Source organism: Bacillus sp. 2175 (genome assembly GCF_057812155.1).
This window is the reverse complement of the sequence record NZ_CM173819.1, coordinates 1,256,887-1,314,557: the sequence shown is the minus strand read 5'-3', so window position 1 is coordinate 1,314,557 and position 57,671 is coordinate 1,256,887. Positions and strand designations below refer to the sequence as shown.

Here is a 57,671-nt window from a genome sequence, read left to right as displayed (position 1 = left end):
ACAAATACGATTCCAAAGTAACTTTCCGCCCTCAGGAATATTTAATTCGTCTCGATCACCTGTTTCAGTTTGCAATAGCCAAACTAAAATCTTCGCCTTCGTAAGTGCCATATCATAATTTTTTTCTTCCTCTTGCAAAGCATACTCAAATTTATGTAAGCATAAATAATGCTTTCTTCCTTTTAGAAGAGCTACCTCAAATGAAAATGGCATTATTTTTTGTAATAACGGAATTTCTTTTTCTAATATTTGTTGTTGGAGTTGTACCGTTTGTGTACTTATAATGACAGGTTCTTCTTTTCTCTTTGCAAAATAAAGACTAGGAAGCAAATAAGCAAGAGTCTTTCCTGTTCCTGTACCCGCTTCAATTAGTGAAAAACGAGAATCTCTTAACGCCGTATATATCTCTTTCATCATCAGTTGTTGACTTTCTCTTCTTTCAAACTTTGGCATATGTGATTCCAATTTATCCATCGTTTTATTCAAGAAAGCATCAAACTTTGATGAACACGTTTCTCCAAGGTTTAAGGAATAGTTCCGCTTTTTCAGCGCAATATTTCGATGTATTTCATACTCCGCTATATCTTCTTTACCGTGCATTACTTTCTTTAAAATATTTTCAGAAAGCACATCAGCTATATCGCTTTGGAACACATCACTTAATTCATAAAGCGATTGCAACGTGACAAGTGGTAACTTTTCAATTTCATTTAAAAATTGTAAAAATAATTCCGCTGTTGCAAGAGCATCACTATCCGCACGATGTGGTTGATCGTGCTCTAGTTCATGCTTCTTAGCTAAATCACGTAATTTATAACTATCGGCTGTCGGCAAAAGAATTTGAGCCAATTCAACCGTGTCGATTTTCGGACAATGTATTTCTGTATATCCAGCTTGCCTTAATTCTTCATTTAAAAAATTCCAATCAAAGTGAACATTATGCGCAACGAAAGCCGCACCTTGTAATAGCTCAACAATCATCGGGGCTACATCTTGAAATAACGGGGCTTGTTTTACAAGACTTTCATCAATCCCTGTTAATTCTGTAATAAATGGTGGGATCTCTCTCTTTGGGTTAACAAAAGACGAAAAAATCTCCAATATCTCTCCATCTTCTACTACAACAGCTGCAATTTGGGTAATTTTATCCTTCCCATCTTTCCAGGAGTTCCCTGTCGTCTCTAAATCAACAACGACATAACGCTTACTCATATATGTAACACCTCAATTTCTTACCTTTCAAACAACAATAATTTATATAATGTTACTATACCACGTTTTATCTCATCTTAATGAAAAGATGCACAAAAAAGCTATCTCCGCAATGGAGATAGCCTTTCTACTTATAATATCGTACCCGCTTTTTCAGCACCTAACATTTCAATAATTTGATTATTATCGTCTAATACTGCAATTTTTGGTTCTTGTTTATGAATCTCTTCTTCCGTAACTAGCCCATAACAAATAATAATTACTTTGTCCCCTGGTTGTACAAGCCTTGCCGCAGCACCGTTTAAACAAACAACACCACTACCGCGTTCCCCTTTAATAACGTATGTCTCTAAGCGAGCACCATTATTATTATTTACAATTTGGACTTTTTCGTTTTCTACAATATTTACTGCATCCATTAAGTCTTCATCAATTGTAATACTACCTACATAATTTAAATTTGCCTCCGTTACAGTTGCACGATGTAACTTTGCTCTCATCATTGTGCGAAACATAGATGCTCCCCCTTATTTAACTGTTAATGTTATATTGTCAATTAATCTTACATTTTCAAACTTAACTGCAATAGCTAAAATGATTCTTCCTTTGACTTTCTCTACCATTGTTAATGACGGATATGCATATAAATCTGCATAATCTACAGTGCCTTTCGTATGCGTCTCAATATACTCTTTCACAAGATTTGTAATGATTTCGGGATTACGTTCACCTGCCTCAATTCTTTCTTTCGCTATACATAGGCTGCGGTATAAATGAAGAGCTTCTTCACGTTCATCTTGTGATAGGTACACGTTACGAGAACTTTTCGCTAAACCATCTTCTTCCCTTACAATATCAACTGGTACGATTGTAACTGGAATATTGAAATCAGTTACAAACCCTTCAATTACTGCAACTTGTTGAGCATCTTTCATACCGAAATAAGCACGCTTTGGCAGCGTAATATTAAATAGTTTCATTAGTACAGTTGCAACACCAGCAAAATGACCAGGTCTTTGTTGACCGCATAATACGTCCGTGCGCTTCACAACTTCTACCGTTGTTGTTTGTTCTGCTGGATACATTTCTTCTACACTCGGATAAAATAAATAATCTACACCGTTTTCTTTTGCTACATTTTCATCTCTATCAATATCACGAGGATATCGATCTAAATCTTCATTTGGGCCAAATTGTAGTGGGTTTACAAATACACTTAAAACTACAGTTTCATTTTCTTCTCTTGCCTTACGTAATAAAGTAGCATGGCCTTCATGTAAATAACCCATTGTTGGAACAAAACCAATACTCTTTCCACTTGCACGAAGTTCGCTCGTAATTTGCTGCATCTCTTGCACTGTAGTTACGATTTTCATTATTGTTTTCCTCCATATAACGCTAAGCATTCTTCCTCTTTCATTGTGAACGAATGTTTTTCTTCAGGAAATTGCCTTGTCTTTACTTCAGTAACATATTGTGAAATCCCACGCACAATCTCCTCTTGAACAGACGTATATTGCTTCACAAATTTCGGAACACGATTTACGCCGTATGAGATAAGATCATGATAAACAAGCACTTGCCCATCTACTTTTTGTCCTGCGCCAATCCCAATTGTCGGTATTGTTAGTTGCTCTGAAATAAGTTCTGCTAACTGCATTGGTACACATTCTAACACAAGCGCTATTGCACCAGCTTCTTCACATTTCTTTGCATCTTCTATTAATTTTTTTGCACTCTCCGCATCTTTTCCTTGCACTTTATATCCACCCAACACTCCTACAGATTGAGGGGTTAAACCTAAATGCGCTACAACAGGAATTCCTGCGTTCGTCAAATATTGAATCGTCGATATAACTTCTCCAGCACCTTCTACCTTCAGTGCGTGTGCCCCGCTCTCTTGAACGATGCGGCGTGCATTCACCATCGTTTCTTGTAATGATACGTGATACGACATAAATGGCATATCAGTTACAATAAACGTCTCTTTCGCTCCGCGGCGTACAGCTTTCGTATGATGAATCATATCCTCTACTGTTACAGGTACTGTTGAATCGTATCCGAGTACAACCATTCCAAGAGAATCTCCAACTAGAATCATATCAACTTCAGCTTCTTCTGCTAATTTAGCAGATGGATAATCATACGCCGTTAGCATTGTAATCGGCTCACCTTGCTCTTTCATCTTCAAAAAATCTGTTTTTGTTTTCAAAAACTACTCCTCCTTTATGCAGGAGAGAGGAGATGGCCGAAATCATATAAAAAAACCCCTCTGGCCATAAAAGGGCAGAAGGGTTGTGTGTTAGTCGGCATTATTCATCCCTCTGTCCCAGTCCGTTATTGGATCAAGGCAGAATCCAAGTTATTATTTTTCGTATGACTTCGAATCATGGTGCAGTTCGCTCTGATACTGCCCACATTCGAACTAATTATAGCAAACTACAAAAAGGAATTACTACATTTTTTCGAAAAAATAATTTTTTATTCTTATTACGGTATATGAAATTTAACACGAGAGTATATATGCTATACAGTTTTTATGGATAATTCAATCCTGAAAAGATACATGTTTTTTCAACGCATGTTAAAAAAGTCCAAGTTAATTTTTTCTGTAATCAATTTAACTATATAGTATAACTCTTAAACTAATGATGCAGGTTAATTGAGGAAAGTACTTAACAAAGGAGAATTGCAGATGTCTATGAACAGGTGGTTATTTCGATTCAGCAGTTTGCTTGTAATGATTGTATGGTGGATGTCTTTAGGATCCTCCCAAGTATTTGCCTCAGTTCATGTCGTAACACAACCCACCGATTTAACGAAAGTGATTGAGGTTGAACTAAATGATGATTACTTTAATCCAAATGTCATCACGATTCCGCTTGAAGGATCAACAACATTACTATTGAAAAATAAAGGTAAAAACGAGCACACCTTTACAGTGAAAAAACTCGGTATTGACGTCGTAGTCCAGTCAGGAAAAGAAAAGAATATTACCGTGAAACCTAAAAATACTGGTACATATGAATTAATATGTCGATACCATCTTCTTAAAGGAATGACAGGCAAAGTAATCGTCAAATAACATGCCAGGTCAACTCGACGGAAGCTATTTTGAAATGAACTTTAAATATGAAAAGAATTTATTATCATGTTACAAATTCAACTCAAAACTATTGAAATAAAAAGAAGTTCCAAAAGAGGAACTTCTTTTACTTAATTTCGATATCTGCAGAATGAATATGATGTACTTTCCCCTCATGATCCTCCAGAAGTAATACACCATCCTCTGTGATTCCTTTTGCTAACCCCGTAATTGTCTCTCTCATCGTTCGAGCGGTAATTTCTTTCCCGATGCTCACAGCGTAACTTTCCCAAAGAATTTTAATGACAGAGAAACCATTTTGTAAATATTCTTCATATAATTTTTCTAGTTGTAAATAGATTTGTTGCATAAGTTCTGCACGAACAATCGGCTTACCTGATTCAATCGCTAATGAAGTAGCGATGTGCTGAATTTCTTCATCAAAATGTTCTTGCTTTTGATTCGCATTAATACCGATGCCCATAATGACAGCATTAATTTTATCAGGATCCGCTTGCATTTCTGTTAATATACCTACAGCCTTTTTACCTTGAATTAAAATATCATTTGGCCATTTTATTCCTACGTTTACACCTGTACATTTTTCAATTGCCTGTGCAACACTAACAGCCGCTAACAAAGTAAGTTGCGGTGCATGATGAACTGGGATTGACGGGCGTAAAATAATACTCATCCAAATCCCTGTTCCTTTTGGTGAATGCCATTTTCTGCTTAAACGACCTCTTCCCGCTGTTTGTTCTTCTGCTACAACGACAGTTCCTTCTTCTGCACCTTCATAAGCAAGTTTTGCTGCAATGTGCTGCGTTGATTCAACAGTTTCTTCAAAATACACTGTTCTACCAATCCGCTTCGTTTGTAGCCCTAACTGAATTTCATTAGCAGTCACTTTGTCTGGCTTACTTGCAATTCGGTAACCTAATCGGCGCACAGCTTCAAGTTCATATCCCTCACTCCGCAGATCCTCCATATGTTTCCACACAGCAGTTCTTGAACAACCAAGTTTATCACTAATTGTTTGGCCGGATACAAACTCGCCATCCGCTTCAGAAAAAACTTGCAATAACTGCTTTCTTATAGTAGATTGCATCCTTGCAGCCACTCCCTTATACGCTCTTTCTCATTAACTACGTTTCCTTGTACGATTGCTTCTTCGATTTTCTGAAGCATTTCAGCAACCCACGGACCAGGCTTTTTGTTTGCCCAGTTTAATAAATCATTACCAGTCACATTCATTTCTTGACGTTCCTGGATTGGCAATGCATGAAACATTAATTGTACTCGTTCAACAGATGTAGGGTCATAGCTTTCAATCATCGCTTCATATACTCTCTCTGCCATTTCAGCGATATGAATTCCCGTTTTATAAAGAAGGACTGTATCCCAATCCTTCTCCTTTCTAGTACGAATTGCCAATAAAACTGCAACAATATCTTTTATTTTTTTATTCGAAAACTTCCATTGACGTAAAAAGACAGATGGATGTTCTTCTCCGATACAATATAAGAAAAATGCCCACGCCTCAATATCCGTTTCGAAAGAATCCCATTTATACTGCGTAGCTTTTAACAGTCTCTCTTCTGACATTTGTAAATATGGCAAATGAGAAAATAGCTTCGTCTCTACTAATTCTTTGAGACCTTTCACACAATATGTACCAGTTAACAGTTTCTCAAACTCTACTGTAATACGCTCAATTGCTATATGTTCTAGCAAATGCCCATGCGTTTCAATCGCTTGCTTCGTTTTCATTTCTAATGAAAAACCTAACGTGCTTACAAACCGAATACCACGCATCATTCGCAGGGCATCTTCTTGAAAACGATCCGCAGCATTTCCAACTGTCACAATTTCTCTCTGTTGAATGGCTTCCTGTCCAGCAAATAAATCAACCATTTTGCCTTCTTCTGTCATAGCAATTGCATTCATCGTGAAATCACGACGTTTTAAATCCTCTTCTAATGAACGAACAAATTGAACACTACTAGGTCTTCGAAAATCTTCATATTCGCTTTCTGTTCGAAAAGTAGTTACCTCATAAGGCTCACCATTTTCTACAACAATTACAGTTCCATGCTCAAGACCAACAGGAACATTTCTTGGGAATATAGCCATCACTTCTTCTGGTAGAGCAGATGTCGCAATATCAATATCTCCAATCGGCCTATCGATAATAAGATCTCGTACGCTCCCACCAACAAAGTAAGCCTCATGTCCTTGTTGCTTTAATGTCTCAATAATAGAACTAGCTTTTTTAAATCTTTCCATTTTTGTCATCCCTTAGTACGTCATAGTAAATCGTTTCATATTGTGAAACAATTTTTTCTGAGCGAAATTGCTCATAAACACTTTCTCTTGCTCGTTCTCCCATATTACGGTGAAGTTCCTCGTCCTTTAATAGCTGAATAGCTTGATTTGCCACTCCTGTTGTATCGCCAACTTCACATAAATATCCTGTTTCCCCGTGTTGAATAACCTCTGGAATACCTCCAACCCGCGTTCCGATACAAGGTACACCACACGCCATTGCTTCTAATAAAACAAGACCAAAACTTTCCTTCTCTGATAGAAGCAACATTAAATCACTCATCGCAAGTAGTTCTGCAACATTATCTTGCTTCCCTAGGAATAAAACGCGATCTTCAATATGTAAATTCTTCACTATCTGTAAAATCGTACAGAATTCTGGTCCGTCTCCAACAAGAAGCAACTTCGCATCTACTTCTTTAACAATTTTAGCAAATGCCTGAACAACATCCTGCACACGTTTCACTTTACGGAAATTCGAAATATGAATAAGTACTTTTTCACTCTCACTTATACCATATTCTTTCTTTAATTGAGACATATTACGCTTGAAATATACACGTTCGTCTATAAAGTTATATACCGTTTGAATTTCTTTACTTGGTTTTACAAGCTCATGTGTTTCGTTAATTAATGAATGCGAGACAGCAGTGACAACATCTGATTGCTCAATACCAAAACGAATTAAATTATTTAACGAAGGGTCGGAACCTAACACAGTAATATCTGTTCCATGTAAGGTTGTAACAATTTTAATACGCTCTCCGATCATTTGTTTTGCTAAATATGCACAAATTGCATGTGGTATTGCGTAATGCACATGTAAAATGTCTAAGTTTTCTCTTTGTGCAACCTCGGCCATTTTACTTGCTAACGCTAAATCGTATGGTGGATATTGAAATACAGAGTATTGATTTACCGTCACTTCATGAAAATAAATGTTTGGATATACTTTATTTAACCGGAATGGTAAACCCGATGTAATAAAGTGAATTTCATGCCCACGTTCCGCCAATTGCTTTCCTAATTCTGTTCCAACAACTCCAGAACCACCTACAGAAGGATAACATGTAATACCTATTTTTAATTTCATTTACATCCCCCTAATAAATCAGCATGTAATAAAACCGGTTTCTTACTCATAAATCCCTCGGCATACAAGACTCCAACTTCTTTTCCAAACATCTTCTCACGAGCGATTACAGTTTCAACGTAACCTTCTGTTAACGGTGTCTTAACACCATCGCTCCCTGTTGAAAACTGACTTTCATACGCTTCTAATGCTTCCACCTTTATAGAGAGGTACTCACTTATATCTATACAAAAATTCGGTTTATGAAAACCATTAATCATATAATTATAAAAAGACTCCACACGATGTGGTGAAAGTTCCGGCATATATTTACGGATTCCTGCTGAAAAAATAGCCTCTTCCACAAGCTTTGCACAATTTGCATGATCTGGATGGCGATCTTCATAGTACGGTGCAAAAACTAGTTTTGGTTTATATGTACGGATCACCTTGACAATTTCACGTATATACTCTTCTTTCATATACAAACCACGGTCTGGCATCGCTAAATTCAGCCTCGTTTTTACTCCCATTATACGAGCTGCAACCTTCGCTTCTTCTTTTCTCAACTCTATCGTTCCATTTGAAGAAAGATCAGCTTCTGTTAAATCACAAATACCTACTTCATACCCTTGCTTTGTATATTTAGCGATGGTACCAGCCATGCCGATTTCAACATCATCGGCATGAGCACCAAACGCTAATATATGTAATCCACTCATAATTGTTCCCCTCATTTTCTTAACTTACGATAATCTAAATCTCCTCGCTCTAATGCGTGCATTAACATTTCAGCACTTGCCATATTCGTTGCAAGTGGAATCGCATATACATCACATAAACGAAGCAATGCATTCACATCCGGTTCATGCGGCTGTGCTGTTAATGGATCGCGGAAGAAAATCACCATATCTAAATCGTTCTTTGCAATCATTGCACCAATTTCTTGATCTCCACCAAGAGGGCCAGATTGATATCTTGTTACAACTAATCCAGTCGCTTCCATAATACGAAGCCCTGTCGTTCCTGTTGCAAATAATTCATGTTGTTCAAAAATTGGTTTATATGCGTATGCAAACGAAACCATATCATTTTTCTTTTTGTCATGTGCGATTAAGGCAATTTTCATCCGTTGTCTCCCCTTTAGTCGATAATATTTTCTAAACCGTACACAAGATGATCAAGGTTCATTACTGTCTCAATTGATAGTTTTACACCTGACATAAATGATGCACGATTGAATGAATCATGACGAACTGTTAACATTTGTCCATCTCCACCGAACATTACTTCTTGGTGTGCAATAAGCCCTGGCAAACGTACACTATGAATGTGAATACCGTCTACATTTGCACCACGTGCACCTGCTAGTTGCTCTACTTCTTTTGGATGACCTTGCTGCTTTGATTCACGATTTTGACGAATTAACTCTACCGTTTTTACAGCTGTACCAGATGGTGCGTCTAATTTTTGATCATGATGTAATTCAATTACCTCAACATCTTGGAAATATTTCGCTGCCATTTGTGAGAATTTCATCATAAGAACTGCACCAATTGCAAAGTTTGGAGCAATAATTGTTCCTACTGCTTTTTCTTTTGCATTCTCTGTTAAACGTGCCAATTCTTCTTCTGTAAATCCAGTTGTACCAATAACCGAACGAAGTCCACGCTCAACTGCAAGTGTAACGTGTTGTTTCCCCACTTCTGGTGTTGTTAAATCTAACAACACATCTGCTTCTACTTCATCTAAACAAGTATGTAAATCAGCGTAAATCGGTGCATGTAATGCTGGCATGCCAGGTAAATCAGAAATCTTCTCACCACCATGCTTATAATCCACTGCTGCTACTAAATTAAAATGTTCCGTTCTTTCCATAAGAAGAACTGCTTCATGTCCCATACGTCCTCTTGGTCCGGCGATAATTACTTTAATTTCTTTCATTATTCTTTCTCTCCCTCATCAATACGTGTCCAGCGATCTTTATCACGTGTATTAAATTTATTCATTACAATGTTATGTGCTGTCTCTAAATCAATATTTAAACTATTTGCCATACAAATCATAACAAATAATACATCTCCAAGCTCTTCTTCAATACTTCTTTCTTTTTCAGTTGTTTTCTTCGGTTTCTCACCATAATAATGATTTACCTCTCTTGCAAGCTCTCCCATTTCTTCCGTTAAACGAGCCATCATTGCAAGCGGACTGAAATAACCTTCTTTAAACTGACCAATATATGCATCTACTTCTTTCTGCATATCTTTCATCGTTTTTGCTTCCATACTATTCACCTCTAATCCTTCCTCTTTCATGTTAGCCAATTCATCGCGATTTGACAAATATTATTCCCCGCCAAACACCTATTTGCGACCCATTTTTGGATAGACTATAATAAAGTGAAACTTCTTTTGCGTTTTTTTGCAAAAGATTAGTTGAACTAATCGGGTTCCTACGGCTGGTTTGCCCCTCTTCTTTGCTTCATCTCCTATCAGCCGTTAGAGCGGGATAACGTGAAACCTTCTTTTGTGCTTTTCACAAAAGATCAGCCCACATCAATCAAGTTCTTACTATTTTCACTAGCAACTAGAAATTACTTATTATTATGTTTTACTGTTTCAGCGGAGCAATGCAATCATTACATAATTAGGGGGATTTCTATATGACATCAAAATTGAAGATGCGAAATATTATTTTTATTTTAATCGGTTCCGCTATATTTTCTTTCGGTATTGTCAATATCAATATTGAAAACCACCTTGCAGAGGGTGGGTTTACTGGTATTACACTATTATTGTATTTTTTATTTAAGTTTGATCCTTCCTACTCAAACTTAATTTTAAATATCCCTATATTTTTTATTGGTTGGAGGTTACTTGGCAGAACGACATTTTTATATACATTAATTGGCACCTTTAGCGTATCTTTATTTCTATGGATTTTCCAGCGTTACGAAGTACTCAACTTACATTTAAACTTGCAAAATGATATGACACTCGCAGCTTTATTCGCCGGGGCATTTATCGGTATCGGCCTTGGAATAATATTTAAATATGGCGGGACTACTGGCGGTGTAGATATTATCGCACGACTAGCTCACAAATATGTTGGCTGGAGTATGGGGAAAACAATGTTTATGTTTGATGCTGTCGTTATCGTAGTCTCTATTCTTACCTATTTATCATACCGCGAGGGCATGTATACGCTAGTTGCTGTTTTTATCGGTGCTAAAGTCATTGATTTTATGCAAGAAGGAGCTTATGCTGCCAAAGGAGCGACTATTATCTCAGAGAAAAACGATGAAATTGCTGCCAAAATTTTATCTGAAATGGAGCGCGGAGCAACCTTTTTAAAAGCTGTTGGATCGTATACAAAAGTGGAACGTAACGTATTGTATTGCGTTGTTGCTAAAAATGAAATCGTGAAATTAAAGAATATCATTACTTCTGTAGATCCTCATGCTTTTGTCGCTGTAAGTGATGTACATGATGTAGTTGGTGAAGGATTTACGTTAGATGAAAATAAAAACCCTTTACATAATTAAATGTAACTAGAAAAGCGCCTTAGCTTTTCTAGTTTTTTATTACAAGTCTTTTAAGCTTCTCAAAATCCTCATGAATAAGCTCCAATAAACTCCGATTATAAAAAATGGAAGCTGGATGAAAAGTCGGAAAAACATGATATTCTTTCTCTGACCATGTAAACTCTGCACTTTGCATATCCTTTAATTTTTGAATGGGCTGTTTTAATAATTGCCCGTGTACATCTGTGATTGTTTTTTTTTTTCCTGTTAAACGTTGAAGACCGATATTTCCAAGCGTGACGATAAGCTTCGGATGTATTTTCTCTAATTCATAATCTAACAAAGGCGCATGGGCAACTATTTCTCCCTGATTTGGCGTTCTATTATACTTTTTTTGTATGATTTCACCATTTCGTTCTTTTTTCTCTCGCCATTTATAAGGTCTACTTCGAACAGCGCTCGTAATATATACTTCTTCCCTTGTAACATCAATACGCTCTAAAAAATCCATTAATTGTTTTCCCGCCCTCCCGCTAAACGGAATCCCATTATGAATTTCTGTTTCACCAGGCGCCTCTCCTAACAACATAAATTTGGGATTTTCAGGACCTTGTCCACTTAAAAAACCTTCTAGTTGATAAGGAGCACTGCGCTCTTGCACTTGTTTTACTAAATGGTCTGGATATTTCATTTCCCCCCACCGCCTTTCCGCATTACTTCTATTATTTCTATTTGCAATACATTATATAATTCAATCCATACAACAAAAAAAGACTATCAAAATGAACTGAACCCAAAAAATTAGACAAATATATTAAGCAGCTACTAAGGATTGAACTCTGTATTGCACAGGGGACAATCCTTTTAGTTTTGTTTTAATTCTTTTGTGATTGTAGTAATGAATATAAGTTTCTAGTTCTTGCTTAAATTGTTCCATACTTTCAAACTCTTTAAGATAAAGTAATTCAGACTTTAATAAGCCAAAGAAATTTTCCATGACTGCATTATCTAAGCAATTTCCCTTACGGGACATACTTTGGATAACGTTATGTTTTTTAAGCGACTGATGATATTGTCGCATTTGATAATGCCAACCTTGATCCGAGTGTAAAATAGGAGTTTCCTTATCATTCAAACATTGAAACGCCTTATTTAACATTTTAGAAACAAGGGAATAGGCAGGTCTATGTTCTATATTGTAAGCTATAATTTCTCCGTTATATAAGTCTAAAATGGGTGATAGATATAGTTTTTTACCATGTAAGTGGAACTCCGTCACATCTGTTACCCATTTCTCGTTTGGTTTTGATGCGTGAAAATTACGTTTTAAAATATTAGGAGCGAATTTCCCGACAGTCCCTTTATATGAACGATATTTTTTTAATCGAACAAGACATTTTAATCCCAGGATATTCATTAAACGTCGAACGGTTTTATGATTTAATGCATGGCCTCGATTACGTAATTCCAATGTAATACGACGATAACCATACCTCCCAAAATTCTCACTAAAAATCTCTTTAATTAATTCTTTAACTTTCTTATATTTATCTGGACGTTTCGCTTGTTTCATCCAGTAATAATACGTACTACGAGCGATATTAGCGACTTTCACAAGGTCAACGACCTTATATTTATGCCTTAATTCATAAATCAATTGCGCTTTGTCTTGGTCTGTGATGTTTTCTTCTTTTGAACTAAGGCATTCAACTTTTTTAAATAGTCATTTTCCATACGCAGACGTTCATTCTCTGCTTGTAGCGCTTCTATAGAACCTTCAAGAAATACTTCGTTTTGTTTTAAATGTTGGAGCTTAGCTTTTTCTTTGGCCATGGTTAGACGCCCCTTTTTCTTTGATTTTAGGGCATCTAATCCTTCTGTTTCATAAGCTACTTTCCATTTTCGGAGTGTTTCGCAAGAAGGAATATTAAAAAAAGCAGCTGTTTCTCTCAGAGATGTCCCATTTTCATTCATATAATGAATTACATCTAGTTTATACTCGAGAGGGTAAGTTGTATAGCGTTTTTCAAACGCCTTTTCCCCTGAAAATTCAAACCGTTTAATCCATTGATAAAGTTCTCTAGGATGAACCCCTATAGAATTAGCAATGGTTTTTCCGCCTTCCGTACCTTCTAGATATCGTTTTACTGCTTGTATTTTATCTTTTGAAGAAAATTTAGCCATAAAAAATGCACCTCCAATTGTTAGTTATGTGTCTAACAATTGGGGTGCACTTCAAAATTGATAGTCTTTAGTCGTCGCTACGCTGCATACCAGTATACATTAATACGAGACGTAATAATTCAAATACCGCTACAGCTGCAGCTGCTACATATGTTAATGCTGCCGCATTTAATACTTTACGAGCTTGCCCATATTCATCTGTTGATACAATACCTAACGCTTCAATTTGTTGCATTGCGCGCTTTGACGCATCAAACTCAACTGGCAATGTAACGAGCTGGAACACAACACCTGCTGCCATTAAAATGATACCTAATAACAACAAACCAGACATTTGTGCAAATATACCGATTAGGACGAAAATCCAAGACATATTCGAACCAAAGTTTGCAACTGGCACTAACGAATGACGAACGCGCATAAATTTATAATCTTTTGCATCTTGAATTGCGTGTCCTACTTCGTGTGCTGCAACTGCTGTACCAGCAACTGAATGTCCATAATAGTTATCTGTTGATAATCGAACCGTCTTAGCGGTTGGATCATAATGGTCTGATAAATGACCTGGTGTTTCTTCTACAGCTACGTTGTATAATCCATTTTCATCTAAAATTTTTCGAGCCACTTCCGCTCCTGTCATACCTGATGTTGAATAAACTTGTGAATACTTGCTATAGGCACTACGTACTCTTGACTGTGCATACAACGGTATGATCATTATGATCGCGAAGTAAATTAAATAAAACATCATGAACCTCCATTGAAGTTTTAATTATAGTACTTCTCATTCTATTTTCTTCTGCCACTATTGTCAATGAATAAACCTTACAATCCATATCTTTATTTATTGCATTATCTATTTTTAGAATGTACATTACTTTTTCTTTTTTCTCTTTCTCCTTTATACTTTCTCCATCCAACATAAGTTAATGTGAAGAAAATAAGTCCCCCAGTAATTGTCATAAACCAAATGAGAGAGGGTGCAATTTCATCTTTTTTTACTGTGTGAAATATCTTTTGCAAATCCCCTTTAATAATCCCTAATTGCATTTGGCCGCCTTTCGTTTTTAACATAACGTTACGAAATTCATCTAAATAAGATAAATGAACATTTACACGCTGAACCTCGTTTTCTGGCAAAGCAATCATTAAGCTTGGATAAATAATATTGAATTCATTTAAAAACGTATTTAACGTTTGTTGAAACTGCCCAGCATCTTCTTTTTCCATCGCTTTTTCCATTTGAGAAAAGGCATCCATTACTTTCCTTTCTCTTTCCATCCAAAGTGGTTGATATTTCGATACTTGTGCATCAACAGCAAGTTGTAATGCCAGCACATTATCAATTTTAGCTTGCTTACCTAAACCTTCTTCAGAGAGCGATTGTTGCGCCTTATCGTAAGCTAAAGAAATAACTCTAACTTGATCTGGTGTTACTTCCTGCTTCTTTTCATTCCCCTTTATTAAAAATTGCTCCGAGAAATGTTGTAATACTTGTACCGCTTTTTCATCTTCATTACGCTTCACTAACTGTAACGAGTCGTCTAACAACCCTGTTAGCTCATTCCACTCTTCAGCATATATACGTAACGGAAACATTATAATTAGAAATGCTATCAATCCAATTAATGTTCTCTTCATCCCGGTCCCCCCTATAACTACTAGTACAAAATATGTTAATTTGGACAAGAATAGAACAGAACTAGACCGAAAAATATATTATCATTTTACAAAGAAAAAAATTCTCTTTAAGCAGAGAATTTTTTCTGTGACATCCTTTTCTTTTTTACGAAATATCGATATAAACTGTAACAAAGTATACTACCACCTAAAATGAATAATAAAATAGCACACGCAGCATGCATAAAGAACTCTTCTGGTAACATTAATATAATTGGATCTTTTTCAGGATCAAAAACCCAATAATCATTACTAAATAAAAGTTTATGGAATAATACAAAACTCTTTTCAAAATTAATAGCAATCGGTAACATAAGCGCTATCGGAAAAATGATTGTTAAAATCGATCCGTGCAGTAAAAACTTTTCATTTTTCTTTTTTAATAAATAAATTCCGCCTATCACTGCAATCATAATTGTCGCATACATCACATATTGAATCTTTACTAAAATATTTTTAACATCTACAAAATGAATACGGCCATTTGTGGACATATCTAATGTTGGCAAATGTAATGCTCCGTCATAAAACGGGGATAAATATGTAATAAGCACATCGTAATTTCTTTTAATTTCATCCTTCGTCATATCCGCTAAATCAGGAATATTTAAAAAATCAATTTCAAAATAATACAGCCATTTTCCATAGACAACTGCCGTTGTTGCGAGTGCAAAAATAGAAAATGCTATGCTATATGAAACAACTAAAGTAATCAATCGATCCAATATTTTTGTACCACTCTTATTTTTCTCCATGTTCTCCCCCTAAATGTTCTAACCATCATAAAGAAAATTGTTTCCTTTGCTCACGTAAGCAACAATAATATGTAATACATAGTACAGCAATACTTAACCAAAACGTAAAATAACCAATTTCCTCTACAAACAAATGCATAATTCCATATCGCGGCATTTGCCAAAATAAATAATCAATTGCATCGTTATGCAACGTCCACACAGCTGCTACTATAAAATGCCATTTTTTTATACGATAGAATGGAGCATATAAAAATCCTTGTACTGCCATCGCAAAGTGCGAAAGCATTAACATGTAGCCCATAAGGCCAATAGGCCCTTTTACGTAAATCATAATCCCGTTTACAACAACAGCCCAAATACCATATTTTATTAAAGTTACAATCGCTAACGCTTCTATTAATCCCCAGTTTCTCTTTGCCAAAAAAGCAATTAAAACAAAGACAAAAAAGAGACTCGCCATAGGACTATCTGGTACAAACGGCCAAAATATAGGTGACGTTTCTTTCAATTGATTTCCGTACCATATAAATCCGTAAATTGTACCTAATATGTTAACAATTAATAAAAATAATAATACCGAGCGTTGTCTTAACATTGCATACAAGTACACCAATCCGTATGTCCAACACCTTTCAAGCAAAGTAATTCATTCATTAAATCCTACTCTATTATAACAAACTTCATCCAACTAAATAGAAAAGCTGACTACAAATTTTGTAGTCAGCTTTTTATTATTTTTTATTATACTTTGCAACGAATTCCGAAAGCTTCTTCAGTTCCTCATCCGTACCTTTAAATACACCTTTAGGCATTGAACCTTTTCCCTCTTTCGCAATTTTAGCAATTTCTTCTGGCTTTAAAGTTAAGTTTTGCAGTGCCGGTGCTGCTGCCCCGCCTTGTAAATTGTCACCATGACATGTTAAACAAGTATTTTTTTGCATTAATTTATAGCCATCATCATTTTTATCAACTGGCGCTGTTTTTACAATTGCTCCTTGTTTTTTTGCAGCTTCCCAGTCGTGGTGTGCTACAGATTCCCAAGTTAAAAAGATAATCGATGCAATTGCTAAAAGCATAAATCCAGTTGCCACAGGACGCTTCAATGGACGTCTTTCTGGACCTCGATCAAGAAATGGAGCTAACAGTAATGCTCCAAACGCAATCCCTGGCATAATAAATGCTCCAATTACAGTAAATGAACCGGAAGCATACGAATACTTTAATAACTGATACAAGAATAAGAAATACCAATCTGGAAGTGGTATATATCCAGCATCTGTTGGGTCCGCCATTCTCTCAAGCGGCGACGGATGCGCCACTGTTAAACATAAATAACCGATTAAAAAAACTGCACCAACCATCCATTCTTTTAACAAGAAGTTCGGCCAAAATGCTTCTGTTTTCCCTGGGTATTCAGAATAGTCTTTTGGAATATTTGGTTTCCGAGCTACTGGTACCCGAGAATCTCCTACAAACTTCATCCCTTTGCCGCGATGCATAATCTCCCTCCTTTAGTTCTTTCCCCTTTAATTTAGCAATCTCTTATAGTGGACCGGAAATACCTTGTTTGCGAATCATGATGAAGTGGAAGGCCATTAAACCTAGAAGTGCTGCTGGTAAGAAGAAGACGTGAATAGCAAAGAAGCGAGTTAATGTTTGAGCGCCAACAATTTCGGAATGACCAGCGAGTAATGTTTTAATATAAGGACCAATGAGCGGTGTTTGCTCTGCAATTTGAATCCCTACTTTTGTAGCAAATAAAGCTTTCATATCCCACGGCAATAAATATCCGGTAAAACCAAGACCTAACATAACAAAGAAAATAAGAACACCAACAATCCAGTTTAACTCACGGGGCTTTTTATACGCACCTTGGAAGAAAACTCTGAGTGTATGTAAAAACATCATTACAATTACGAGACTAGCACCCCAGTGGTGCATACCACGAACAATTTGCCCATAAGCAACTTCATTTTGTAAATAGTAAACTGATTCCCAAGCATTTTTAATATCAGGCACATAATACATCGTCAAAAACATTCCAGATAAAATTTGAATTACAGTAACGAAAAAGGTAAGTCCTCCAAAGCAATAGACGAATGCAGAAAAGTGATGTGCCGGGTTTACATGTTCAGGTACTTCATGATCAGCGATATCACGCCATATTGGTGTAATATCCAATCTTTCATCCACCCAATCATAAATTTTATTTAACATCTACTTTGCACCCCCTCTTGGCTTCGCTTTTCCTAGATACAGCGTTCCATCTTTCACTTTAGACTCGTACACATCAAGCGGAGCAAGGGGTGGCGTACCTTTAATGTTAATCCCATCTTTTGTATAACGCCCCCCGTGACATGGGCAAAAGAATTGATTCGGATGTGCTTTGTCCGAATTCCAGTTAACTGTACATCCTAAATGTTTACATACTGGAGAGAACGCAACAATGTCTCCGCTTTCATCTTTATGAACCCAAGCCGATTTTGGTTCTTCAGACTTGTACCAACCATCAACCTGCTTCACTTTAAAATCGAAACGCTTCGGCTCTGTTGTAATATCCTTTACTTGCGCAACAGCAACCATATCTGTTCCCGCTTCTTTTCTTAACACCGGATCAAGCGCAAATCGCGTCATCGGCATTAAAATACCGGCAGCCATAAAGCCTCCTACCCCTGTGAGTGTGTAATTTAAAAATTGTCTTCTTGACACGCGATGTTCTTTGTCGCTCACGAAAATTTCCCCCCTCTATCAGAAATTGTCCCCTCGTGATAAATTATATAAAAAATAAAAACTAGGACACTATCATGATATAATACGCTCATGCACAGGTCAATATCATACTACTCATAATAATAAGAACTTTCTGTTTATTGCGAGTTTCCCCATTTCTCTTCCAACATCACCATTATATTTTTTATATGCGCATGAATAACTTCTCTTTTTGCTTGATCACTAAATTGTTCTAACGCTAATGAAGGAAACCAAAATAAATCTCCCTGTAACTCTTGCATATCCTCTTTCCATGAAAAATCACTTGTAACATAAGCAATATGCTTAAAACCTTCACTTCGTAAATGATTTGTCCATTCTTGCAAACGACCTTTTTCATTCTTTTGACTTTCTACCAAATACGTAAACGCAGGCAGTAAAAGCACTCTTCCTTTATACTCTCTTTCCAATTCCGTGCTCAACAATTCGATAAATTCACCTTGTTCTACAACCATTTTCATTTCTTTTGCTGCCGAAATTGATAACAGCGGTATTACTCCTGTATCAACATACTCTCTTGCTTGCTCAAACTGTTCTACATCTTTTACAATCCACTTCAAATCCCTTCCCTCCTTCACTTGCAAATGACAGAACTTTCACTTTATATATATTAAACCACACTAAAAGAGGTAAAAAAAGAAAAACTACCCAATATAGGTAGTTTTTCTTTATAAAAGTCTGAAATTTGTAAAAATTAATTAATCCAAATAAATTCTATAAAGTCTTTAACTCTGCCGTTAATCTATGAAACGCTTCCTTATCTTGCTTATCTAACGCTTCATCAATTTGTTTCAAAAGGCGTTCTCTCCTAAACGAAAATACACTTTCTTCCAAAAACCTTTCTGCAAGTAAACGATCTTTTTCATTTACTTCAATATGCTTTGGTAGATATGGGTTTTCTTCTAATACAGCTACATAATTCGCATTTTGAAACGATGATTTAAAGTTGAGTTGAATATAAATATCCTCATCTCGATTTAAACGAATATCATGAAACGATTTTTCAGCATCTGTTGTCATAACATTTTGTTTAAAAAAGTGAAACGGTGTGTCTTTCACACAATTCGCTGACATCACTAAGCCACGCGGACAATATTTTGCATGCTCTACGAAGTGGACTTTATGCATCAATTGGTCGTGACTCATTAAATAATTCAGAATCCATACACATTCACGCTGTTTCAGTTGGTAATTATTCAAAAACCATTTTACAAAATCCTTCTTCTCGTTTACAGAAACAGGGGTATTCATAGCAATTAAGTCCCTCCTCTGTCTTTCTCTTTTCTTTTTAGATTCAAGAAGCGGCATTCAGTTTCCTTCCAACTTATGAAAAATCCTCTAAATTATATAACAATTCTTCAATATGAATTTGTGTCGGGTCTAGTTGTAATAACTGGGTAAATACTTCTTTCGCCTCTTTTCGTTTTCCTTCTTCCAATAAGAAATAACCGTACTCTTCTAAGAAGTCTGGATGATTCTTAAAAGAAGTATATGCACTTTCATAGTGTTTTAATGCATCCGAATACATTTCTAATTGTTTTTTTGCATACGCAAGATCCCAAAGTAGTTGTGTATCTGGTTCTCCACTATCAATAGCACGCTCTACAATTGCAATTAACTCTTCGTACTTTTCTTGTCCTTTTAAGATATATGCATATTTTAATGTTGCACCTAAATGCCCTGGATCTAACTCAAGCGCTTTTTGAAGAACTTCCTCTGCTTCTACTATTTTCCCTAATTTCGCCGCAATGTTCGCTAACTCTACATAAAATGGAACTGAAAGCTCATCTACTTTAATTCCTTCATGAAGCGTTTCATAGCTTTCTTGAAGCATTCCTTCTTTTTCATAGCTTTTCGCTAAATACATGTACAGTGATGCGTACTCAGGGTCTAATTCTTTTAGTTCTTGCCAAGCACCAATTGCTCTCTGATATTCTTCACCTTGGTATAATGTAAAGGCATATCCAAATAATGAGTGAATATCTTTTTGTTCCTCTAGGCCTGCTTCATAATAAGAAATCGCTTCTTCCCAGTTTCCGATCGCGCTTAACGTTTCTGCGAGGCGAAGTGCGATCACAACACCACCCATTACTTTATGTTCCGCTAATAGCGATTCATAATAAGTAATTGCCTTTTGTTCTTCACCTTTACTACTATATAATTCTGCTAACCCAAACGTAATAACAGGTTCATCAGGCATCATTTCTTTCGCCTTTAATAGTTTTTGCTCTGCTACATCATCAAAACCTTGCATTTGGAATAAATCTGCAACAAGTAATAACGATTGAACATATAAATCGTCATTTTCTGGAATATCATGAAGCACTTCAATCGCTTCATCTTCTTTATCTAGATCAATATATAATTCTGCTAAAAATACAGTGAATTCACTTTCTTCTGGATACAGTAAACGTAAGTCTTCAGTAATTGCTAATGCCTCATCTGTAAATCCAAGCGTATGATAGTAACGAGCGATATCATACTTCTCTTCATCATTCGCAATTTTTAATTGTTCTTTTAATAATTGTAATCCTTTTTCCGCTTCACCATTTTCAATATATGAAACAGCTTGTTCAAACTTTTGCATAAACGTCTCCTTTAATTCTAAAAAATATTCTCTTCTGTTCATTTATCATAAGCAACTCACTGTTAGAACGCAACCTTTAGAATGAGCATACTTCTTCTTATACTTCTTCTTACAGAGTAGTTAATTGTTCAAAAGGTTCGGATATGACACCGATACCTTACCATCATCTTCTATTGTACCGCTTTCTTTTATGACCGTGCAAATAACTTCTCTCACTAATTATCGAGCCATACAAACCGTGGTTTACAGAATAACTTAATTAGCAGTCTTCAACCTTTATTTTGAATGCGATAAAAAAGGCTCCTATACTAGGAGCCTTCACAATCTCTTAAGAATATGTTTCTTCTTTCTGTACTTGCTCATTTACAAGCTCTTTCAGCAACTCTATAATTTCATCATTTTCTTCCTTCAAACCGACAGTAATACGAATACCATCATCGATACCAAATGCAGCACCAGAACGAACGATATATCCTTTTTTCATTAATCGTTCGAAAGCTTCATTACCCGGTATACCAAGTTTTAAGAAAATGAAATTTGTTTGGGATGGATAATAGAATACGTTATATTCTTTACAAAATGCATAATACTGATTTAAACCTTCAGCATTCTTTTGCACACAATCTTGTAAAAAGGCTTGATCTTCTAATGCAGCGAGTGCTACAGATTGGGCTACAGTTGATGTATTGAATGGTAACCTAGCTACTTCTAGCTGTCCGTTTAACTTCGCATCCCCAATCGCATATCCGATACGAAAAGCAGCTAAACCATATGCTTTTGAAAACGTGCGTAAAACCATAAGATTTTCATACTTTTCAAGAAGTGGTAATGTTTGCGGATAGTCTTCTGCTTCCGCGTATTCATAATATGCTTCGTCCATAATAACGAGAGCCGACTTAGGAACTGATTCTAAAAATGAAAGTAATTTTTGTTTCTCAACATATGTACCTGTTGGATTATTCGGATTACAAATCCAGACAATTTTCGTTTTCTCATCTACTTGCTCTAGCATTGCATCTAAATCGTGAATACCATCTTTAAGTGATACTTCACGAACTTCTGCTCCTTCAATAACAGCATGGTGATGATATTGTGAAAACGTAGGATTCGCCATTACAACGTTTGTTCCTTCATGTAGTAACGCTCGGCTAATCATTTGAATGACTTCATCTAATCCACTACCAAATAGTAGTTGTTCTGCTTTTACACCTAAATGTTCCGCTACTTTTGTCCGAAGTTCAAAGGCATATCCATCTGGATAAAGGGCATATTGGCTCGCTAAAGAAGTTAATGCTTCTGTCACACGTGCTGAACAACCGAATGGATTTTCGTTGGATGCTAATTTCACAATTTTTGATAAACCATATTCTCTTTTTACTTCTTCAATGTTTTTCCCAGGCACATACGCTCTCAAAGTTAACAATTGCTCTTTCACTCTCATTTTTCTTCCCCCAGTCATTTCATTCAATTTGATTACAATACGGTTATAGCCCCATGCCCATCAACTTAAGAATTTGCACTACCCCCAAGTGTCAAAAAACGTTATTCTTTCTAAAAAGCTAGCTAGAAAGGATGACATTTTTTATGAATCTTTCAATTCAAGATGAATTACAACTATTTTCTGAAGAGCTGTATCGTCATTTAACCCCTTCTCTTTTGGAAGAACTCGCTAAAGAATTAGGTTTTGTAAAAAGAAAACGAAAGTTTTCAGGAAATGAATTAGCTACCATATGTATCTGGGTCAGTCAACGTACAGCGAGTGATTCTCTCGTTCGACTATGCAGTCAATTACACGCCGCCACAGGCACTCTTATGAGTCCAGAAGGACTCAATAAACGCTTTGATAAAAAAGCGGTTGAATTTTTGAAATATATTTTTTCTGCATTATGGAAAAGTAAACTTTGTAAAACATCAGCCATTTCAAGTGCAGCACTCACGTATTTTCAACGAATCCGTATTTTAGATGCGACGATTTTCCAAGTACCGAAACATTTAGCACATGTATATCCTGGGTCAGGTGGTTGTGCACAAACTGCAGGTATCAAGATTCAATTAGAATATGACTTACACAGCGGACAGTTTTTAAACTTCCAGGTAGGTCCTGGAAAAAATAATGATAAAACATTTGGAACAGATTGCTTAGATACCTTACGGCCGGGTGATCTGTGTATTCGTGATTTAGGATATTTTTCATTGGAAGACTTAGATCAAATGGATCAACGTGGCGTGTGCTATATATCAAGACTTAAGTTAAACCATACCGTCTATACGAAAAATCCATTTCCAGAATACTTTCGAAATGGGACAATCAAAAAACAGTCACAGTATATCCAAGTTGATTTAGAGAACATTATGCACACGTTAAAACCAGGACAAACGTATGAAATAAAAGAGTCGTATATTGGCAAGAATCAAAGATTATTTACAAGAGTAATTATCTACCGATTAACAGAGGAACAAATACTGGAACGTAGAAAAAAACAAAGCTATACCGAAAGTAAAAAGGGGATTACATTTTCAGAAAAGAGTAAACGATTAACGGGTATCAACATATATGTTACGAATACGCCTTGGGAAGTGGTTCCGATGGAACAAATCCATGATTTTTACTCCCTCCGCTGGCAGATCGAAATCATATTTAAAACGTGGAAATCTCTATTTCAAATTCATCATTGGCAAACTATCAAACAAGAGCGATTAGAATGCCATGTGTATGGAAAACTCATTGCCATTTTTATATGTTCTTCCACGATGTTTAAGATGCGCCAACTTCTGTTGCAAAAGCACAAAAGAGAACTAAGCGAATATAAAGCAATTGGGATGATTCAAGATCATCTATCCCTGTTATATCAAGCGATACAGAGAAACACCCGTATAATAACAAAGGTTTTAATCCGCCTGTTTACCCTACTAAAGAAAAATGGCCGGAAATCCCATCGATATGAGAAGAAAACTATCTTTGATATTATGGGTGTTGTCTATGAGTATAATGGATTGAGAAAACAAAAGAAAGCTGCATAAGAAAAAAATGAAACCCGTTAGGGTTTATTTCGTATGCTCATTTTTAAGAGGATTATACTGTTTAAAAGTTTGTTCATTTCAATTAATGGAAAACCGTAGAGTTTCTATCCTTAAGTTGATGGGCATGGGTTATAGCCCCTTACTGTAATCTTTTGTCATAACCGTCACTATTACGAGAATACCTCTAAATGAGCACTTCACAGCACTTCGCTATCATTTTAAATCATATCTTTTTGAAATGCCTCTAACGCAATATGAACAGTCTCATCTGAAATAGATACGACATTCACTACCCCATATTCCTGCATAAGCACCATATGAATTGCTCCTGCATTTGCTTTCTTATCTTGTTTCATCAATTGAACGAGGCGCTCTACATTCAAATCCCTTGGCATTTTTGGATAGCCGTATTTCAAGAACCACTGCTTCATATCTTCATAAGCAAGATCAACCTTGTACACTTGCTCACTTAAAAATATGGCGAATAACATTCCAACCGCTACACCGTCACCGTGAGTAATATTTCCATACCCTAGCTCTTTTTCAAGAGCATGTCCTAACGTATGTCCAAAGTTCAAATGAGCACGTACACCCTTCTCTGTTTCATCTTGTGACACAACATTTGCCTTTACAGGAATCGCCTTCGTTAATATATGGATTAACTTCTCATCATGAAGATCCGCTAATGTTTGCACTTCTTCTTTTAACCAATGGTATAGCTCCACATCACCGATAAGAGCATGCTTTATCACCTCTGCATAACCTGAACGCCACTCTTTTTCAGGAAGAGACTGTAAAAACGGTGTATGATATACAACTGCTTCTGGCTGATGGAATGCACCAATCATATTTTTACCTAACGGATGGTTAATCGCTACTTTCCCACCCACAGCGCTATCGTGCGCTAATAAAGTTGTCGGAACCTGCACAAAGCGAATACCACGCATAAACGATGCAGCAACAAAACCAGCTAAATCTCCAATCATTCCGCCTCCAAGTGCAAGAATTAAAGAATTTCTATCTAATTTATTTTCAAGAGCTGACGTATGAGCCGCATAGAAATTTTCGAAAGACTTCTCTTTTTCGCCACTTGGTACAACAAACGAAAACACGTGCTGCTCTACTTGTAATGCATCGATAACTGTCTGTAAATGTAGTGATGCAACAGCTTCATCTGAAATGATCATTACGTTAGATACCGCTGGCTGCATATTTTGAACGATCGTTGTTAAGTTTGACAACGCTTCTTTACCAACATGTACATCATATTCTTTTGATTTCGTTTGAATATGTATGTTTCCCATTAAAATCCCCTCGCATATTCATTATGTTTCTCAATATTTTCACGAATTAGTTCCATACGATCTAATCCGAATTGTTCTATTAAAGCTGTCGCTAATTCCCAAGCCACAACCGCTTCTGCAACGACACTAGCTGCTGGCACTGCACAACTATCTGAACGTTCAATACTCGCTGTAAAAGGCTCTTTCGTATCAATATCTACACTTTGAAGAGGTTTATAAAGTGTAGGTATCGGTTTCATCACACCGCGCACAACAATTGGCATTCCAGTCGTCATACCGCCTTCTAGTCCACCTGCATTATTTGTTCTTCGTGTATATCCATGCTCCTCATCCCACAGAATTTCATCATGAACTTCACTTCCTGGTCTATGCGCTGCTTCAAAACCAATTCCAATCTCGACACCTTTAAAAGCATTAATACTCATAATTGCAGCTGCTAATTTCGCATCCAGTTTTCGATCATAATGCACGTAGCTACCTACTCCAATTGGCATCCCTTCCACAATTACTTCAACAATTCCACCAATTGAATCACCATTTGCTTTCGCATCATCAATCGCTTTCATCATTTGGTTACCAGCTTCTTCATCTAAGCAACGTACAGGATATGCTTCTGTAATACTCTTTAATTCTTCAATTGAACTATACGTAATCTCCTTAGCTTGTACACCGCCAATTTCAATTACATGGCCCGCCACTTTAATACCAAGTTCTGCTAACACCTTTTTAGCAACCGCACCAGCAGCAACACGCACCGTCGTTTCGCGCGCTGACGAACGTTCCAGTACATTCCTCATATCTCTATGACCATATTTAATCGCACCATTTAAATCAGCATGCCCAGGCCTTGGTTTTGTCACTTTCCTTTTCATCTCTTTTTCTTCTTGCTCAGTTAAAGGCTCCGCCCCCATAATTTTTGTCCAGTGTGCAAAATCACGATTTTCAACAACAAGTGCAATAGGGGAACCTAATGTTTCTCCATGTCTAACACCACTTAAAATTTGCACTTGATCCGTTTCTATTTGCATGCGTCTACCGCGCCCATATCCCTTTTGCCTTCTAGCTAACTCTTCGTTTATATCATCTGCTACTAAAGACAATCCTGCCGGAACACCTTCTATAATCGTTGTAAGTTGTGGACCATGAGATTCACCAGCTGTAATATATCGCATACGTTATTCCTCTTTTCGTATATGTATTTATCTCACTATATTAACTTTTATCATTCTAAAAATATTAAAGAAATTATATCATAAATCGACCATTTTCTTATTCTATATTTCCGATAGGCCTAATTTAAATATCAACATATCATAACAGCTCAAACTTCGTAACTAACTGAAAATAAAAAAGTGCAAGAAGAATACCCCTATTCTCCTTGCACTTTTTACTATTATCACAGTGATTAAAGCGTTTACAAATTATTTCAAAATAATTAGTAAATCCATTCATTCATTAATTTTGAGTAGTCAACTAATTCTTCTTCTTTAAAGAAAATAGCAATCTCGCGCTCTGCGCTTTCTAAAGAATCAGAACCATGGATAATGTTTTTCGCAACAGTTACACCGAAATCTCCACGAATTGTTCCAGGAGCTGCTTCATGTGGTCTTGTTTTCCCCATCATGTTACGCGCTGTATCTACTACACCTTCACCTTGCCATACCATTGCGAACACAGGTCCAGATGTAATAAAGTCTACTAACTCACCAAAGAAAGGTTTTTCCTTATGCTCAGCGTAGTGTTGTCCAGCAATTTCCGGAGTGACTTGCATTAATTTTGCACCAACTAATTGAAAGCCTTTTTTCTCAAAACGAGCTACAATTTCCCCAATGAAGGCACGTTGTACACCGTCTGGTTTTACCATTAGAAATGTTTTTTCCATAAAAAATCTCTCCACTTCTGAATTATGTATGTAATTGTATATCCCCACACACATATTATCACCCTTATCACAATTGTGCAATAGTTTTGAAATAGAGAGATTATTTTATTTTTTAGAATAAACATTAAAATTTTCGTTTTCCAATATACTTTGCAACATTTTGTAATGCGTACTTTGCTTTTCCACGTGGGAGTGGTTTTATTATTTCTAAAGCTTTATGTAAATAACGTTCACTAAATGCAAATGCTTGATCAATTGCTGTACTATTTTTTACAGCATCAATAATTTCTTGTATTTCACTTGCTGTTGAATTTTCATGTACAGATGTGATTTTCTGACGAAGTACGGGATCTTCCATCGCATATAGAGCAGGAAGTGTAATATTCCCTTGTAGTAAATCTCCGCCAGCAGGTTTTCCAAGTTTCTCTTCTGTAGAAACGAAGTCTAAAATGTCATCAATAATTTGATAAGACATTCCTACAAAATACCCATACCAAAATAGACGATTTACCGTATCACGATTAGCACCAGCAGCAATCGCTCCCAATTGACAACTCGCGGCAATTAATAATGCTGTTTTTCGCTTTATTCTTCTTAAATACGTTCTTAAATTTTGGTTATAATTGTATTTATCTTTAATTTGTTCAATTTCACCTTTACAGACTTCTAAAATAGTATGTGATAACGCTTGATGCGCCTCTGGAATTTCGATATTTGTTATACATTCAAGAGACTTAGCGAACAGATAGTCCCCTGTATACATCGCAATACGATCTCCCCATTTCGCATTCACAGTCGCACTGCCGCGTCGTAAAAATGCAGCATCAATAACATCATCGTGAACAAGAGAAGCCATATGAATAAGTTCTAACGCAACAGCAACATGCTTAATCGCATCTAACTTATAATCTCCAAATTTCCCTGCAAGCAACACAAATACAGGACGAATTCGTTTCCCACCAGCTTCAATAAGCTGTAATGCTGCCTCTTCTACTAATGGCTGTTCAGAAGCGACTGTCTTTTTTAATTCTTTTTCTATCACATTAATATCCGATCGTAAAAAAGAGTACATAAGTTGTAACTTCATATTGTTCACCTTAACCTAAAACTTCTTTTTTCTATTTTGATTCTGGTTTAATACCTAAATGCATCGCTGCTACCCCAAAAGTAAATGGTTTCACTTGCACACGTTCAAGTCCAGCTTGCTCAAACATTTGAGCCAATTCTTTCATCCCTGGGAACGTACTAGCAGATTCTTGAAGCCATGAATACTCTTTATAACTTTTCGCAAACATCTTTCCAAATAACGGCATGATATATTTAAAGTATAAAATATACCCTTGTCGAAAACCAATCATTGTTGGTTGAGATGTTTCTAAACAGATTACTTTTCCACCTGGTTTTACTACACGCGTCATTTCTTTTAATACGTGCATATAATCCGGTACGTTACGTAAACCAAACCCAATCGTCACATAATCAAACGTATTATCTTCAAACGGAAGTTCCATTGCATTCCCATGTAGAAGTTCTACTTGTTTTAATTGTAACGCCTCTACCTTTTGCTTACCGACAGATAACATATTTTCACTGAAGTCTAAGCCAACAACCTTTCCTTGTTCACCTACGGCTCCAGCTAGCGCAATTGTCCAATCTGCGGTTCCACAGCATACATCAAGCGCTTGACTGCCTGGTTGTACATCCATAATTCGCATCGTTTCTTTACGCCACGCTTTATGTCTTTGAAAACTAATTACAGAATTCATCACATCGTATTTATCAGAAATCTTTTCAAATACGTCATGTACTCTTTCTTCTTTTGATTGTTGCATGCTCGTACCTTCTTCCAATGTAAAATTGCTTATGTCTTCTATTTATTCCTTAACACAGAATTTATTTCATTTATGTCTGTGTGATTTTCTAAAAATTGTTTTTCTTTCTTTCTCAATTCCTTCATCCAACCATTAATCACTACTTCTGCTTTATCCCCTAAAGCATCTTGCATAGCTTGAAAAACAGGCGAATGTTGCTTATCAGCATACAATTGAATTTCTTTTTGAAGGCGATTTCCACCTAATACGTATGTGATAAATGGCTTCCAATGTGATAACTGAAAATGATCACATGTTTTTTGAAGGAGCGCAGACTCAATCATTACTATGCTTTTCATTATGTCATCCGTCGTTTCATGCGCTTTTTGGTATAACATAATTTTGTGTTCATTTATCTCTTTAATTCCTTCAGCAAGTGCACGAATTAAAACAATATCACGATTCATAGACAATAAATAATAATATAGTCCACTATAGTAATCGCCTGCAAGTACTGTTAATTGACGACATTTATGGAATTCAATCTCTTCCTCGCCTGCTTTATTTGATACCCTTTCATGCGTATCAAGCGCAATTTGTACAAGCATAATTGTTACTACGTAATGCTCAATTTGTTCTATATGTAAGTTTGCACTCTTTAAAGCACCATATAACAATGCTATCTTTTCTTCATCAATAAATGGTTCTTCAATATAGTTTATAAAGTAAGGATGGCGTAATTTCTCCATCAATTTTTCTTTTATACTCGCATACCCTCCGTAGATGTCACACACAAAAAATCACCCTTGTTTTCTAATTCATAAAACTTATTATAACACATACACTCTATTTTCTATAACCAAAACTTGGCTACACCTACCATTCATGTAAGCAATCTTTCTAATCTCACTCTGTCTAGTTAAAACTATATCATTTATTTACTAAAAAAAAAAAGAAAAGCAGTTTCCCGCTTTTCTTTACTTCGTTTTAATAAACGATAAAATTTCACTGCGCGCTGCAGCATCATTTTCAAGCACACCACGCACTGCTGTCGTTACTGTTTTCGCACCTGGTTTTTTTACACCACGCATCGTCATACACATATGTTCTGCTTCTACTACTACCATTACACCATGAGGCTCTAGTACTTCCATAATAGAGTTCGCTACTGTTGATGTAATACGTTCTTGCAGTTGTGGGCGACGTGCAATTGTATCTACGGTACGAGCTAATTTACTTAACCCTGTCACCTTTCCACCTTGCGGAATATATGCAACGTGAGCAACTCCATAGAATGGAACTAAATGATGCTCACACATCGAATAAAATGGTATATCTTTTACTAGTACAAGCTCTTCGTGATCTTCTCCGAATACTTTATGCAAATGCTCTTTCGGATCTTCATGCATACCTGAGAACACTTCTGCGTACATTTTTGCAACACGCTTTGGTGTATCAAGTACTCCCTCACGATTTGGGTCATCCCCAATCGCCTCTAAAATAAGGCGTACTGCATGTTCAATTTGTTCTAAATTAACTTTTGCCATCCGCTAGCCCTCCCGAAAACCTAAAAGTGATACGAACACATTCTAGCATATTTATGTTTTTAAAAGCAAAAAGAAGAGTTCCCAAAAAGGAAACTCTTCTTCCCTGTTAATATGTAAGGATTATTTAACCGCATCTTTTAACGCTTTACCAGGTTTGAATGCAGGTACTTTACTTGCAGCGATTTCAATCTCCTCACCTGTTTGTGGGTTACGACCTTTACGAGCCGCACGCTCACGAACTTCGAAGTTACCGAATCCGATCAGTTGTACTTTATCACCTTGTTTTAAAGCTTCTAAGATAGAATCAAAAACAGCGTCTACTGCTTTTGTTGCGTCCTTTTTAGAAAGGGAACTTGCTTCTGCAACAGCATTGATTAAATCTGTCTTGTTCATGCCATTCACCTCCTCCCAAAGATAAGACTGTATAATGATCATAAAATGAGTCTTACTTTCATTTGTAGGCAATTTTTGCAAATTCTATACTACAAAGATGTAGATAAATCATTATCAACGCCTATATTATACGATTCTCCTTTATAATTCAATATTTTTAAGGAAATTGTTACTCTGAAAATGTGAAAATCTGATGAAACTTGACAATTTACAACAATGTATTAGATAATGACTGTTTATTTTTCTATTTTATAATCAAAAAAACAAAAAATCCCTCTACAATGAGAGGGATTTTTTCTTATAGTATAATCGCAATTAATCCGCCAGATCCTTCATTAATAATTCTTTCTAGCGTTTCTTTTAATTTATATCTAGCATTTTCTGGCATTAAAGATAATTTCGCCTGAATTCCTTCTCGAACAATCGAGCTAAGTGAACGTCCAAATATATCAGAATTCCAAATTGATAACGGGTCATCTTCAAAATCTTGCATTAAATAACGAACTAATTCTTCACTTTGCTTTTCAGTACCAATGATCGGCTCAAACGTTGACTCTACATCTACTTTAATCATATGAATAGATGGCGCTACCGCTTTTAACTTCACACCAAACCTTGAACCGTGACGAATAATTTCTGGCTCATCTAAGCTCATATCCGCTAATGCAGGCGCTGCTACACCATATCCTGTTTGCTTAACCATACGCAGTGCATCCGCCACTTGATCGTACTCTATTTTCGCATGAGATAAATCGAGCATAAGCTTTAATAAATGATCTTTCCCCCGAATTTCTACTCCTACTACTTCTTTTAAAATTTGATCATACAATTCATCTGGCGCATATAAATCAATCTCAGCCACACCTTGCCCCATATCAATGCCAGCTAGGCTCGCTCGATCAATAAATTCATATTGACTAAACTGCCAAACAACGCGATCCACATCACGAAGACGTTTTATATCCTTCACAGTTTCTTGAACTGCTTCTTGATAACTTTGACGCAACCAATGCCCTTCATTTAGCACCATTACCCAGCTCGGAAGGTTCACATTCACTTCTAATACAGGGAATTCAAATAGTGCTTCACGAAGTACATTATATACATCTGTTTCTCTTAAACTCTCCACACTCATTGCAATAACCGGGATATCATATTCTTCTGATAAACTTTGGCGTAATTGCTCTGTATCTGGATGATACGGCTGTACCGTATTAATTATCATAATGAAAGGTTTTCCTACTTCTTTCAACTCATTTACAACGCGTTCTTCTGCCTCTATATAATCTCTTCTTGGAATTTCACCAATTGTTCCATCTGTTGTAATTACAACACCAATTGTTGAATGTTCTTGAATTACTTTACGCGTGCCGATTTCTGCAGCTTCATGGAATGGAATAGGTTCTTCATACCAAGGGGTATTAATCATGCGTGGGCCATTCTCATCTTCATAGCCCTTCGCTCCAGGAACCGTATATCCAACACAATCTACTAATCGAATATTCACTTCAAGTCCTTCATCTACTTCGATAGAAACCGCTTGGTTTGGAACAAACTTCGGTTCCGTCGTCATAATTGTACGACCAGCAGCACTTTGAGGCAATTCATCCTGCGCTCTTTGACGGTCAGACTCATTCTCAATGTTTGGAATAACTACAAGTTCCATAAATTTTTTAATGAATGTTGATTTCCCTGTTCGAACAGCTCCTACAACTCCAAAATAAATATCACCGCCTGTTCGTTCTGCAATATCTTTAAAAATATCTACCTTTTCCAAGTGATTCCCTCCCTCAAAATTTTTGGGAATAATTCCGCGTTTATAGTCAACTAATACCTTCTCTAACGTTGCCTATAATATCTGATATAATATAATGGTATTCTAGAAGTTCGGACAATATATCATATAATTTTGTCCAATTTCATATGACTATTAAAAAATATCTTTTGTTTGCATCGTAAGTTGTATAACATAAAAAACCTTTCTTCTAGAACTTATTCACTAAAAGAAAGGTTCATGACTTATCATTTTAAAAAAATTGGTTCTCCATCCTTTACTGTGTACGGTAAAGAATAAGCTGGTACAAACGGGGAACCTTTCGAAAGTATATTTCGAATATCTTCTCCCTCCGTAAACTGCCCTTCATTTTTTTTCAAAGCGTCATATAAGTCGATTCTATAATCAACAAAAACTTCTCCTTTTTCATTAATTACAAAAGGAAGTCCTTTACCAGAATATGGACTTGTCACTTGTGGCACATCTTTATATCCTAGTTTTTTGAAATCTAATTCATATACACCATCTGAAATTACTTTTTTAAAAGGTGGATATTGATGTTCATCACGATACATCCTAAGCTTTAAAGATAGTTCCTGAATTTGTTCAGCCATCCTAACATCAATTAACTTTACTGTTGGATTTGTTTCAACGTCTATTAATACGTATTGATATACTCCTCCACTTTCATACGCATTCCCTGGCGCTTCTTGTATGTAACGCGGGGCAATCTGTTGAAAATCGATCGGATACTTTTGATAAATAGGTGTACTCATATCCCTCGTCTTAATTGGCAATATCCCATCATTTTGCTCCTTAAATGTCACAACAGCTTTTTGAACAACCTGTAGCTGATCTTCATAAGGAACCGCATTTTGCTTCATATTTTCTTTCGGATACAGACACCCCGTTAAAAGGCTCATACAACAAAATATTAAAATAATATGTAATTTTTTCACTAGCATCACCTTTTCATACTAATCTAATTTGCTCTGTATGTAGTATTTTCGAGACCATTCCATTTACTGCTGTACAGGTCCACTAAATACAACAAGAAAAATAACAATTCCTGACACAATCATAAGGGTGTACGCTACTAATGCTGTAATCCCTTTCAAAAATTTATTCTTTATTTTATGTCTACTTAATAAAATAAAACTTACTGCAAAAAACATAAATCCAATTGCCCCTAAAGCTAACCACATTTTCATAAGCCCTTCTGACATATACACACCCCTTTTTATCAATCTATTTTTATACTATTTTAACAAATTAAAATCTTTAAACAAATACAAAAAGAACATTTTACTACAAATTGCGAATATATAACTTTAATCAATAGGTTTTCCAGCATTTTTCACCAATCTAGGCAAAAATAAAACCGAAGCGATTGTACCTCTCACTTCGGTTGACCAAATATGCCCAAAAACAGCTCTATTCCCATTCTTTCATGGCTATCATATGCAATCTACAAACTCTTTGTTTCTCATAATTTATTTTTTAAACATTTTGCTTAACGAGCCAAAATCTGTTGGCATATTATTATTAATAATCGCTTTTACAATTTGATCCTCTTGCTCTTTCGGCACTTCACGTCCCGCCATAAGAGCCACTTGATGAATTAATTGACGAAGTACAGTTTCATCACGTAAATTCGCATTTTGCACGGATGATGCTAATTTAAAAATATCCTCTTTATTTACTTTCGCTTCCTTCTCAATATTATTAAAAATATTATTATCCATTCTTTTCACCCTCTCCTCAAGTTACTCTTCATCCTATGCAAAAATGAAAAAATGGTGAAAAGACCCAAAAAATAAAAAAGCGACAGAAGTACAAATGTACTTCTGTCGCTTTTCTTTACAGTAAATCAGGTATAGCTTCCACTTCATGTTTTCGAACACGCCCCATCAATGAGCCTACCGCATCTTTTACGTTATTCCCATTGAACAGCACGTCATATAAAGCAGCTGTAATCGGCATTTCAACTTCCATTTTCTCTGCCAATTCATGAGCAGCTTTCGTTGTTCTTACACCTTCCACAACCATACCCATGCTTTCTAACACTTCTTCTAAAGAGTGTCCTTTTCCAAGCATATTTCCAGCGCGCCAATTTCGGCTATGAACACTTGTACACGTTACAATTAAGTCTCCCATACCAGTTAGACCAGCAAACGTTAACGGATTCCCGCCCATTTTTCTTCCTAAACGAGCAATCTCTGTTAAACCACGTGTCATCAATGCCGCCTTTGCATTATCACCTAATCCAAGACCATCAGTTATACCAGCAGCTAATGCGATAATATTTTTTAACGCACCACCAAGTTCAACTCCAACGATATCTGGATTTGTGTATACACGGAAATAACTATTCATAAATAAATCTTGTACTTCCTCAGCCGCTTCCATACGCTTTGCTGCAGACGTAACTGTTGTCGCTTGTCGTAAACCGACTTCTTCAGCATGACTCGGTCCAGACAGTACAACAACATCTTTAATTAAGTGCTCTGGAATTTCTTCCTCAATCACTTCCGAAATACGTTTTGACGTACCAGGTTCAATTCCTTTGCTCGCATGAATCCAAGTAATTGGTTCAGTAACAATTTCTTTCATCTCTTGTAATACATCTCTGTACGCTTTCGTTGGTACTACTAACAGTACTGTATTTACATCTACTAATGCTTCTTCTAAAGAAGAGTAGGCTACGATTGTGCTTGGCAATGTAATGCCTGGGAGATATCGACTATTCTCATGTTTCGTATTAATTTCATCCATAAGTTCTGGGCGATTTCCCCAAATACGTACATCATGTCCATTGTCAGCTAATACCATCGCTAACGCTGTTCCCCAGCTACCTGCTCCTACTACTGTGATTTTTGTCATAAAATCACATCCTCTCCATTAGTCTCTTGCTCTAGCGATAATGTGAATCGGCGTTCCTACGAAGCCAAATGATTCACGTAAGCGATTCTTTAAGAAACGCTCATATGAGAAGTGCAATAATTCTGGATCGTTTACAAACACAACAAATGTCGGTGGTTTTACCGCAACTTGTGTTGCATAGAAAATTTTCAGACGGCTACCATTATGAGTTGGCGTCGGATTCATCGCTACCGCATCCATAATTACATCGTTTAATACGTTCGTTTGAATACGGATACTATGACTTTCATTTACCTCATCGATAACCGGTATTAATGTTTGTGTACGTTTTCTTGTTTTTGCAGATAAGAAAACAATTGGTGCGTATTCTAAGAATTGGAAATGAGCACGGATATTTTCTTCAAATGCTTTCATTGTTTTTTCGTCTTTTTTCACTGCATCCCATTTATTTACAACGATAACAACAGCTCGCCCTGAATCATGAGCATATCCAGCGATTTTTTTATCTTGCTCAATAATTCCTTCTTCACCATCTAAAACGACTAAAACAACGTCAGAACGTTCAATCGCTCTTAGCGCACGAAGTACACTATATTTTTCTGTACTTTCATACACTTTTCCTTTTTTACGCATACCAGCTGTATCAATAATTACATAATCTTTTCCATCTTTACTATATGGTGTATCGACAGCATCACGAGTTGTTCCTGCTACATTACTAACAATTACACGCTCTTGACCAAGAAGAGCATTTACAAGTGATGATTTTCCTACGTTTGGACGTCCAATTAAAGAGAAACGAATTGTGTCTTCATCATATCCGTCTTCTTCAATCTTTGGAAAATGTTGTGCAGCTTCGTCTAGTAAGTCACCTAACCCTAATCCGTGTGTACCTGAAATTGGGAATGGTTCGCCAAATCCTAATGCATAAAAGTCATAAATGTCACTGCGCATTTCCGGATTGTCCACTTTATTTACTGCAAGTACAACCGGTTTATTTGAACGATATAAAATTTTTGCAACTTCTTCATCAGCTGCTGTTACACCGTCACGACCGTTTGTCATAAAAATGATAACATCCGCTTCATCAATTGCTACTTCAGCTTGTTGACGAATTTGTGTCAAAAACGGCTCGTCTCCAATATCAATTCCGCCCGTATCAATAATGTTAAATTCATGATTTAACCATTCTCCAGCGCTATAAATACGATCGCGCGTTACACCTGGAATATCTTCTACGATTGAAACTCTTTCTCCAACAATTCTATTGAAAATAGTAGATTTCCCTACGTTCGGGCGACCTACTATCGCTATTACTGGTTTCGGCATATACTTTCATCCTTTCAACTTGCTTCTGTTTATTATGTAAAAAACCCTTCTTTGTGCAAGAAGGGATTTGCATTCCAGAATATTTCTCAACGTATCAAAACACCTCACATTATAACACACGTTGCTAATGTTTCACAATAATATATACATTCTCTTGTAAGCGATGTGCAATACCATCTAAAATTGCCTCTAAATTATTTGCAACAAATTCTAGTTCCTCTGTCGATTCGCAAACGAATAAAGGAGCACCACCTGCAAATTTTTCTGGAGTCGTTGTTATAACTGCCAGAATAACACTTTCTAACATCATCTCTTATCTCCCCTTCCTTTCGGGGCTTCCGATGACATATGGACAGCACTTTCTAACGTTGGTACATTTCCTATGACACCTATCGCTTTCTCTGCATCTTGATCTTGCGGCAGGACAAAAATCCCAACCCTGCCATCCTCTAAATCACGCTTTGCTAACGGTACAAGCGCTGGTGTACCAGAATCTCTATAAATCCCTAACGCTACTGAAACATCGTGTAAAATAGCTTGTCGTTGCCCTAAATTTGAGATTGTAACCATCGCATCAATTGATTTCGGCTTTAAAATAAAACCCATACCATATTTCATAATTTCTTCTTGTCTTGCTGGCAATCCAATATTCATAATGTAAATATTGTCAATATAAAGCCCTGCTCCTTCAAAACGAAGCGGAACGTGCTCAATTTCAACAAGATCATGTAGCCTTTTACCAGACATTAATTTTTTCGCAATAAAAAATGCGATTATAGCCATAATTACTCCTGCAATCCATGAACGGAATCCTATATACGCAAACGTCGTTGCAAACGACGTTAACATTGCCAAATAGTTGCGACTTTCAAAAACCAATGCAATTCCTTCAATGTATGTATTTCCACGCGGTACGAGCTCATACCCATCTAATTGTTGAAGCGTATTTCTTTCCATATTACGTACATCACGAAATTGTGTCGCTGCTAATGTAAGAAATGTAATGGCAGAAAAATCTTTTTTCAAAATAGACGGGATTGCAATCGCTCCTAAAGCAGCTGCAATTAACCCCATTGCAATATGAATAATTTTCCCATGTAGCCTCGTCGGATATTGCCGTGTATCCGTCCGAAGCATTAGCACCCTTGTAACTGTCCCTGCTATTACGCCGCATAAAATGGCTGGTGTATATTCAGTCATGTATTACCCTCGCCTTTCTTTTACGTGTTTTTCTCTTAAACCGTTCCATGTATACTGATGCTTTTGCAATCCAAAACAATATTGCCATGAATAATGTAGAAATGGCGACGATATCAAAAAATGCTAAACTACCGTAATCATATGGAAAATTCAATTTCCTAAAAATAAATGTCACTAGCAGCTCTCCTTGTAACATCCCTACATATAGAGAACATAATCGTAATATGCGATCTCCATGCAATAACACCGATGCATACACAAGACCACTACTTAGCAGAAACACTCTATCCACCACAATCCAAATCGGATCATATATTTCTAACAGATGAAAACTTGTATATAACATTGCAATAATAAGTGCCGAAAGTAAGCTATATAATTTTTTCCAGACAGAATATAGCGTGATCCCTATAAAAGAAATAATACAAAGTAAAAGAGCATTTACTGATACCACGAATGAGGCGATCGTTACATGTAACGGAGAGCAAATTATAAAAATCAGTATACAAGCGCCTAACTTCCACCGAATAAGGTCCTTTTTCATAAAAAAGGTTACAATGATCCACCCTATCCAAGCTACAAAATAAAAAGTACTTCCATCCATCAACTTCACCTCCTATGTTTTCCATTATGGGAACTTTTTATGAAAGTTAATCCACTTTATTTACGCATAGTTTTTTCTTATAACAGCAACACTTTTAACAAGGAGGTGTTATTCATTATGGGTAAAGATCGCCAAGAACGAAAACTACGAGAATCACGCCGCGTTGAATCCGATCGTGATCAATCACTACAATATCCAGGTGCAACTGGACTTGATACACCAGAACAGGCTCGAAAACAAAACCAGCACTAATTAATGCAAAAAGACGGTTTCGATATTGTACGAAACCGTCTTTTACATAATCAGTTTAATGTTTTCTATTTATATTGAAATAATATTTCACACACTATATCCTCCCATTACTTCTTTTTATCTTCACCTATTCCTATTAAAAATTAAGTTCTCTCCAGTAATTCGACAACACACCATCTACATTTTTCAACCCTTTTTCAATTGCAATTTTTACGAAATGATATTTTTATATAATACTAATTCCTTTCTCCACTTTATATTACGAAAAAGAATAGAACAAAAAAAATCAACCGAACGGTTGATTTTTTATCTCCTACTATAATGCGCAGTATCAATACCACGCTGCATTAACCAATGATACGTTTCACCCTTTACAACAAGAGGTACAGATTGCAACTCTTCTATCGTTTTCGCACCAAGAGCTGTCATTATAAATTTCAAATCTGTATGTAGGAGCTCAATTTCATCCACTAACTTCTCGATACCATCTTGCATTAAAATACGTAAAAAGTAACCAGCAAACGCAGTTGTATTCGCCCCTAATGCGATCGCTTTCGCTACGTCAAGCGCTGTTTGTATGCCCCCAGATGCAATAAAAGAGAGGTTATTATTTGTAGAGGTTGCTTCAATAATCGAGGTTGCTGTTTGTATGCCCCAGTTATTAAAATAAGAAAGCATTCGCTGTCTTCTTTCATTTTCAACAGCAGCAAAATTCGTACCACCTTGCCCACCAATATCAATTGCTGTTACACCTACGTTCGCTAACTGCTGCACTGTTTCCTTACTCATCCCAAATCCAACTTCTTTTACAATGATAGGAACTTTACTATTTAAAACAATTTTCTCAATGCGCTGAAGTACTCCAGTAAAATCACGGTCTCCTTCTGGCATCGTTAACTCTTGTATGACATTTAAATGAATTTGCAATGCATTCGCTTCAATCATATCAACGGCACGCTCTGCCTGTTCGATAGTTGCCTCACTACCTAAATTAGCAAAGAAAATACCATTTGGATTTACCTTTCTGATCACCTTATAAGAAGCAGCTTCACTTTCATCTTTTAACGCCGCCATTTGCGAACCTACAGCCATAGCAAGGTTATGATGTTTCGCTACATATGCTAATTGCTCATTAATATGTAACGTTTTCTCTCCTCCACCACCAGTCATCGCATTGATAAAAATCGGCGAACTTAGTGAAAGTTCGCCGATTTTTGTTTCACATGTTATTGTGTCATAATTTGAATTTGGCAAGCTTTGATGCACAAAATCAATATCATGAAAGCCATGCGTACGAGACTGACCAGTAGAAAGAGCGTATTCAATATGATCTAATTTACGTTTTGCCCTTACCACTTGTACCCCTCATTATTTCTTTAATTTTTTCAGTTGTTCACCAATAATATCACTTAATTGGAAAGTAGCAGAATCAGCATTTGGCTCATACTGACTATAATCTTCAGTTACATTATTTTCCTCAAGCGCTTCTTTTATACTTAAAGAAATACGTTTCTCTGCTACTTGAACTTCAAGTACTTTCACTTTTACTTCTTGTCCCATTTCCAATACTTCATTCGGATTTTTCACGTGACGATTTGCAATTTGAGATACGTGTACAAGTCCTTCAACGCCCGGTAAAATCTCAACGAATGCACCAAATGTAACAAGGCGTTTTACTACTCCCTCACGAATATCTCCAGCTTTTATTTCGCCAGCAACGTTTTCCCAAGGTCCTGGTTGAGCTGCTTTAATTGATAAAGAAATACGTTGTGTATCAGCATCAACAGATAACACCTTTACCTTAACCTTTTGACCTTGCTCTAACACTTCAGAAGGTTGCTCTACACGTTCGTGTGAAATTTGTGAAATGTGAACTAAACCGTCCACTCCACCAACATTAACGAATGCGCCAAAGTCAGTTAATCGTTGTACTGTTCCTTCAACAACGTCCCCTTCTTTTAATGAAGAAATTGCTTCTTTTTTCTTAGAATCTAGTTCTAATTCTACTACCGCTTTATGCGAAAGGATTACACGATTTTTTTCACGGTCTAATTCAACAATTTTCACCGCTAATGTTTTACCTTTATAGTCAGTAAAGTCTTCTACATAATGTACTTCTACAAGTGAAGCTGGAATAAAACCGCGAACACCAAGGTCCACAACTAATCCGCCATTCACAATATCTTTTACAGTAACATCAAATACATGACCAGAAGTAAATTTCTCTTGTAGTTCTACCCATGCTTTTTCTGCATCAACAGCACGTTTAGATAAGACAAGATCATCTTCTTCTAATTTAATAATTTTCAACTCTAGTGTTTGATCTAATTCTACAACATCGCTTGCTTTTTCAATATGAACGTTAGCTAATTCACTAATTGGAATTACGCCATCTGTTTTGTATCCAACATTTACAAGCACTTGTTTCTCTTCAACCTTCGTTACAGAACCTGTAACAACGTCACCAACTTGTAATTCTTTTGAATCCATAACTTCTTCATTCATTTTCTCTACCATGGAAATACCTCCCTACAGAATTGACAAAGCATTTTTTATGTATATACGAAATGAAAACAAAGTTTTCATTTGCATGTTTAAGAATTTCTCATCACATACTCTTTTTCAATAACATTCACAAGAAAATATATTAAACCTATATAAATAGTATACAGCAAAACCAGCTTGAAAAAAGTATGTTTTGAAATATAATAGCGAATATATTCTGACAGTTTTATTCCTCTTTAACTAACTTCTTACAAATCAGCTCATTTGTCAAGGAAAGAGACTCATAATTCACGTATCCTTTACATTTCTATTTAAACAAAAAAAGAAAGAGGATTATCCCCTTTCTTTATTTCGCAAACACTCCAGAAACAATGCTCATAATTTTTTGGACAACTTCTTCAATTGATAAAGAAGTCGTATCTAATTCCAATGCATCATCAGCCTTTTTTAGTGGAGAAACTTCGCGTTCTGAATCTAATTTATCACGCTGAGCAATTTCTTCTTTTAGCTGCTCTAAATTAGAATCGAAACCTTTATTTAAATTTTCTAAATGCCTTCTTTCCGCTCTTTCTTCAACAGAAGCAAGCATAAAGATTTTCACTTCAGCATCCGGTAATACATGTGTACCAATATCACGGCCGTCCATTACAACGCCGCCTTTTTTCGCTAACTCTTGCTGACGACGTACCATTTCTTCACGAACAAGGCGATGTTTCGCTACAATAGATACTCGATTCGTCACATCAGGTGTACGAATTACTTCAGAAACATCTTGTCCATTTAAAAATACAAGCTGTGTATTTTCTCCTTGCTGAAACTCAATATTTACATTCTTTACAACTTCCATTAACTGCTCTTCATTTTCAATGTCTACTTTTTGTTCAAGGGCTGCATATGTAAGCGTACGGTACATTGCGCCTGTATCAATATAAACATAAGAAAGTTCCTTCGCAACAACTTTTGCCACTGTACTTTTCCCTGCAGCTGCTGGACCATCTATAGCAATTGAAATTCGTTTATCCATTGTAACACCTCATTTTTTCACTTATAAAACAAAACGAAAAGCAGGTGTTCACCCTGCTTCTTCTCATTTGCTTCGCGTCATTAAATCCTCAATTATTGTAGCATAATCCTTCATAGAAGAAAATGAAAACTACCGATTCACCTGCAAGATTTCCACTTTGTTTTTTACCATAACACCCTCATAATAAACGATTTTAGATAAATATTTCACTGATGACTTATGTATAAATAACAATTGTACAACAGAAAGACAAATGAATTGTATTATTAATATACGAATAAAAATTCTCTCCATCTTTTTCACCGTAATTTCTCCCTCCTATACTATATTTGCACATTTCGTTTCGTAATTTTATACATCGTACATATAGCAGTTAATTTTATTGTCATTTTCGAGGCATACTTTTATACATTTCCATTGTCGAATTTACTCAAAACATGTTATGTTCTAAATGTATTTTTTTACTTGAAAGGGGTATAAGCATTGAAAAGAATCCTAGTTTTACACACAGGTGGAACAATTGCAATGGAGGAAGATAAAGAAACTGGGGTCGTACAACCAGGTAAAAAAAATCCTCTTTTAAAATTCATTCCTGATTTAGAAGGCGATGTTGATTTAATCGTTGAAGATGTGTTCCATCTACCATCTCCTCATATGACACCGAGCGAAATGTTACAATTACAAGTCATCATTGATGAAAGAGTAAAACAAGACAACATTCATGGCGTAGTTATTACGCATGGTACGGATACATTAGAAGAAACAGCTTATTTCTTAGATTTAACAGTACAAGCAACTATTCCGATCGTAGTGACAGGTGCAATGCGCTCTAGTAATGAGTTAGGTGCTGATGGTCTATATAACTTCTTATCAGCTGTAAAAGTTGCTAGTTGTGATGAAGCTGCAGAAAAAGGTGTTTTAGTCGTATTAAACGACGAAATTCATTGCGCTACAAATGTAACGAAAACACATACAAGTAATGTCGCAACATTCCAAAGTCCACAATACGGACCAATTGGAATGGTAACAAAACGCGGCGTTGTCTTCCATCACGCTTTAGTACATCGCGAATCATATACGATAAATAAAGTGTCTAAAAATGTAGTTGTTCTAAAAGCATATGCTGGCATGGATGATACATTATTAGCAGCAATCGAAAATCTTCCTGTAGACGGCATTGTTATCGAAGCTCTTGGACAAGGTAATCTCCCTCCAAGAACACTACCTAGCCTAGAAAGATTATTAAATAAAGGTATTCCTGTCGTATTAGTTTCTCGCTGTTTCAACGGTATCGTTCAAGACGTATATTCGTATGAAGGTGGCGGTAAACACTTAAAAGATATGGGCATTGTATTCACATACGGCTTAAATGCACAAAAAGCACGCATTAAATTACTTGTTGCATTAGAGAATACAAATTCTCATGAATCCATTCAAAATATGTTTATGCACGAATAAAAAGGAGCTGTCGAGATTTTCCCGACAGCTCCTTTTTATTTTTCTCTTGATGCAATGGTTTGCGCAATCGCATCTCCATGAAATCTACCGTTCTCGATAAATATTTCATTTGCATTATTTCCAGCAGCAATGACACCTGCAATGAAAATATTTTCAGCATTCGTTTCCATTCTATCCTCTGTATAAATTGGACGTCCTGTTTCTTCATCAATCTGAACACCCATCTTCGTTAAGAAGCTATGATCAGGATGATAACCAGTCATCGCAAATACAAAATCGTTTTTGATTGTAAAAGCTTCACCATCAACTGTAAACGTTAATGTATGCTCAGTAATCTCTTTCACATGAGCTCCAAAATGCATTTGAATTGTACCGTTTCGTACTAACGCCTCAAATTCCGGCAAAATCCAAGGCTTTATGCTTGGTGAATACTCACTTCCACGATACAGTACCGTTACACGTGCACCAGATTTAACAAGTTCTAACGCGGCATCTACACTCGAGTTTTTCCCACCTATAACTACTACATCTCGATCAAAATAAGGATGCCCCTCTTTAAAATAGTGAGCTACTTTTTTCAATTCCTCACCTGGAACATTCATATAATTTGGATTATCATAATATCCAGTTGCTACAACAATATATTTCCCTATATACATTTCCTTACTTCCATCACGCTTTGTCGTCTCAACCTGAAAAACTTCTCCATCTTTTTGAACTTTCTCCACTCGCTCAAAAGCATTTACACGTACAGATTTACGTTTTACTACTTCACGATAATACGCAAGCGCTTGATTTCGAAATGGCTTACGATTTTCTGTAATAAAAGCTACATCACCAATTTCTAATTTTTCACTAGAAGAGAAAAATGTTTGATGAGTTGGATAATTATAAATGGCATTTACAATGTTTCCTTTTTCAATTACTAACGGATTTATCCCTACCTTTTGCAACGAAATTGCAGCCGCTAATCCGCACGGACCGCCTCCGATTATAATAACTGTTTCTTTCTGCATACTCGTCCACTCCTAGTCTTCTACCAATGCACTATTTATAAAAACAAGAAAAAACCTACTTACAGCAGTAGGCACCTATCTTTATTGTATTCATTTTTCATATATTTGTCATCTAAACGAAACGTACATCCGATAGACATCTGCTAAAAACTGCTGAAATTTAATACCTTGTTTCCCTAATACATTCTCAGGATCAATCTTTCTAGCTGGATCAAGCGTTTTATGTGACACGATATCTTTTTTCGGATTTAAGCCAAAGTTTTGGCATAAATACGCATGATACCATGTAAAACGATTATACGCTTCCCAAAAGTTAACATCACCACCATAACAAAGTTCCACTCCAATGGCCGCCTTATTCGCGTCATAGCCATATAAGTCATTATCCGTCGGCACACCATATCGAACATGATACGCAACTTCATTTATAGGAATAATCTCCAATATTGTTTTATCATCTATAAATGTATGTGCCGAAGCTTTCGGTTGTAATTCATTAAAGTAATCTCGATTGCCTATCGCATTGCTTCCAGGATTCCCCGTATCATGGCTTACGATAAATCTCACTTTAGTCAGAGGAATCCCCGGTCGTGAACTTCCATATCCAATATAATTGCGCTCTATAGGAAACATCGCCATTGCTACCAACTCCCGCTCTAGAAGATTACCTTACTTCCTTATATATGTATTCGGTAGCAATGTCCTTATCGCATATTTCTTACGCGAAGAGAAAATCGAAAATATTTGAAGTGAACACCATAAACAACAAGATACTTACAGCCACTCCATAAAAACCGTAAAACCAAACACAATCTTCTTTCGTATCTAAACCGAAAAATTTATTTACCGATTGTAATAATGTGCCACGCTTGCTTTGTTTGTTTCGTAATACTTCCACTCGCTCTACAACATCTGCTGGCATCATAAATCTTTGGTCTACTGTCATTTTCATCATTTATCTCTCCTTAAAATCATTTCCGTTTTGTTTATCTAAGGAGAGTATAGCGCGTTTGTTCGCATAGAACAAGCGTTCTTTTTTATTTTTATTTTATTTTATTTTTCAGCAAGCCAAGTAAAAATTGAGATTACAACGGCAATAATCGGCCCTACTACAACCACACCAAATATCAGAAACAGTAGCCCTTCCCCGAACATCCGAACGGTACTTATTTTGCGAGCTTTCATCGTTCTTGCGAGTTCTCCCTCTAACCTATTAACCTTTTCTTCTAATTGTTCTACTCGTTCCAGCATTTCATTCTCCATATACAACACCTCATTTAATACTTCAACAAAAAAACGTGATTCCCTCGAAAGGAAATCACGTTTTCTCAAGATATAATATTTTATACCCAACCTCTGAAGCGGCTTGCTTCAGCCATTTTACGAACACCAACCATGTACGCCGCTAAGCGCATGTTCACTTTACGAACTTGTGCTGTTTCATAAATAGAATCAAATGATCTTACCATTACTTTTTCTAAACGTTGTTCTACTTCTTCTTCAGTCCAGTAGTAACCTTGGTTATTTTGTACCCACTCAAAGTAAGATACTGTTACACCACCAGCACTTGCTAACACGTCTGGAACAAGTAAAATTCCGCGATCTGTTAAAATTTTAGTCGCTTCTAATGTTGTTGGACCATTTGCTGCTTCAACAACGATTTTCGCTTTAATATCATTAGCATTTTCTTCTGTAATTTGGTTCTCAATTGCAGCTGGAACTAAAATATCGCAATCAAGTTCTAACAATTCTTTGTTTGAAATTGTATTGTTAAATAGCTTTGTTACTGTACCGAAGCTATCACGACGGTCTAATAAATAATCAATATCTAATCCATTTGGATCATGTAACGCGCCGTAAGCATCTGAGATTGCAATAACTTTCGCACCTGCATCATGCATAAATTTAGCTAAGAAGCTACCAGCATTACCGAATCCTTGAACAACAACGCGTGCACCCTTAATATCAATGCCACGTTTTTTCGCAGCTTCGCGAATACAAATTGTTACACCTTTCGCTGTTGCTGTTTCACGTCCATGTGATCCACCTAATACAAGCGGTTTACCTGTAATAAATCCTGGTGAATTAAATTCATCAATACGGCTATACTCATCCATCATCCATGCCATAATTTGAGAGTTTGTGAATACATCTGGAGCTGGAATATCTTTCGTCGGTCCTACGATTTGACTAATTGCTCGTACATAACCGCGACTTAATCTTTCTAACTCACGGAATGACATTTCACGTGGATCACAAATAATTCCACCCTTACCTCCACCATATGGTAAATCAACAATACCACATTTTAAACTCATCCAGATTGAAAGTGCTTTCACTTCATTTTCTGTTACATTCGGATGGAAGCGAATCCCACCTTTCGTTGGACCAACAGCATCATTATGTTGTGCACGATATCCTGTAAATATTTTAACAGTCCCGTCATCCATACGAACTGGTATTTTCACTGTCATCATACGAATTGGTTCTTTTAATAATTCATATACTTCGTTTGGATAACCCAATTTTTCTAACGCTTCACTAATAACAATTTGTGTTGAATTCAATAGTTCAAAATGTTGTTCCCTTTGTTGTTGTGTTTTTGTTTGAGTTCCCTTTTCGGCTACCATAGTAAGTAAACCCCCTGTAATTTCACTTGTTTAGTAAACCTTCATTGCCTAGTATACACCCTTAAATTTGGAATGCAATAGAAAACGCTAACAAATATATACAAACTATTTTCTGTTGCAAGCGTTTTCACTATTATTATAGTCCTTTTATTACTTTTAGAAAAGTAAAATACTTAAATATTTAAATATTTTTTATTTTCATCAACCACACTCCCATAAAACTGCATATTTTATTTTCAAAAAGTATGTTCGAGTATTTACAATCATCCCTTCCCTTCTCCAAATAAAAACAAAACCTCAGCTATGTTGTATTAGCTGAGGTTTTGTTTTTTCACGAAGTAATTGTGTATTTGCTCTATCGCGTTAACATCCATTAATTCTTTACCGTACTCCATGATGCGATAAATGGTTGCTGTAGACGGATTACCGTATTCCGCTAAAATAGCTATAAAATCCGCCTTTAACAATTGAATTTGTTCCTCTTCTTCCACCCAAAGATAGAAGCGCTCATCCCACGTATATAGCTTTCCGCCAGTTACACCAAGGTTATATAAGCGATTCGACAGGTTAATTACGTCATCTAGCGTAGCAAACTCATATAATATATGCTCACTTTCATCTAGAGTCACTTGCATTTCAATAAACTCGTCACGGAACTCATCATCTGTATCCATTTCTTGATTTTCTTTCGTTACAATTACAACCATCCCTTGTGCTTGTAGAGAAAACACTTCAACTGCAATCGGACCATCTGCTTCAAACCCTAATTCCTTATTTGCTTCTTGCATCATATCACGAAATAATTGCTGTACTTTCGGTGCATTTCTCCATAAATCTTCTTTCGTTAATCCTCGTTCAGATAAATCATCAAATGTTAGAAAAATTTTTATCTTATTGTAATTTAATCGTTCCAGCCTCATCTCATACCCTCCCTACGTAACCAATGCATCTAATTTTTATTATATGAAATAGAAAATAGATGGTTCTTTTCGAACAACTATTCCGACATTTTTAACCATCCATCCCATTCTTCTTTCGTATCACCAATTAAGATTGTTTCAATGTCCAACTGGTTTAGAACGCCTAGCTTTCCGATAAATCCAACTAAAAGAGATTCCCTTTTTTCTTGTAATAAATTTATAAAGTTCATCGTCTTTTTCATTTCTTGTTCGTCAGCAAAAGATACAAATACATATTTCGGCTGTATTTCCTCTACCGCTGATAACATACCATCTTCAGCTAAGCTTGTCCTAATATATATCGCCTCATATCCTTTTAAGCGTAAATAAGTTGAAAAAATAAATCCTTTCAATGCATCCTTTTCTAACACAATAACTTTGTGTAAAGAGGAAAACATTGAGGCATTGTGATACACCATCCCTAGACGCATTTGTAAAAATGATAGTGCATATTGAAATTGCACCATTGAAATCTCATTATTATTTTTTGACGTTAATAATTTGTCTGTCACTCGAAGAACAATACTGGCAACAACCTTCTCTGTTGAATATATACTAAAAGCTTCGTTTAATAATGCAGCAATTGTAATTTCATCAAATTTTAACAAAGCTTGTAGCAAATCGTCCACTAAAACAACTTCTTTATCGAAATGTATCTCTTTTTGAACTGTACTCTGCAAACGATTCTCTTCTAATAATCGAACTGCTTGTCCAATCATCATACCGGAAGAAACTTTTTCCATTAACCATTTTAAAATTTGAATATGCTCTTCTGTATATAAACGATGCCCAGCTTGATTACGCTTTGGGGCAATAATTTGATATCGTCTTTCCCATGCACGAAGCGTACTCGGCTGAACTCCAATTATATTCGAAACGGCTTTTATATTATATTTCCCACTAAGAGTTGGCATCATTTCCCTCCGCACAATGTAATGATGTGTGTTTGAGCAGGTGCTCGGAAACGAAGTGGTATCAATGTTGTTCCATACCCATTACTAACAAAGAGAATCGTATTTAAATGGTTATATACGCCACCTTTTAAATATTTTTTAGATGGGAATAATCGGATTTGCCCTCCATGCGTATGTCCACTTAACACAAGTGAAATCTGTTCATTTCCAGACATTTTTTTTATTATATCAGGGTTGTGACTAACTAGGATACGAAAACCATCTTCTTTACAATCCGCCAATGCCAAATCTAGACGATCACGGTGCAATCCAACATCATCTATACCGAGCAAACAAATTTTCTCTCCTAATTCAGACTCAAATACCACTCTTGTATTATCTAAAACTTTTACGTTATTTTCTAATAATAACGCATCTAATTCATGATATTCTATCTCATAATCATTGTTTCCCCACACAAAATATACAGGAGCTATCTCTCTTAACTTTTGAATATTCGCAGAGATTTTTGATAAAGAGACACCTTTCTCTGCTAAATCTCCTCCGATAATTACGAGATCTACTTTTCCTTTTACTTGTTCAATTAACAAATTCGAAATGACTCTTCTATGAATATCAGAAATAAAAAACACATTTACTTTTTGAAAACTTTTCGGAAATTCTTTAAATACTAAAGTATGTTCCAACACCGTATTACGCATCGCTTCTTTATACATCACAAGAAGCAATAAAATCCCCATGCCTATGAGAGTACTGAATAATATAATCCATATCATATTTTTGACTCCCCTCCTCATAAAGATAATCCTAGGCTTTTATAACAAACTGTGATCGCTTAACTCACTAGCTTTCTTGCTTTGCGGACTTATCTTTTATCGGAATTTTTAATTCTTGACCTGCACTCACTTCATCTTCTTGCAAGTTATTATACTTTTTAATTACTTCAATTCCATTTCCATCTGAAAAATATTGCTTCGCTATACTTTCTAAAGTTTCTCCCTCTTTCACAGTATGCGTTATTACTTTTTCAGAATGTTTCTGCGACTCAGATTTAGCTGAATCAAAGAAGATTACTTCAAACGCACTTTTTCCGGCATTATTACTATCACCCTTCACCTGAATATATTTATCCGTGTACCACAAAATACTAATTGGCAGCAGAATGAATAGAAATGTTAAAACCCGGACGAAAATGTGATTTATTTTAAACTTTTGTTTTTTTTCTTTATTTCTATGAATTTCACTACGCGGCGGTAAACTTTCTTTTTCTTCCACTCGCTCAACTTCTAATTCCTCTTCAAAATCAGGAATTCGTTTCCTCATGTTGTTCACCACCACCTTCCATTTATTTTCTTAATTGGAGTCCCATTATAAAATCAACAAGAAAGTGTGCAAAGATTGTTATAAACAAATTTCCTGTCCATTCAAATACATAACCAAAGACAAAACTAATGAAACAGACGAAACAAAACAAAAATGGCTTTGTTATATAACGAATATGTAACACTGCAAATACGAAGCTCGCAATTACAATTCCAAAATGAGTCTGTACTACACCTCTAAATAAAAATTCTTCTGCAAAACCAATTAAGAACGTAATAACGAGTAAATGCAGAACGGACATTCCTCGAAACATCTTATCGTTAATACCACCATCATCAAACCAAGACTCCGGAAACACTCGCATTGCAACATAATCTAATAACACAATACCAATCGCTAACAAACCACCTATAATAAGTATAGATACTGGTTCCCATTTCCATAAATTAAAGACTTCTTTTACATCTTGAAATAATATATATGCCAGTAAACAGCCAATACCGATAATAATTAACTGTGTTATATATAGATTCAGCCTTATTTCCTGCGGACTCATATCTTCAACATTATGCCTTTGAATGTTCATCATTCCTCCATCTTTTCTAGGCCGAAAAGCTTTTGTAACTCTGTTTCCCAATTATAGTCGAAATCCGATTGTTGCGCTCGTCTTTTTTTATAATCTTCTTTTGTAATACCGCAATAATCGCAGCAATTAATTAACTCTTGCTCTTTCCTATAACCGAACTGTTGCAGCACATATTCACGTCTACATCCTTTAACTTGTATCCATGACTTCATATTTTCTAGCTCACTATATTTATTACGCAACCTTATTTCTACTTCAGCTATTAATCGGTTCATAATTTCATCTGACAAACCTTCTAATAATAATCTTCGTTGTTGTATAATTCCAACCTGTTCGAGATGATAACGAACGAAACGCCAATATTGCTCATTAAATCTTGCTGCATTATAACAAATTTCTTCTACATCTTCTATTGGTAATTCTTTCGTTTGAAACATTCTTTCTTGTAGTAAAGAAAATAAAAATTGTATTTGTGACTTACTTGGCAATTCATCCTCAATGATTGAAATTGGTAAATCATGATCCAACGGACTACATAATAAAATAGCTATACTCGGTTCGCCATCTCTTCCAGCTCTTCCGATTTCTTGTAAGTAAGAAGCTATATTAGTTGGATAATGAAAATGAATAATATATCGCGTATTCGCCTTATTTACCCCCATACCAAATGCACTTGTGCATATTACAAGTTGCAGTTGATCGTTCATAAACTGCTGTTGAATTAACATACGCTCTTCATGTTCCATACCACCATGATAAAAAGCTACACCAGTAACACCTTTTCCTCTCAAGTATTCCGTTAACCTTTCTGTCCACGCTCTACTTGAGCAATATACAATCCCCGGCCCTTGTAAATACATCACCTGCTCTAAAAGCGCCTCTTTCTTTTCTTCTATCGTCTCTACAAATTGCACATCCATTGCAATATTAGGACGGTCAATAGAGTATACATGTTCTGCGGCACCCTTTAAATTTAAACTATTTGCGATATCCTGCAGTACCCCTTTTGTCGCTGTGGCTGTCAATGCTAATACTGTAGGAGAACCAATATTTTCAATAACTACATTTAGTTTTTTATAGTCCGGTCTAAAATCATAACCCCATTGAGAAATACAATGAGCCTCATCAACAACAAATAATGAAATATGAATTTTCTTCAATTCCTTAATTAATAACTCCGACTGTAACATCTCTGGTGAAACAAAAATAAATTTATATGAAGATAATTTTTTCATCGCTTCTCTTTTTTCATTTAATGTCCGAAAACTATTAAATGCTATTACTCGGTTTTTCACAACATACTTTAATTGTGTCACTTGATCTTCCATTAAAGATAATAACGGTGATACAACAAGCACTGTTCCTTCTCGCATAAGCCCCGGAAACTGATAGCACATAGATTTCCCTCTTCCAGTCGGAAGCATTGCTATCACATCTTTTCCTTCTAATAAATCTGTAATAACTCCTTTTTGACCTGGACGAAATTCAGAATATCCAAACCACTTATATAAATATTCTTCAAGTTTCATTTACACCCTCCATCCGCGCTAATACAAGACGAACTTCAAAATAAGAGATATCTTCTCCAACCGCTTGTTTCAAAACACGTAACTTCCGCGTTTGCAATGCTTCAATTACTTTTATTACTTTGTCTATCTTTTCTTTTTCCATAAACATTTCAATAGAAAAATCTTTTTCTCGCAAAGCAATTTCAACAAAATGATCTTCTATCGTTGCAACCTTTAAATTCCGAATCGTCGCTATTTCTTCTAAAGAACGTCCTTGTCTCCAAAAATTATATGTTTTTTTCGTGGATAAACTAAATAATTCAGCTCTCTCATTTGGATAAGATATAATTTCAGCTAATAGTGGAAATTCATTTTCTTTATCACGAACTTCTTGTATAAAGAAATGCATTGTACCCCAAAATAAAAAATACACCCTGAATATATCTTGTTTCGTAATTTCTGCTAATTGTTGCAATGTACAACCAATACGTTCATAACCCGTTAGTCGATATGTTACAATCGTCGCTTCTATCGTATTGCTCTTTTCTAAAAGATTATGTACTTCCGTCCATAGTTTTCTCGCCAACTCACTTCTCTTATATGGTATTCCTGTTAGAAAACGTTTCACCCACATCATTATTTCTGTATCTTGCTGAATTGGGATAAACTTCGTATTATTCTGTTGTAAATTTGATATGGTTTGAATAATTAATGATAATCTTTTCCAAAATGTTTCACCTAATTCACCATAATGTAAACCATGCAAATGCGCCGGAAAAGCATAAACTTCCCCCCATTTATGTAACTGCATTTTACCCGTAGGTGTTAACACATATGTATTTTCATGTATTTCTTGAATAAAATTCGCTTGCAACAACTTTGCAACTTCACCATCATAGTCATTTCTATTCAATGATTTATATATTCCGAACAAAAAAGAAATTCGGAACATATTTCCATCTTGTAAAGTTTGCGAAGAACGTTTGCCCTTTAGTAAATAATAAATAGAAGAAACGGTTCTTTCACCATTCAATTGTTTTAAACAATGCAACAAAGTATATTGTATTTGCATGACCGCTTCCACCTTCCAATCTTAACTTCATTCTTTTCAGTACAATTACACTATCTACTTTCGCTCATTAAACTTATCATATAAGAACTATATACTTGTATATATTCTATTGTATCAAACGAAATCATATTTACGTATTTTGAAAATCTTATGACATAATTCAAAAATAAGTTGACACTCTAATTGATAAGCATTATCATTATAATTTTATGTTGAAAAGTTTTACAAACCGTTTTACAATAAGGTTATAATTTTTATGGCGAGCTTTTCACATACATATTATCAGGAGGGAAAAAAGATGGCAAAATATACAATCGTTGATAAAGATACTTGTATTGCATGTGGTGCTTGTGGCGCTGCTGCACCAGACATTTATGACTATGATGATGAAGGTATTGCATTTGTAACATTAGATGATAACCAAGGTATCGTTGAAATTCCAGATGTATTAATTGAAGATATGATGGATGCATTCGAAGGCTGTCCAACTGACTCAATTAAAGTTGCTGACGAATCATTTGACGGAGACGCTTTAAAATTCGAATAGTCTTTTATTAACTTCAAAAAATGCCCCTCATATTGATGAGGGGCATTTTTTGTATCTAAATTTTATTTTCCTTAATAAAAAACCATTAGTAGTTTCACACTACTAATGGTTTATATATATATATATTATGCATTTTTCATTTTTGCAAACACCCATACTTTCAGGCGTGAGAATAATGCTACAAATACAATTGTTACAACAATCCCTTTAATTAAATTAAATGGTAAGATTGCCGTTACAACCGTTGTTCTTATAGCTTCGCTAGACATAGCCGGTGAATTTAAAAACCAAGTGTAAGCCGGGAATATGATGATGTAGTTTAATACACTCATAATAAGTGCCATTGTAATTGTCCCTAGCATTAATCCTGTAGTTAAACTCTTCACAGTACGATACTTTCTAAATAAGAAAGCTGCTGGTCCAATAAATAAACATCCTGCAATAAAGTTTGCAATTTCTCCAACTGGTACTCCCGTTAAACTTCCTTGAATCCCGTAATGTAAAATGTTCTTTATCGCCTCTACAATCACTCCTGCTACTGGTCCAAAGATAATTGCTGCAATTAGAGCTGGTACATCACTAAAATCAATTTTCAAAAATGGCGGAAGCCCTGGGAACGGGAAATCTAACATCATTAGTAAATATGCAATACTACTTAGCATCGCTACACTCACCATCTGCACTACACTGTTTTTTTGTTTCATCTTTCTCTCTCCTTTTCCATCGATCATCTCATGGAAAGTGGAAAGGTTCTGCTATGCCTATTTTTTCATAGAACGAAAAAACCCTTTGTGTTTTACACAAAGGGAGAATTTAAGGCACATCAAACAGACGTTCAAATCCATATCTTTTTTGAACGCTTGAACCTCCATCTTCTCCCATCCAGACTATACTGTCGGCTTTGGAATCACACCAAATCCTGCCTTAACGGCTCGCGGGCTTAGAACAAAATCATAAATAGTTCATCACCGCCGGTCGGGATTTTCACCCTGCCCCGAAGATAGACCGATATTCTATTTTCCCCTTCATTATACAACAACCTCATAACATTGTGAACTAAAAAATTGTAACTTATTTAAAATTAGTTATTTATTTTTCGTAACGACAAATAAATTGCGAGATATTTTACAATACAATCCATATTTTTTATTATTCGGCATTTCTCTTTTGAATTACCTAGTCATATATAATTAAAAGTGATAAGATATTGAATTGTTAAGATAAGAACATTTTCTGAGTTATGGAGGAAATGTCATGAAAAAAGACAAGAGACATTCTATTCGAGAAGCAATGAAAAAAAACTTAAGAAAAGAATACTTTTACTTAAAAAAAGAATTACTTTTCTACTGCCCAATTGATTTAGGCACATTCTCAAACGAGACATACTATGCTACTTTCGATGAAGATGGCATTAGTATTTATCAGTATGATAAAAAAACAGAAAGTAAATTAAAAATGTGTGAGCGTCATCCGTGGAAGAGTTGGAATAAAGTGAAGATTGATCACTATTTGACAACTTCTCAATTTATTTTTCAGGGTGAGCGAAATTGGATCTTATCTCTTTTTCAAAAAGGAAAAGAAGCTCAAAAAATTATTGAAGAGCATACATCTTTACAAACAGAAGTTGTTTCCCGCTCTTTCTTAAAAAAACTTCCTGGTTTTCGTTCTAATACACCACTGAATAAATACATCGGTAGTATTTGTTACACTGCACTTATTGCATTTTTATTAAAATGGATGATTCCATTTCAAGCACCACAAATCGCCCTGTATTCTATTTCGATTGGTTGTATGCTTCTTGGCCTACTTTGTTTGACAATCGGTTTAATTGAACCAACTATCGTACTGTTTCGAACAAAAGAGAAAACAAGAACAAAAGTTTTTTACTTATATAGCTATTTAGCTATTTCTGGATTTATATGTGTCTTTATTTTTTGGTAAAAGAAGCCGTCCCAAAATAAATTTTGGGACGGTTTTCTTTTAGATATAGATGCTCTAATTCACTCAATAGTTCTAGCAAAAGCGCCCATATAATTTCATTTACATTGAACCTTATTTAAGAAGAACATAAATTTGTTCAAAGTTTAATTTTTGAAATGTTTCCTTCACTTAACATATAATTGTTGATTAGGATAAATTAGCTCTTGCTGCAATCCATTTTTTTCTTTAATTTCCTTAAGTGTCATACTAAATTTCCGTGCAATACTAACTAAAGTATCCCCTTTTTGTACGACATATAATGATGAAGAAACAACTTCATTTCTTTGTTCATTTAAAACAAGCAATGGGTTCATCGCATTCTTTTTCGCCATCGTCCATCTTCCTTGATGAAGTTCTAGATGTAAGTGTGCACCTCGCGATTCTCCCGTGTTCCCTACTTCTCCAATTTTTTCTCCTTTGGAAATATAATCTCCTTGCCCCACATATCTCTTATTTAAATGTGCATATACAGCCTCATATTCTCCGTGTTTAATAAATACAACATTTCCATAACTACTTGAATAATAAGACTTCGTTACCCTACCATCTTGAATAGCTGCCACAGGCGTTCCAATCGGCGCAGCTACATCAATACCATAGTGTTTTCCATGCCTTGTCCCAAAATAATCACTTATCTGACCTTCAACAGGCCATGTCCATCGATTTTCTTCTGCATAAACATGTAATTGAGATACAAACAGCATACTCAATAACATGACGCCGCATTTTAAAACTTTCATATACATCCTCCGTTTTCTAATTACCACCATACCTTCTCTATTTTGGTATATTACAGAAAAAAGTATACAAAAAAAGAAAGTGAATTACTCCACTTCCTTCTCTTTCTTATCACGAAAAACTAATGCACTACGGTTATACTCCACATCTTTCACTTGTAATCGGGCATTTATTACTCGAGCTATCGCAAACAAATAATCAGATAATCTATTTACA

Annotated in this window: 67 protein-coding genes and 1 riboswitch (2 of these 68 only partly in view); of the genes, 7 read left to right on the top strand and 60 right to left on the bottom strand. The window is 35.8% G+C overall.

Annotated features, from left to right (window positions below):
- The 4 genes from dinG to panB all read right to left on the bottom strand — a co-directional run.
- A protein-coding gene (gene dinG / locus ACXKY9_RS07160; RefSeq protein ID WP_000044962.1) for an ATP-dependent DNA helicase DinG crosses the window boundary here: on the bottom strand, positions 1–1,212 show its beginning. It extends 1,593 nt beyond the left edge of the window; 1,212 of the gene's 2,805 nt are visible here — the first part of the coding sequence; it begins with the start codon at positions 1,210–1,212; the stop codon falls past the left edge of the window.
- Between the two features lie 131 nt (positions 1,213–1,343).
- The gene (panD, locus tag ACXKY9_RS07155; RefSeq protein WP_000490182.1) at positions 1,344–1,727 is read right to left on the bottom strand and encodes an aspartate 1-decarboxylase; all 384 of its coding nucleotides are present in this window, start codon (positions 1,725–1,727) and stop codon (positions 1,344–1,346) included.
- 12 nt (positions 1,728–1,739) lie between these two features.
- Positions 1,740–2,588, bottom strand: a complete 849-nt coding sequence (gene panC, locus ACXKY9_RS07150; RefSeq protein ID WP_000707027.1) for a pantoate--beta-alanine ligase — start codon at positions 2,586–2,588, stop codon at positions 1,740–1,742.
- On the bottom strand, positions 2,588–3,424 hold the full coding sequence (panB, locus tag ACXKY9_RS07145) for a 3-methyl-2-oxobutanoate hydroxymethyltransferase (RefSeq protein WP_000851108.1): 837 nt from the start codon (positions 3,422–3,424) through the stop codon (positions 2,588–2,590). Before panB ends, panC begins: the two co-directional genes overlap by 1 nt.
- Positions 3,425–3,907: 483 nt before the next feature.
- On the opposite strand from panB, the gene ACXKY9_RS07140 reads away from it, so the two are divergent.
- Positions 3,908–4,297 carry a cupredoxin domain-containing protein gene (locus ACXKY9_RS07140; RefSeq protein WP_000062393.1) on the top strand — a complete coding sequence of 130 codons (390 nt, stop codon included), beginning with the start codon at positions 3,908–3,910 and terminating at the stop codon, positions 4,295–4,297.
- 127 nt (positions 4,298–4,424) lie between these two features.
- Here the strand turns inward: ACXKY9_RS07140 and ACXKY9_RS07135 are convergent, their stop codons facing one another.
- From ACXKY9_RS07135 to ACXKY9_RS07105, 7 genes are read right to left on the bottom strand one after another with little or no spacing between them, the layout of a single operon-like run.
- On the bottom strand, positions 4,425–5,405 hold the full coding sequence (locus ACXKY9_RS07135) for a biotin--[acetyl-CoA-carboxylase] ligase (RefSeq protein WP_001192063.1): 981 nt from the start codon (positions 5,403–5,405) through the stop codon (positions 4,425–4,427).
- The gene (locus ACXKY9_RS07130) at positions 5,390–6,583 is read right to left on the bottom strand and encodes a CCA tRNA nucleotidyltransferase (RefSeq protein ID WP_000439316.1); all 1,194 of its coding nucleotides are present in this window, start codon (positions 6,581–6,583) and stop codon (positions 5,390–5,392) included. Before ACXKY9_RS07130 ends, ACXKY9_RS07135 begins: the two co-directional genes overlap by 16 nt.
- The gene (bshA, locus tag ACXKY9_RS07125) at positions 6,570–7,715 is read right to left on the bottom strand and encodes an N-acetyl-alpha-D-glucosaminyl L-malate synthase BshA (RefSeq protein ID WP_000768305.1); all 1,146 of its coding nucleotides are present in this window, start codon (positions 7,713–7,715) and stop codon (positions 6,570–6,572) included. Before bshA ends, ACXKY9_RS07130 begins: the two co-directional genes overlap by 14 nt.
- Positions 7,712–8,416 (bottom strand): bacillithiol biosynthesis deacetylase BshB1, encoded by a 705-nt coding sequence (bshB1, locus tag ACXKY9_RS07120; RefSeq protein ID WP_000015673.1) that lies wholly within the window; start codon positions 8,414–8,416, stop codon positions 7,712–7,714. The genes bshA and bshB1 overlap by 4 nt, the downstream gene beginning before the upstream one ends.
- A gap of 11 nt (positions 8,417–8,427) precedes the next feature.
- Entirely contained in the window at positions 8,428–8,823 is a 396-nt protein-coding gene (gene mgsA, locus ACXKY9_RS07115) for a methylglyoxal synthase (protein ID WP_000684765.1), read from the bottom strand.
- A 14-nt stretch (positions 8,824–8,837) separates the two neighbouring features.
- A complete protein-coding gene (gene dapB / locus ACXKY9_RS07110; RefSeq protein WP_000658809.1) occupies positions 8,838–9,638 on the bottom strand; it encodes a dihydrodipicolinate reductase in 801 nt (266 codons plus the stop codon).
- A complete protein-coding gene (locus tag ACXKY9_RS07105) occupies positions 9,638–9,979 on the bottom strand; it encodes a nucleotide pyrophosphohydrolase (protein WP_002108639.1) in 342 nt (113 codons plus the stop codon). Before ACXKY9_RS07105 ends, dapB begins: the two co-directional genes overlap by 1 nt.
- A 377-nt stretch (positions 9,980–10,356) precedes the next feature.
- On the opposite strand from ACXKY9_RS07105, the gene ACXKY9_RS07100 reads away from it, so the two are divergent.
- On the top strand, positions 10,357–11,238 hold the full coding sequence (locus ACXKY9_RS07100) for a YitT family protein (RefSeq protein WP_000202121.1): 882 nt from the start codon (positions 10,357–10,359) through the stop codon (positions 11,236–11,238).
- 28 nt (positions 11,239–11,266) lie between these two features.
- Here ACXKY9_RS07100 and ACXKY9_RS07095 read toward each other — a convergent pair whose 3' ends face one another.
- The 13 genes from ACXKY9_RS07095 to hisC all read right to left on the bottom strand — a co-directional run bounded on the left by ACXKY9_RS07095 (position 11,267) and on the right by hisC (position 22,636).
- Complete coding sequence (locus ACXKY9_RS07095) at positions 11,267–11,908, bottom strand: uracil-DNA glycosylase (protein ID WP_000876869.1); 642 nt, start codon at positions 11,906–11,908, stop codon at positions 11,267–11,269.
- Between the two features lie 123 nt (positions 11,909–12,031).
- A protein-coding gene (locus ACXKY9_RS07090; protein WP_087942837.1) for an IS3-like element ISBth167 family transposase occupies positions 12,032–13,401 on the bottom strand; the annotation gives its coding sequence in 2 pieces (ribosomal slippage) (positions 12,032–12,936 and positions 12,936–13,401; 1,371 coding nt in all).
- Positions 13,402–13,468: 67 nt separating this feature from the next.
- Positions 13,469–14,152: a zinc metallopeptidase gene (locus tag ACXKY9_RS07085; RefSeq protein WP_058839490.1), complete on the bottom strand. Its 684-nt coding sequence runs from the start codon at positions 14,150–14,152 to the stop codon at positions 13,469–13,471.
- Between the two features lie 101 nt (positions 14,153–14,253).
- Complete coding sequence (ypjB, locus tag ACXKY9_RS07080; protein WP_000831583.1) at positions 14,254–15,042, bottom strand: sporulation protein YpjB; 789 nt, start codon at positions 15,040–15,042, stop codon at positions 14,254–14,256.
- A gap of 107 nt (positions 15,043–15,149) precedes the next feature.
- Positions 15,150–15,836, bottom strand: coding sequence for a lipoprotein intramolecular transacylase Lit (gene lit, locus ACXKY9_RS07075; RefSeq protein ID WP_000414377.1), 687 nt, complete (start codon positions 15,834–15,836; stop codon positions 15,150–15,152).
- Positions 15,837–15,861: 25 nt separating this feature from the next.
- Positions 15,862–16,452 carry a lipoprotein heptaprenylglyceryl N-acetyltransferase LhaT gene (lhaT, locus tag ACXKY9_RS07070; protein WP_025967075.1) on the bottom strand — a complete coding sequence of 197 codons (591 nt, stop codon included), beginning with the start codon at positions 16,450–16,452 and terminating at the stop codon, positions 15,862–15,864.
- 118 nt (positions 16,453–16,570) lie between these two features.
- Positions 16,571–17,338 carry a menaquinol-cytochrome c reductase cytochrome b/c subunit gene (gene qcrC / locus ACXKY9_RS07065; protein ID WP_000554603.1) on the bottom strand — a complete coding sequence of 256 codons (768 nt, stop codon included), beginning with the start codon at positions 17,336–17,338 and terminating at the stop codon, positions 16,571–16,573.
- Between the two features lie 43 nt (positions 17,339–17,381).
- Positions 17,382–18,056 (bottom strand): menaquinol-cytochrome c reductase cytochrome b subunit, encoded by a 675-nt coding sequence (qcrB, locus tag ACXKY9_RS07060; protein ID WP_000932700.1) that lies wholly within the window; start codon positions 18,054–18,056, stop codon positions 17,382–17,384.
- Entirely contained in the window at positions 18,057–18,569 is a 513-nt protein-coding gene (gene qcrA / locus ACXKY9_RS07055) for a menaquinol-cytochrome c reductase iron-sulfur subunit (protein WP_001280593.1), read from the bottom strand.
- A gap of 137 nt (positions 18,570–18,706) precedes the next feature.
- On the bottom strand, positions 18,707–19,168 hold the full coding sequence (locus tag ACXKY9_RS07050) for a YpiF family protein (RefSeq protein WP_000871314.1): 462 nt from the start codon (positions 19,166–19,168) through the stop codon (positions 18,707–18,709).
- 154 nt (positions 19,169–19,322) lie between these two features.
- Positions 19,323–19,859 carry a ReoY family proteolytic degradation factor gene (locus ACXKY9_RS07045; protein ID WP_001095925.1) on the bottom strand — a complete coding sequence of 179 codons (537 nt, stop codon included), beginning with the start codon at positions 19,857–19,859 and terminating at the stop codon, positions 19,323–19,325.
- A gap of 73 nt (positions 19,860–19,932) precedes the next feature.
- Complete coding sequence (locus ACXKY9_RS07040) at positions 19,933–21,195, bottom strand: tetratricopeptide repeat protein (protein ID WP_001168673.1); 1,263 nt, start codon at positions 21,193–21,195, stop codon at positions 19,933–19,935.
- 328 nt (positions 21,196–21,523) lie between these two features.
- Positions 21,524–22,636: a histidinol-phosphate transaminase gene (gene hisC / locus ACXKY9_RS07035; protein ID WP_001264024.1), complete on the bottom strand. Its 1,113-nt coding sequence runs from the start codon at positions 22,634–22,636 to the stop codon at positions 21,524–21,526.
- Positions 22,637–22,779: 143 nt separating this feature from the next.
- Here hisC and ACXKY9_RS07030 point away from each other — a divergent pair, with 143 nt between their 5' ends.
- Complete coding sequence (locus ACXKY9_RS07030; RefSeq protein WP_001053969.1) at positions 22,780–24,216, top strand: IS4-like element IS231C family transposase; 1,437 nt, start codon at positions 22,780–22,782, stop codon at positions 24,214–24,216.
- A gap of 218 nt (positions 24,217–24,434) precedes the next feature.
- Here the strand turns inward: ACXKY9_RS07030 and aroB are convergent, their stop codons facing one another.
- From aroB to ACXKY9_RS06945, 17 genes are all read right to left on the bottom strand, one after another.
- Positions 24,435–25,520, bottom strand: a complete 1,086-nt coding sequence (gene aroB / locus ACXKY9_RS07025) for a 3-dehydroquinate synthase (RefSeq protein WP_000526811.1) — start codon at positions 25,518–25,520, stop codon at positions 24,435–24,437.
- Complete coding sequence (gene aroC / locus ACXKY9_RS07020; RefSeq protein ID WP_001269389.1) at positions 25,520–26,692, bottom strand: chorismate synthase; 1,173 nt, start codon at positions 26,690–26,692, stop codon at positions 25,520–25,522. The genes aroB and aroC overlap by 1 nt, the downstream gene beginning before the upstream one ends.
- A gap of 263 nt (positions 26,693–26,955) precedes the next feature.
- Complete coding sequence (gene ndk, locus ACXKY9_RS07015; protein WP_000415883.1) at positions 26,956–27,402, bottom strand: nucleoside-diphosphate kinase; 447 nt, start codon at positions 27,400–27,402, stop codon at positions 26,956–26,958.
- A gap of 124 nt (positions 27,403–27,526) precedes the next feature.
- Positions 27,527–28,489: a heptaprenyl diphosphate synthase component II gene (gene hepT / locus ACXKY9_RS07010; RefSeq protein ID WP_000776086.1), complete on the bottom strand. Its 963-nt coding sequence runs from the start codon at positions 28,487–28,489 to the stop codon at positions 27,527–27,529.
- Between the two features lie 31 nt (positions 28,490–28,520).
- Positions 28,521–29,234: a 2-heptaprenyl-1,4-naphthoquinone methyltransferase gene (gene menG / locus ACXKY9_RS07005; protein WP_001187674.1), complete on the bottom strand. Its 714-nt coding sequence runs from the start codon at positions 29,232–29,234 to the stop codon at positions 28,521–28,523.
- A gap of 38 nt (positions 29,235–29,272) precedes the next feature.
- Positions 29,273–30,007 carry a heptaprenyl diphosphate synthase component 1 gene (locus tag ACXKY9_RS07000; protein ID WP_000332858.1) on the bottom strand — a complete coding sequence of 245 codons (735 nt, stop codon included), beginning with the start codon at positions 30,005–30,007 and terminating at the stop codon, positions 29,273–29,275.
- A gap of 183 nt (positions 30,008–30,190) precedes the next feature.
- The gene (folE, locus tag ACXKY9_RS06995; protein ID WP_001151482.1) at positions 30,191–30,760 is read right to left on the bottom strand and encodes a GTP cyclohydrolase I FolE; all 570 of its coding nucleotides are present in this window, start codon (positions 30,758–30,760) and stop codon (positions 30,191–30,193) included.
- A gap of 120 nt (positions 30,761–30,880) precedes the next feature.
- A complete protein-coding gene (locus ACXKY9_RS06990) occupies positions 30,881–31,153 on the bottom strand; it encodes an HU family DNA-binding protein (RefSeq protein ID WP_001043860.1) in 273 nt (90 codons plus the stop codon).
- Positions 31,154–31,451: 298 nt separating this feature from the next.
- Entirely contained in the window at positions 31,452–32,930 is a 1,479-nt protein-coding gene (spoIVA, locus tag ACXKY9_RS06985) for a stage IV sporulation protein A (protein ID WP_000416519.1), read from the bottom strand.
- A gap of 245 nt (positions 32,931–33,175) precedes the next feature.
- On the bottom strand, positions 33,176–33,886 hold the full coding sequence (locus ACXKY9_RS06980) for a hypothetical protein (protein ID WP_000733112.1): 711 nt from the start codon (positions 33,884–33,886) through the stop codon (positions 33,176–33,178).
- 63 nt (positions 33,887–33,949) lie between these two features.
- Positions 33,950–34,153, bottom strand: a complete 204-nt coding sequence (locus ACXKY9_RS06975; protein WP_001289004.1) for a DUF2768 domain-containing protein — start codon at positions 34,151–34,153, stop codon at positions 33,950–33,952.
- 267 nt (positions 34,154–34,420) lie between these two features.
- Positions 34,421–34,672, bottom strand: a complete 252-nt coding sequence (locus tag ACXKY9_RS06970) for a stage VI sporulation protein F (protein WP_000369754.1) — start codon at positions 34,670–34,672, stop codon at positions 34,421–34,423.
- A 115-nt stretch (positions 34,673–34,787) separates the two neighbouring features.
- On the bottom strand, positions 34,788–35,810 hold the full coding sequence (locus ACXKY9_RS06965; RefSeq protein WP_000161763.1) for an NAD(P)H-dependent glycerol-3-phosphate dehydrogenase: 1,023 nt from the start codon (positions 35,808–35,810) through the stop codon (positions 34,788–34,790).
- An 18-nt stretch (positions 35,811–35,828) separates the two neighbouring features.
- A complete protein-coding gene (gene der, locus ACXKY9_RS06960) occupies positions 35,829–37,139 on the bottom strand; it encodes a ribosome biogenesis GTPase Der (RefSeq protein ID WP_001125893.1) in 1,311 nt (436 codons plus the stop codon).
- A gap of 124 nt (positions 37,140–37,263) precedes the next feature.
- Positions 37,264–37,449 carry a capping complex subunit for YIEGIA gene (locus ACXKY9_RS06955; RefSeq protein ID WP_000979059.1) on the bottom strand — a complete coding sequence of 62 codons (186 nt, stop codon included), beginning with the start codon at positions 37,447–37,449 and terminating at the stop codon, positions 37,264–37,266.
- Positions 37,446–38,339 carry a YIEGIA family protein gene (locus tag ACXKY9_RS06950; RefSeq protein WP_000141596.1) on the bottom strand — a complete coding sequence of 298 codons (894 nt, stop codon included), beginning with the start codon at positions 38,337–38,339 and terminating at the stop codon, positions 37,446–37,448. Before ACXKY9_RS06950 ends, ACXKY9_RS06955 begins: the two co-directional genes overlap by 4 nt.
- Complete coding sequence (locus ACXKY9_RS06945; RefSeq protein WP_000349098.1) at positions 38,332–38,943, bottom strand: YphA family membrane protein; 612 nt, start codon at positions 38,941–38,943, stop codon at positions 38,332–38,334. Before ACXKY9_RS06945 ends, ACXKY9_RS06950 begins: the two co-directional genes overlap by 8 nt.
- A 117-nt stretch (positions 38,944–39,060) precedes the next feature.
- Between ACXKY9_RS06945 and ACXKY9_RS06940 the strand changes: the two genes are divergently transcribed.
- On the top strand, positions 39,061–39,195 hold the full coding sequence (locus tag ACXKY9_RS06940) for a YpzI family protein (protein WP_000513900.1): 135 nt from the start codon (positions 39,061–39,063) through the stop codon (positions 39,193–39,195).
- Positions 39,196–39,501: 306 nt separating this feature from the next.
- Here the strand turns inward: ACXKY9_RS06940 and ACXKY9_RS06935 are convergent, their stop codons facing one another.
- From ACXKY9_RS06935 to ACXKY9_RS06920, 4 genes are all read right to left on the bottom strand, one after another.
- A complete protein-coding gene (locus ACXKY9_RS06935) occupies positions 39,502–40,551 on the bottom strand; it encodes a type 2 isopentenyl-diphosphate Delta-isomerase (protein WP_000251037.1) in 1,050 nt (349 codons plus the stop codon).
- A 12-nt stretch (positions 40,552–40,563) separates the two neighbouring features.
- Positions 40,564–41,712, bottom strand: a complete 1,149-nt coding sequence (rpsA, locus tag ACXKY9_RS06930) for a 30S ribosomal protein S1 (RefSeq protein ID WP_000229560.1) — start codon at positions 41,710–41,712, stop codon at positions 40,564–40,566.
- A 334-nt stretch (positions 41,713–42,046) separates the two neighbouring features.
- Complete coding sequence (gene cmk / locus ACXKY9_RS06925; protein ID WP_000361252.1) at positions 42,047–42,724, bottom strand: (d)CMP kinase; 678 nt, start codon at positions 42,722–42,724, stop codon at positions 42,047–42,049.
- A 129-nt stretch (positions 42,725–42,853) separates the two neighbouring features.
- Complete coding sequence (locus tag ACXKY9_RS06920; RefSeq protein ID WP_000738057.1) at positions 42,854–43,027, bottom strand: YpfB family protein; 174 nt, start codon at positions 43,025–43,027, stop codon at positions 42,854–42,856.
- Positions 43,028–43,207: 180 nt separating this feature from the next.
- On the opposite strand from ACXKY9_RS06920, the gene ansA reads away from it, so the two are divergent.
- Positions 43,208–44,182, top strand: coding sequence for an asparaginase (ansA, locus tag ACXKY9_RS06915; protein WP_000822026.1), 975 nt, complete (start codon positions 43,208–43,210; stop codon positions 44,180–44,182).
- A gap of 35 nt (positions 44,183–44,217) precedes the next feature.
- Here the strand turns inward: ansA and ACXKY9_RS06910 are convergent, their stop codons facing one another.
- The 12 genes from ACXKY9_RS06910 to ACXKY9_RS06855 all read right to left on the bottom strand — a co-directional run bounded on the left by ACXKY9_RS06910 (position 44,218) and on the right by ACXKY9_RS06855 (position 54,190).
- On the bottom strand, positions 44,218–45,198 hold the full coding sequence (locus ACXKY9_RS06910; protein ID WP_001168510.1) for a YpdA family putative bacillithiol disulfide reductase: 981 nt from the start codon (positions 45,196–45,198) through the stop codon (positions 44,218–44,220).
- Positions 45,199–45,306: 108 nt separating this feature from the next.
- Complete coding sequence (locus tag ACXKY9_RS06905) at positions 45,307–45,837, bottom strand: peptidoglycan recognition protein family protein (RefSeq protein ID WP_001240655.1); 531 nt, start codon at positions 45,835–45,837, stop codon at positions 45,307–45,309.
- A gap of 79 nt (positions 45,838–45,916) precedes the next feature.
- A complete protein-coding gene (locus tag ACXKY9_RS06900; RefSeq protein WP_001983018.1) occupies positions 45,917–46,153 on the bottom strand; it encodes a DUF3961 domain-containing protein in 237 nt (78 codons plus the stop codon).
- A 98-nt stretch (positions 46,154–46,251) separates the two neighbouring features.
- Positions 46,252–46,461, bottom strand: a complete 210-nt coding sequence (locus ACXKY9_RS06895) for a hypothetical protein (RefSeq protein ID WP_000426768.1) — start codon at positions 46,459–46,461, stop codon at positions 46,252–46,254.
- Positions 46,462–46,541: 80 nt separating this feature from the next.
- Positions 46,542–47,828, bottom strand: a complete 1,287-nt coding sequence (gudB, locus tag ACXKY9_RS06890; protein WP_000225173.1) for an NAD-specific glutamate dehydrogenase — start codon at positions 47,826–47,828, stop codon at positions 46,542–46,544.
- Between the two features lie 311 nt (positions 47,829–48,139).
- Entirely contained in the window at positions 48,140–48,748 is a 609-nt protein-coding gene (locus ACXKY9_RS06885; RefSeq protein ID WP_001235402.1) for a genetic competence negative regulator, read from the bottom strand.
- A 77-nt stretch (positions 48,749–48,825) separates the two neighbouring features.
- Positions 48,826–49,701, bottom strand: a complete 876-nt coding sequence (locus ACXKY9_RS06880) for a MerR family transcriptional regulator (protein WP_001142724.1) — start codon at positions 49,699–49,701, stop codon at positions 48,826–48,828.
- Complete coding sequence (locus ACXKY9_RS06875; RefSeq protein WP_000637796.1) at positions 49,701–50,477, bottom strand: metallophosphoesterase; 777 nt, start codon at positions 50,475–50,477, stop codon at positions 49,701–49,703. The genes ACXKY9_RS06880 and ACXKY9_RS06875 overlap by 1 nt, the downstream gene beginning before the upstream one ends.
- Before the next feature lie 67 nt (positions 50,478–50,544).
- Positions 50,545–51,024, bottom strand: coding sequence for a LysM peptidoglycan-binding domain-containing protein (locus tag ACXKY9_RS06870; RefSeq protein ID WP_001231552.1), 480 nt, complete (start codon positions 51,022–51,024; stop codon positions 50,545–50,547).
- A 22-nt stretch (positions 51,025–51,046) separates the two neighbouring features.
- Positions 51,047–51,610, bottom strand: coding sequence for a CPBP family intramembrane glutamic endopeptidase (locus ACXKY9_RS06865; protein WP_001025780.1), 564 nt, complete (start codon positions 51,608–51,610; stop codon positions 51,047–51,049).
- Entirely contained in the window at positions 51,610–53,139 is a 1,530-nt protein-coding gene (gene recQ, locus ACXKY9_RS06860) for an ATP-dependent DNA helicase RecQ (RefSeq protein ID WP_000762965.1), read from the bottom strand. Before recQ ends, ACXKY9_RS06865 begins: the two co-directional genes overlap by 1 nt.
- Positions 53,129–54,190 carry a YpbB family protein gene (locus ACXKY9_RS06855; RefSeq protein ID WP_001167013.1) on the bottom strand — a complete coding sequence of 354 codons (1,062 nt, stop codon included), beginning with the start codon at positions 54,188–54,190 and terminating at the stop codon, positions 53,129–53,131. The genes recQ and ACXKY9_RS06855 overlap by 11 nt, the downstream gene beginning before the upstream one ends.
- A gap of 298 nt (positions 54,191–54,488) precedes the next feature.
- On the opposite strand from ACXKY9_RS06855, the gene ACXKY9_RS06850 reads away from it, so the two are divergent.
- A complete protein-coding gene (locus tag ACXKY9_RS06850) occupies positions 54,489–54,737 on the top strand; it encodes a ferredoxin (RefSeq protein WP_001151993.1) in 249 nt (82 codons plus the stop codon).
- A 125-nt stretch (positions 54,738–54,862) separates the two neighbouring features.
- Here the strand turns inward: ACXKY9_RS06850 and ACXKY9_RS06845 are convergent, their stop codons facing one another.
- On the bottom strand, positions 54,863–55,441 hold the full coding sequence (locus ACXKY9_RS06845) for an ECF transporter S component (protein ID WP_000810856.1): 579 nt from the start codon (positions 55,439–55,441) through the stop codon (positions 54,863–54,865).
- A 162-nt stretch (positions 55,442–55,603) separates the two neighbouring features.
- Positions 55,604–55,743, bottom strand: a riboswitch (FMN riboswitch).
- A 248-nt stretch (positions 55,744–55,991) separates the two neighbouring features.
- Between ACXKY9_RS06845 and ACXKY9_RS06840 the strand changes: the two genes are divergently transcribed.
- Entirely contained in the window at positions 55,992–56,678 is a 687-nt protein-coding gene (locus tag ACXKY9_RS06840) for a hypothetical protein (RefSeq protein ID WP_000710839.1), read from the top strand.
- Positions 56,679–56,842: 164 nt separating this feature from the next.
- On the opposite strand, the gene ACXKY9_RS06835 is transcribed toward ACXKY9_RS06840, so the two are convergent.
- Positions 56,843–57,457 (bottom strand): peptidoglycan DD-metalloendopeptidase family protein, encoded by a 615-nt coding sequence (locus ACXKY9_RS06835; protein ID WP_000866125.1) that lies wholly within the window; start codon positions 57,455–57,457, stop codon positions 56,843–56,845.
- A gap of 84 nt (positions 57,458–57,541) precedes the next feature.
- Positions 57,542–57,671 carry the end of a cob(I)yrinic acid a,c-diamide adenosyltransferase gene (locus tag ACXKY9_RS06830; protein WP_000781276.1) on the bottom strand. Its footprint extends 452 nt past the window's final position, so the window shows 130 of its 582 coding nt (coding positions 453–582); the start codon falls outside the window, past its right edge; it ends in the stop codon at positions 57,542–57,544.

Excerpts from the sequence above, each read along its gene's own strand:
- panD (WP_000490182.1), bottom strand. The coding sequence starts at position 1,727 with ATGTTTCGCACAATGATGAGAGCAAAGTTACATCGTGCAACTGTAACG.
- panC (WP_000707027.1), bottom strand. The coding sequence starts at position 2,588 with ATGAAAATCGTAACTACAGTGCAAGAGATGCAGCAAATTACGAGCGAA.
- ACXKY9_RS07140 (WP_000062393.1), top strand. The coding sequence starts at position 3,908 with ATGTCTATGAACAGGTGGTTATTTCGATTCAGCAGTTTGCTTGTAATG.
- ACXKY9_RS07135 (WP_001192063.1), bottom strand. The coding sequence starts at position 5,405 with ATGCAATCTACTATAAGAAAGCAGTTATTGCAAGTTTTTTCTGAAGCG.
- ACXKY9_RS07130 (WP_000439316.1), bottom strand. The coding sequence starts at position 6,583 with ATGGAAAGATTTAAAAAAGCTAGTTCTATTATTGAGACATTAAAGCAA.
- bshA (WP_000768305.1), bottom strand. The coding sequence starts at position 7,715 with ATGAAATTAAAAATAGGTATTACATGTTATCCTTCTGTAGGTGGTTCT.
- bshB1 (WP_000015673.1), bottom strand. The coding sequence starts at position 8,416 with ATGAGTGGATTACATATATTAGCGTTTGGTGCTCATGCCGATGATGTT.
- mgsA (WP_000684765.1), bottom strand. The coding sequence starts at position 8,823 with ATGAAAATTGCCTTAATCGCACATGACAAAAAGAAAAATGATATGGTT.
- dapB (WP_000658809.1), bottom strand. The coding sequence starts at position 9,638 with ATGAAAGAAATTAAAGTAATTATCGCCGGACCAAGAGGACGTATGGGA.
- ACXKY9_RS07105 (WP_002108639.1), bottom strand. The coding sequence starts at position 9,979 with ATGGAAGCAAAAACGATGAAAGATATGCAGAAAGAAGTAGATGCATAT.
- ACXKY9_RS07100 (WP_000202121.1), top strand. The coding sequence starts at position 10,357 with ATGACATCAAAATTGAAGATGCGAAATATTATTTTTATTTTAATCGGT.
- ACXKY9_RS07095 (WP_000876869.1), bottom strand. The coding sequence starts at position 11,908 with ATGAAATATCCAGACCATTTAGTAAAACAAGTGCAAGAGCGCAGTGCT.
- ACXKY9_RS07085 (WP_058839490.1), bottom strand. The coding sequence starts at position 14,152 with ATGATGTTTTATTTAATTTACTTCGCGATCATAATGATCATACCGTTG.
- ypjB (WP_000831583.1), bottom strand. The coding sequence starts at position 15,042 with ATGAAGAGAACATTAATTGGATTGATAGCATTTCTAATTATAATGTTT.
- lit (WP_000414377.1), bottom strand. The coding sequence starts at position 15,836 with ATGGAGAAAAATAAGAGTGGTACAAAAATATTGGATCGATTGATTACT.
- qcrC (WP_000554603.1), bottom strand. The coding sequence starts at position 17,338 with ATGCATCGCGGCAAAGGGATGAAGTTTGTAGGAGATTCTCGGGTACCA.
- qcrB (WP_000932700.1), bottom strand. The coding sequence starts at position 18,056 with ATGTTAAATAAAATTTATGATTGGGTGGATGAAAGATTGGATATTACA.
- ACXKY9_RS07045 (WP_001095925.1), bottom strand. The coding sequence starts at position 19,859 with ATGAATACCCCTGTTTCTGTAAACGAGAAGAAGGATTTTGTAAAATGG.
- ACXKY9_RS07040 (WP_001168673.1), bottom strand. The coding sequence starts at position 21,195 with ATGCAAAAGTTTGAACAAGCTGTTTCATATATTGAAAATGGTGAAGCG.
- hisC (WP_001264024.1), bottom strand. The coding sequence starts at position 22,636 with ATGAGAGTGAAAGAGCAATTGTTAACTTTGAGAGCGTATGTGCCTGGG.
- ACXKY9_RS07030 (WP_001053969.1), top strand. The coding sequence starts at position 22,780 with ATGAATCTTTCAATTCAAGATGAATTACAACTATTTTCTGAAGAGCTG.
- aroB (WP_000526811.1), bottom strand. The coding sequence starts at position 25,520 with ATGGGAAACATACATATTCAAACGAAATCAAAAGAATATGATGTACAT.
- aroC (WP_001269389.1), bottom strand. The coding sequence starts at position 26,692 with ATGCGATATATTACAGCTGGTGAATCTCATGGTCCACAACTTACAACG.
- ndk (WP_000415883.1), bottom strand. The coding sequence starts at position 27,402 with ATGGAAAAAACATTTCTAATGGTAAAACCAGACGGTGTACAACGTGCC.
- hepT (WP_000776086.1), bottom strand. The coding sequence starts at position 28,489 with ATGAAGTTACAACTTATGTACTCTTTTTTACGATCGGATATTAATGTG.
- menG (WP_001187674.1), bottom strand. The coding sequence starts at position 29,234 with ATGCAACAATCAAAAGAAGAAAGAGTACATGACGTATTTGAAAAGATT.
- folE (WP_001151482.1), bottom strand. The coding sequence starts at position 30,760 with ATGGCAAAAGTTAATTTAGAACAAATTGAACATGCAGTACGCCTTATT.
- ACXKY9_RS06990 (WP_001043860.1), bottom strand. The coding sequence starts at position 31,153 with ATGAACAAGACAGATTTAATCAATGCTGTTGCAGAAGCAAGTTCCCTT.
- ACXKY9_RS06975 (WP_001289004.1), bottom strand. The coding sequence starts at position 34,153 with ATGTCAGAAGGGCTTATGAAAATGTGGTTAGCTTTAGGGGCAATTGGA.
- ACXKY9_RS06970 (WP_000369754.1), bottom strand. The coding sequence starts at position 34,672 with ATGGATAATAATATTTTTAATAATATTGAGAAGGAAGCGAAAGTAAAT.
- ACXKY9_RS06965 (WP_000161763.1), bottom strand. The coding sequence starts at position 35,810 with ATGACAAAAATCACAGTAGTAGGAGCAGGTAGCTGGGGAACAGCGTTA.
- der (WP_001125893.1), bottom strand. The coding sequence starts at position 37,139 with ATGCCGAAACCAGTAATAGCGATAGTAGGTCGCCCGAACGTAGGGAAA.
- ACXKY9_RS06955 (WP_000979059.1), bottom strand. The coding sequence starts at position 37,449 with ATGATGTTAGAAAGTGTTATTCTGGCAGTTATAACAACGACTCCAGAA.
- ACXKY9_RS06950 (WP_000141596.1), bottom strand. The coding sequence starts at position 38,339 with ATGACTGAATATACACCAGCCATTTTATGCGGCGTAATAGCAGGGACA.
- ACXKY9_RS06945 (WP_000349098.1), bottom strand. The coding sequence starts at position 38,943 with ATGGATGGAAGTACTTTTTATTTTGTAGCTTGGATAGGGTGGATCATT.
- ACXKY9_RS06940 (WP_000513900.1), top strand. The coding sequence starts at position 39,061 with ATGGGTAAAGATCGCCAAGAACGAAAACTACGAGAATCACGCCGCGTT.
- rpsA (WP_000229560.1), bottom strand. The coding sequence starts at position 41,712 with ATGGTAGAGAAAATGAATGAAGAAGTTATGGATTCAAAAGAATTACAA.
- cmk (WP_000361252.1), bottom strand. The coding sequence starts at position 42,724 with ATGGATAAACGAATTTCAATTGCTATAGATGGTCCAGCAGCTGCAGGG.
- ACXKY9_RS06910 (WP_001168510.1), bottom strand. The coding sequence starts at position 45,198 with ATGCAGAAAGAAACAGTTATTATAATCGGAGGCGGTCCGTGCGGATTA.
- ACXKY9_RS06905 (WP_001240655.1), bottom strand. The coding sequence starts at position 45,837 with ATGGCGATGTTTCCTATAGAGCGCAATTATATTGGATATGGAAGTTCA.
- ACXKY9_RS06900 (WP_001983018.1), bottom strand. The coding sequence starts at position 46,153 with ATGATGAAAATGACAGTAGACCAAAGATTTATGATGCCAGCAGATGTT.
- ACXKY9_RS06895 (WP_000426768.1), bottom strand. The coding sequence starts at position 46,461 with ATGGAGAATGAAATGCTGGAACGAGTAGAACAATTAGAAGAAAAGGTT.
- gudB (WP_000225173.1), bottom strand. The coding sequence starts at position 47,828 with ATGGTAGCCGAAAAGGGAACTCAAACAAAAACACAACAACAAAGGGAA.
- ACXKY9_RS06885 (WP_001235402.1), bottom strand. The coding sequence starts at position 48,748 with ATGAGGCTGGAACGATTAAATTACAATAAGATAAAAATTTTTCTAACA.
- ACXKY9_RS06880 (WP_001142724.1), bottom strand. The coding sequence starts at position 49,701 with ATGCCAACTCTTAGTGGGAAATATAATATAAAAGCCGTTTCGAATATA.
- ACXKY9_RS06875 (WP_000637796.1), bottom strand. The coding sequence starts at position 50,477 with ATGATATGGATTATATTATTCAGTACTCTCATAGGCATGGGGATTTTA.
- ACXKY9_RS06870 (WP_001231552.1), bottom strand. The coding sequence starts at position 51,024 with ATGAGGAAACGAATTCCTGATTTTGAAGAGGAATTAGAAGTTGAGCGA.
- ACXKY9_RS06865 (WP_001025780.1), bottom strand. The coding sequence starts at position 51,610 with ATGAACATTCAAAGGCATAATGTTGAAGATATGAGTCCGCAGGAAATA.
- recQ (WP_000762965.1), bottom strand. The coding sequence starts at position 53,139 with ATGAAACTTGAAGAATATTTATATAAGTGGTTTGGATATTCTGAATTT.
- ACXKY9_RS06855 (WP_001167013.1), bottom strand. The coding sequence starts at position 54,190 with ATGCAAATACAATATACTTTGTTGCATTGTTTAAAACAATTGAATGGT.
- ACXKY9_RS06850 (WP_001151993.1), top strand. The coding sequence starts at position 54,489 with ATGGCAAAATATACAATCGTTGATAAAGATACTTGTATTGCATGTGGT.
- ACXKY9_RS06845 (WP_000810856.1), bottom strand. The coding sequence starts at position 55,441 with ATGAAACAAAAAAACAGTGTAGTGCAGATGGTGAGTGTAGCGATGCTA.
- ACXKY9_RS06840 (WP_000710839.1), top strand. The coding sequence starts at position 55,992 with ATGAAAAAAGACAAGAGACATTCTATTCGAGAAGCAATGAAAAAAAAC.
- ACXKY9_RS06835 (WP_000866125.1), bottom strand. The coding sequence starts at position 57,457 with ATGAAAGTTTTAAAATGCGGCGTCATGTTATTGAGTATGCTGTTTGTA.